The 52658-nt window shown below is 69.8% G+C and carries 54 protein-coding genes; 28 read left to right on the forward strand and 26 right to left on the reverse strand.

From position 1 onward, the window contains the following. The 4 genes from VGS97_RS00070 to VGS97_RS00085 form a co-directional block, all read right to left on the reverse strand. Positions 1-142: biotin carboxylase N-terminal domain-containing protein (locus VGS97_RS00070; RefSeq protein WP_349261911.1), on the reverse strand; the 142-nt coding region annotated here is incomplete at its 3' end. A 519-nt stretch (positions 143-661) separates the two neighbouring features. Further along, positions 662-3592: an AAA family ATPase gene (locus tag VGS97_RS00075; RefSeq protein WP_326851037.1), complete on the reverse strand. Its 2931-nt coding sequence runs from the start codon at positions 3590-3592 to the stop codon at positions 662-664. A 280-nt stretch (positions 3593-3872) separates the two neighbouring features. Further along, positions 3873-4706: an SAM-dependent methyltransferase gene (locus tag VGS97_RS00080; RefSeq protein ID WP_326851038.1), complete on the reverse strand. Its 834-nt coding sequence runs from the start codon at positions 4704-4706 to the stop codon at positions 3873-3875. A 210-nt stretch (positions 4707-4916) separates the two neighbouring features. Then, positions 4917-5420: an ATP-binding protein gene (locus VGS97_RS00085; RefSeq protein WP_326851039.1), complete on the reverse strand. Its 504-nt coding sequence runs from the start codon at positions 5418-5420 to the stop codon at positions 4917-4919. A 255-nt stretch (positions 5421-5675) separates the two neighbouring features. Here VGS97_RS00085 and VGS97_RS00090 point away from each other — a divergent pair, with 255 nt between their 5' ends. The 4 genes from VGS97_RS00090 to VGS97_RS00105 all read left to right on the forward strand — a co-directional run bounded on the left by VGS97_RS00090 (position 5676) and on the right by VGS97_RS00105 (position 8060). Beyond that, on the forward strand, positions 5676-6545 hold the full coding sequence (locus VGS97_RS00090; RefSeq protein WP_326851040.1) for a helix-turn-helix transcriptional regulator: 870 nt from the start codon (positions 5676-5678) through the stop codon (positions 6543-6545). A 2-nt stretch (positions 6546-6547) separates the two neighbouring features. Beyond that, a complete protein-coding gene (locus tag VGS97_RS00095; protein WP_326851041.1) occupies positions 6548-6775 on the forward strand; it encodes a DUF397 domain-containing protein in 228 nt (75 codons plus the stop codon). 90 nt (positions 6776-6865) lie between these two features. Then, positions 6866-7630, forward strand: coding sequence for an SDR family oxidoreductase (locus tag VGS97_RS00100; RefSeq protein ID WP_326851042.1), 765 nt, complete (start codon positions 6866-6868; stop codon positions 7628-7630). Positions 7631-7658: 28 nt separating this feature from the next. Beyond that, a complete protein-coding gene (locus tag VGS97_RS00105) occupies positions 7659-8060 on the forward strand; it encodes a YjbQ family protein (RefSeq protein ID WP_326851043.1) in 402 nt (133 codons plus the stop codon). A gap of 38 nt (positions 8061-8098) precedes the next feature. Here the strand turns inward: VGS97_RS00105 and VGS97_RS00110 are convergent, their stop codons facing one another. Both VGS97_RS00110 and VGS97_RS00115 read right to left on the reverse strand, forming a co-directional pair. Beyond that, on the reverse strand, positions 8099-8665 hold the full coding sequence (locus tag VGS97_RS00110) for an RNA 2'-phosphotransferase (RefSeq protein ID WP_326851044.1): 567 nt from the start codon (positions 8663-8665) through the stop codon (positions 8099-8101). Positions 8666-8735: 70 nt separating this feature from the next. Next, entirely contained in the window at positions 8736-9272 is a 537-nt protein-coding gene (locus tag VGS97_RS00115) for a YbhB/YbcL family Raf kinase inhibitor-like protein (RefSeq protein ID WP_326851045.1), read from the reverse strand. A 213-nt stretch (positions 9273-9485) separates the two neighbouring features. On the opposite strand from VGS97_RS00115, the gene VGS97_RS00120 reads away from it, so the two are divergent. Continuing rightward, a complete protein-coding gene (locus VGS97_RS00120; RefSeq protein WP_326851046.1) occupies positions 9486-10211 on the forward strand; it encodes a GTP cyclohydrolase II in 726 nt (241 codons plus the stop codon). Between the two features lie 99 nt (positions 10212-10310). Next, positions 10311-11069, forward strand: a complete 759-nt coding sequence (locus tag VGS97_RS00125) for a class III extradiol ring-cleavage dioxygenase (protein WP_349261912.1) — start codon at positions 10311-10313, stop codon at positions 11067-11069. 61 nt (positions 11070-11130) lie between these two features. On the opposite strand, the gene VGS97_RS00130 is transcribed toward VGS97_RS00125, so the two are convergent. Beyond that, positions 11131-11610: a YbaK/EbsC family protein gene (locus VGS97_RS00130; protein ID WP_326851048.1), complete on the reverse strand. Its 480-nt coding sequence runs from the start codon at positions 11608-11610 to the stop codon at positions 11131-11133. Positions 11611-11979: 369 nt separating this feature from the next. On the opposite strand from VGS97_RS00130, the gene VGS97_RS00135 reads away from it, so the two are divergent. From VGS97_RS00135 to VGS97_RS00180, 10 genes are all read left to right on the forward strand, one after another. Beyond that, entirely contained in the window at positions 11980-12447 is a 468-nt protein-coding gene (locus VGS97_RS00135) for a hypothetical protein (protein WP_326851049.1), read from the forward strand. A 140-nt stretch (positions 12448-12587) separates the two neighbouring features. Next, entirely contained in the window at positions 12588-12875 is a 288-nt protein-coding gene (locus VGS97_RS00140) for a hypothetical protein (RefSeq protein ID WP_326851050.1), read from the forward strand. A gap of 89 nt (positions 12876-12964) precedes the next feature. Next, complete coding sequence (locus VGS97_RS00145) at positions 12965-14155, forward strand: GDSL-type esterase/lipase family protein (protein WP_326851051.1); 1191 nt, start codon at positions 12965-12967, stop codon at positions 14153-14155. A 66-nt stretch (positions 14156-14221) separates the two neighbouring features. Continuing rightward, on the forward strand, positions 14222-14929 hold the full coding sequence (locus VGS97_RS00150) for a Clp protease N-terminal domain-containing protein (protein ID WP_326851052.1): 708 nt from the start codon (positions 14222-14224) through the stop codon (positions 14927-14929). 101 nt (positions 14930-15030) lie between these two features. Then, positions 15031-16497 carry an MFS transporter gene (locus tag VGS97_RS00155; RefSeq protein ID WP_326851053.1) on the forward strand — a complete coding sequence of 489 codons (1467 nt, stop codon included), beginning with the start codon at positions 15031-15033 and terminating at the stop codon, positions 16495-16497. Between the two features lie 323 nt (positions 16498-16820). Further along, positions 16821-19250 carry an MMPL family transporter gene (locus VGS97_RS00160; protein ID WP_326851054.1) on the forward strand — a complete coding sequence of 810 codons (2430 nt, stop codon included), beginning with the start codon at positions 16821-16823 and terminating at the stop codon, positions 19248-19250. A gap of 271 nt (positions 19251-19521) precedes the next feature. After that, positions 19522-21054 carry an NCS1 family nucleobase:cation symporter-1 gene (locus VGS97_RS00165; RefSeq protein ID WP_326851055.1) on the forward strand — a complete coding sequence of 511 codons (1533 nt, stop codon included), beginning with the start codon at positions 19522-19524 and terminating at the stop codon, positions 21052-21054. 49 nt (positions 21055-21103) lie between these two features. Next, positions 21104-21946, forward strand: a complete 843-nt coding sequence (locus VGS97_RS00170; RefSeq protein ID WP_326851056.1) for a nitrilase-related carbon-nitrogen hydrolase — start codon at positions 21104-21106, stop codon at positions 21944-21946. A gap of 14 nt (positions 21947-21960) precedes the next feature. Further along, the gene (gene hydA, locus VGS97_RS00175; RefSeq protein ID WP_326851057.1) at positions 21961-23364 is read left to right on the forward strand and encodes a dihydropyrimidinase; all 1404 of its coding nucleotides are present in this window, start codon (positions 21961-21963) and stop codon (positions 23362-23364) included. A 13-nt stretch (positions 23365-23377) separates the two neighbouring features. Beyond that, positions 23378-24373 carry a TIGR03842 family LLM class F420-dependent oxidoreductase gene (locus VGS97_RS00180; RefSeq protein ID WP_326851058.1) on the forward strand — a complete coding sequence of 332 codons (996 nt, stop codon included), beginning with the start codon at positions 23378-23380 and terminating at the stop codon, positions 24371-24373. Positions 24374-24558: 185 nt separating this feature from the next. Here the strand turns inward: VGS97_RS00180 and VGS97_RS00185 are convergent, their stop codons facing one another. The 4 genes from VGS97_RS00185 to dhaK all read right to left on the reverse strand — a co-directional run bounded on the left by VGS97_RS00185 (position 24559) and on the right by dhaK (position 27464). After that, positions 24559-25161 carry a YbaK/EbsC family protein gene (locus VGS97_RS00185; RefSeq protein ID WP_326851059.1) on the reverse strand — a complete coding sequence of 201 codons (603 nt, stop codon included), beginning with the start codon at positions 25159-25161 and terminating at the stop codon, positions 24559-24561. 74 nt (positions 25162-25235) lie between these two features. Continuing rightward, positions 25236-25664, reverse strand: coding sequence for a dihydroxyacetone kinase phosphoryl donor subunit DhaM (dhaM, locus tag VGS97_RS00190; protein ID WP_349261914.1), 429 nt, complete (start codon positions 25662-25664; stop codon positions 25236-25238). Positions 25665-25767: 103 nt separating this feature from the next. Continuing rightward, the gene (gene dhaL, locus VGS97_RS00195; protein ID WP_414641605.1) at positions 25768-26475 is read right to left on the reverse strand and encodes a dihydroxyacetone kinase subunit DhaL; all 708 of its coding nucleotides are present in this window, start codon (positions 26473-26475) and stop codon (positions 25768-25770) included. Further along, positions 26472-27464, reverse strand: coding sequence for a dihydroxyacetone kinase subunit DhaK (gene dhaK / locus VGS97_RS00200; protein ID WP_326851062.1), 993 nt, complete (start codon positions 27462-27464; stop codon positions 26472-26474). The genes dhaL and dhaK overlap by 4 nt, the downstream gene beginning before the upstream one ends. Before the next feature lie 159 nt (positions 27465-27623). Between dhaK and chrA the strand changes: the two genes are divergently transcribed. Together chrA and VGS97_RS00210 are read left to right on the forward strand one after the other, a co-directional pair. Next, on the forward strand, positions 27624-28811 hold the full coding sequence (chrA, locus tag VGS97_RS00205) for a chromate efflux transporter (RefSeq protein WP_326851063.1): 1188 nt from the start codon (positions 27624-27626) through the stop codon (positions 28809-28811). A gap of 154 nt (positions 28812-28965) precedes the next feature. Then, complete coding sequence (locus VGS97_RS00210; RefSeq protein WP_326851064.1) at positions 28966-29244, forward strand: GlsB/YeaQ/YmgE family stress response membrane protein; 279 nt, start codon at positions 28966-28968, stop codon at positions 29242-29244. 34 nt (positions 29245-29278) lie between these two features. Here VGS97_RS00210 and VGS97_RS00215 read toward each other — a convergent pair whose 3' ends face one another. The 3 genes from VGS97_RS00215 to VGS97_RS00225 all read right to left on the reverse strand — a co-directional run bounded on the left by VGS97_RS00215 (position 29279) and on the right by VGS97_RS00225 (position 31538). Beyond that, positions 29279-30076 (reverse strand): ABC transporter permease, encoded by a 798-nt coding sequence (locus VGS97_RS00215; protein WP_326851065.1) that lies wholly within the window; start codon positions 30074-30076, stop codon positions 29279-29281. Beyond that, on the reverse strand, positions 30073-30843 hold the full coding sequence (locus VGS97_RS00220) for an ABC transporter ATP-binding protein (RefSeq protein ID WP_326851066.1): 771 nt from the start codon (positions 30841-30843) through the stop codon (positions 30073-30075). The genes VGS97_RS00215 and VGS97_RS00220 overlap by 4 nt, the downstream gene beginning before the upstream one ends. Positions 30844-30911: 68 nt before the next feature. After that, on the reverse strand, positions 30912-31538 hold the full coding sequence (locus tag VGS97_RS00225; RefSeq protein ID WP_326851067.1) for a TetR family transcriptional regulator: 627 nt from the start codon (positions 31536-31538) through the stop codon (positions 30912-30914). 275 nt (positions 31539-31813) lie between these two features. On the opposite strand from VGS97_RS00225, the gene VGS97_RS00230 reads away from it, so the two are divergent. Both VGS97_RS00230 and VGS97_RS00235 read left to right on the forward strand, forming a co-directional pair. Then, positions 31814-32593 (forward strand): dienelactone hydrolase family protein, encoded by a 780-nt coding sequence (locus VGS97_RS00230; RefSeq protein ID WP_326851068.1) that lies wholly within the window; start codon positions 31814-31816, stop codon positions 32591-32593. A gap of 87 nt (positions 32594-32680) precedes the next feature. After that, positions 32681-33205, forward strand: coding sequence for a hypothetical protein (locus tag VGS97_RS00235; RefSeq protein ID WP_326851069.1), 525 nt, complete (start codon positions 32681-32683; stop codon positions 33203-33205). A gap of 103 nt (positions 33206-33308) precedes the next feature. On the opposite strand, the gene VGS97_RS00240 is transcribed toward VGS97_RS00235, so the two are convergent. Further along, the gene (locus VGS97_RS00240) at positions 33309-34301 is read right to left on the reverse strand and encodes a helix-turn-helix transcriptional regulator (protein ID WP_326851070.1); all 993 of its coding nucleotides are present in this window, start codon (positions 34299-34301) and stop codon (positions 33309-33311) included. Positions 34302-34416: 115 nt separating this feature from the next. Here VGS97_RS00240 and VGS97_RS00245 point away from each other — a divergent pair, with 115 nt between their 5' ends. The 3 genes from VGS97_RS00245 (at position 34417) to VGS97_RS00255 (ending at position 35784) form a co-directional block, all read left to right on the forward strand. Continuing rightward, positions 34417-34722 (forward strand): hypothetical protein, encoded by a 306-nt coding sequence (locus tag VGS97_RS00245; protein ID WP_326851071.1) that lies wholly within the window; start codon positions 34417-34419, stop codon positions 34720-34722. 181 nt (positions 34723-34903) lie between these two features. After that, positions 34904-35062: a hypothetical protein gene (locus VGS97_RS00250; protein ID WP_326851072.1), complete on the forward strand. Its 159-nt coding sequence runs from the start codon at positions 34904-34906 to the stop codon at positions 35060-35062. A 5-nt stretch (positions 35063-35067) separates the two neighbouring features. Further along, entirely contained in the window at positions 35068-35784 is a 717-nt protein-coding gene (locus VGS97_RS00255) for a hypothetical protein (RefSeq protein WP_326851073.1), read from the forward strand. A 287-nt stretch (positions 35785-36071) separates the two neighbouring features. On the opposite strand, the gene VGS97_RS00260 is transcribed toward VGS97_RS00255, so the two are convergent. The 3 genes from VGS97_RS00260 to VGS97_RS00270 form a co-directional block, all read right to left on the reverse strand. After that, positions 36072-36791, reverse strand: coding sequence for an AMP-binding protein (locus VGS97_RS00260; RefSeq protein WP_326851074.1), 720 nt, complete (start codon positions 36789-36791; stop codon positions 36072-36074). Positions 36792-37106: 315 nt separating this feature from the next. Further along, positions 37107-37667, reverse strand: coding sequence for a methylated-DNA--[protein]-cysteine S-methyltransferase (locus tag VGS97_RS00265; protein ID WP_326851075.1), 561 nt, complete (start codon positions 37665-37667; stop codon positions 37107-37109). Positions 37668-37794: 127 nt separating this feature from the next. Further along, entirely contained in the window at positions 37795-39282 is a 1488-nt protein-coding gene (locus VGS97_RS00270; protein ID WP_326851076.1) for a bifunctional DNA primase/polymerase, read from the reverse strand. 116 nt (positions 39283-39398) lie between these two features. On the opposite strand from VGS97_RS00270, the gene dtd reads away from it, so the two are divergent. After that, positions 39399-39824 (forward strand): D-aminoacyl-tRNA deacylase, encoded by a 426-nt coding sequence (gene dtd, locus VGS97_RS00275; protein ID WP_326851077.1) that lies wholly within the window; start codon positions 39399-39401, stop codon positions 39822-39824. Between the two features lie 79 nt (positions 39825-39903). Here the strand turns inward: dtd and VGS97_RS00280 are convergent, their stop codons facing one another. From VGS97_RS00280 to VGS97_RS00290, 3 genes are all read right to left on the reverse strand, one after another. Continuing rightward, positions 39904-40698, reverse strand: a complete 795-nt coding sequence (locus VGS97_RS00280) for a pirin family protein (RefSeq protein WP_326851078.1) — start codon at positions 40696-40698, stop codon at positions 39904-39906. Between the two features lie 98 nt (positions 40699-40796). Then, the gene (locus tag VGS97_RS00285) at positions 40797-41564 is read right to left on the reverse strand and encodes a hypothetical protein (RefSeq protein WP_326851079.1); all 768 of its coding nucleotides are present in this window, start codon (positions 41562-41564) and stop codon (positions 40797-40799) included. Positions 41565-42027: 463 nt separating this feature from the next. Continuing rightward, on the reverse strand, positions 42028-42996 hold the full coding sequence (locus VGS97_RS00290) for a pirin family protein (protein ID WP_326851080.1): 969 nt from the start codon (positions 42994-42996) through the stop codon (positions 42028-42030). 86 nt (positions 42997-43082) lie between these two features. Here VGS97_RS00290 and VGS97_RS00295 point away from each other — a divergent pair, with 86 nt between their 5' ends. Further along, on the forward strand, positions 43083-44165 hold the full coding sequence (locus VGS97_RS00295; RefSeq protein WP_326851081.1) for a lactonase family protein: 1083 nt from the start codon (positions 43083-43085) through the stop codon (positions 44163-44165). A gap of 193 nt (positions 44166-44358) precedes the next feature. Here VGS97_RS00295 and VGS97_RS00300 read toward each other — a convergent pair whose 3' ends face one another. The 5 genes from VGS97_RS00300 to VGS97_RS00320 form a co-directional block, all read right to left on the reverse strand. Continuing rightward, positions 44359-44667 (reverse strand): hypothetical protein, encoded by a 309-nt coding sequence (locus VGS97_RS00300; RefSeq protein WP_326851082.1) that lies wholly within the window; start codon positions 44665-44667, stop codon positions 44359-44361. Positions 44668-44780: 113 nt separating this feature from the next. Continuing rightward, positions 44781-46430, reverse strand: coding sequence for a beta-N-acetylhexosaminidase (locus VGS97_RS00305; protein ID WP_326851083.1), 1650 nt, complete (start codon positions 46428-46430; stop codon positions 44781-44783). 2 nt (positions 46431-46432) lie between these two features. Further along, entirely contained in the window at positions 46433-46816 is a 384-nt protein-coding gene (locus VGS97_RS00310) for a Rid family detoxifying hydrolase (RefSeq protein WP_326851084.1), read from the reverse strand. A 2-nt stretch (positions 46817-46818) separates the two neighbouring features. Beyond that, positions 46819-47589, reverse strand: coding sequence for an IclR family transcriptional regulator (locus VGS97_RS00315; RefSeq protein WP_326851085.1), 771 nt, complete (start codon positions 47587-47589; stop codon positions 46819-46821). Beyond that, positions 47586-48584: a sugar kinase gene (locus VGS97_RS00320; RefSeq protein ID WP_326851086.1), complete on the reverse strand. Its 999-nt coding sequence runs from the start codon at positions 48582-48584 to the stop codon at positions 47586-47588. Before VGS97_RS00320 ends, VGS97_RS00315 begins: the two co-directional genes overlap by 4 nt. 323 nt (positions 48585-48907) lie before the next feature. On the opposite strand from VGS97_RS00320, the gene VGS97_RS00325 reads away from it, so the two are divergent. The 3 genes from VGS97_RS00325 to VGS97_RS00335 are packed head-to-tail and all read left to right on the forward strand — an operon-like array spanning position 48908 to position 52493. Next, positions 48908-50194, forward strand: a complete 1287-nt coding sequence (locus VGS97_RS00325) for an alanine racemase (protein ID WP_326851087.1) — start codon at positions 48908-48910, stop codon at positions 50192-50194. Between the two features lie 26 nt (positions 50195-50220). Continuing rightward, positions 50221-51870: an N-acyl-D-amino-acid deacylase family protein gene (locus tag VGS97_RS00330; protein ID WP_326851088.1), complete on the forward strand. Its 1650-nt coding sequence runs from the start codon at positions 50221-50223 to the stop codon at positions 51868-51870. Beyond that, a complete protein-coding gene (locus VGS97_RS00335; RefSeq protein ID WP_326851089.1) occupies positions 51867-52493 on the forward strand; it encodes a bifunctional 4-hydroxy-2-oxoglutarate aldolase/2-dehydro-3-deoxy-phosphogluconate aldolase in 627 nt (208 codons plus the stop codon). Before VGS97_RS00330 ends, VGS97_RS00335 begins: the two co-directional genes overlap by 4 nt. Positions 52494-52658 lie beyond the last annotated feature (165 nt).

The following is a 52658-nucleotide window of genomic DNA, read 5'->3' on the forward strand; positions in this document are numbered from 1 at the left end:
ACGCCTCATCCGCCACCCGCACATGCACCGCATCCCGATCCGCCTCCCCGAACACCGCCACACTCACCAAACCCAAATCCCGACACGCCCGCGCCACCCGCACCGCGATCTCCCCACGATTCGCGATCAACACCTTGCGCATGCCGTGACTCATCCCCGTCGTCCTTCCTCGCCGTGTGCGGAACGGGCCAACCCGTGTCAGGGTCCAACGATACTGCCAAGTCCATCGACCGGTGGGGTGTTCAATCGGCGTTCACGGTGTGCGCCGCACGCCCCCCCTTGACAGACGTAGGCGGCCCCCGGACCCGGGTCCGGGGGCCGCCTCGGTATGCATGGCCGCGGCCGACGACAGCAGTCGGTGGGGTGGTCAGCGAGCGCATGCTGGGGGGAACCGCCTGTGCCGCACCCGCCCCTCCGGCGTGGCCGGTGCAGGCGTATGCGACACTCAACCTAGGAGAGACAGAGACCTGCCATAAGCGGGAAAACCCTTGTGTTTCCCCGCAGTCGCCGGAAATCGCGAAACTTGGTAGAAATCTGACTCACTACGTACCGGCGCGCACGGCGCGCAGGGGTCAGCACTTCTCAGGGCAGCACACAGATTCGCAGGGGCATCGCGCGCATCACTGATCGCGACGGCGGCTCTCGGCGGCTGTCGGCAGGCTCAGGCCGGAATGCGGCGGACGTGGCGGGCATCGACCGGCAGCCCTATGCTCGCGAGCGCCGCGCTAGCCAGTCCCGTGTCGGTCAGTATCCGCGCCAGCTGGGTGCGAGAACGCACGCCGAGCTTGCGGTAGCTGCGCGAGAGCGTCGCCTCGACCGTCTTGACACTCACGAACAACGCTGCGGCGATCTCCCGGTTGGTCGCCCCTGCCGCCGCCAGCTCGGCGCAGCGGCGCTCCGCGCCGGTCAACGCCGCGTTCTCCACGCCGACACCGTTCTGGGCCATCGGCTCGCCCAGGCGGCCGCGCTCGCGCTCGACCTTCTCCGCCCACAGCGTCGCGCCGATCGCGATCGCCTCCCGATGCGCCTCGGACAACGCGTCGCGCGCCGCGCCGGGGTGCCGGCGGCGGCGCTCGACCTGTGCCAGGGCGAGCAGGGTGCGGATGTGTTCGAGCGGCAGGTCGATCTGCTCGTCGGCGGCGTCACGCAGTTGCTCGGCCGCGTCGGTGAACTCGCCGAGCGCGGCAAGGCGCAATGCATCCGAACGGATGAGCGCGGTGGCCACGCCGCGCCGCCCGAGGCGCCGGGCCTGATCGCCGACCGCGTCGATCAGCTCGGCCGCTTCGTCCAGTTCGCCGATGGCCACCAGCGCCTCGGCCAGGTCCGCGTGCCAGTTGCCCGAGGCGGGGTCGCAGATGCCGACGCGGCGCTCGATCTCCCCGGCCTCGCGCAGCGGCTCGACGGCGCGGGCGGGCTCGTCGGCGAGCAGGTAAATCCGGCCGAGCACGGCGAGGTTGCGCACGAGGCCGTGCTGGTCGCCGTCGGCGCGCGAGGCCAGCACCCCCGCCTCGGCGTAGAGGCGCGCCCGGTCCAGCGAGCCGCCCGCGGTCTCGGCGAGCGCGGCGGCGAACAGCACCGGGTTGCAGCTGTCGTTGACGTCCTCGATCAGCCGCAGCGCACGCTGCGCGCTCTGTATCGCGGCGGCGCATGCCCCGGCGCGCACCCGGATGTCGGTCTGGGTGATCAGCACGGTGCACAGGTCCTCGACGCCGATCGCGTCGGCCGCGCGGTCCAGCAGCGCGGCGACCTTGCGCTCGGCTGCGGCGAGCCGGTCGGCGTGCATGTCGAACAGCGCCTCGCGGCGCACCGGCTCCCAGAGCCCGGCCGGTCCGCCGCCGACCACCGGGTTGCGCGAGGCCAGCTCGAAGGCGTGGTCGAGGGCGACCTGTCCGGCCGGGTCGCCGGTCAGGCAGTGGCTGTGCGCGAGGACCGTCAGCGCGGTGATCTCAGTGACCGGATCCCCCGCGCGCCGGGCCAGTTCGGCGGCCTCGTGGGCGAACGCGGCCGCGGCGACCACGTGTCCGACGACCAGTTCGATCCGGGCGGACCAGCAGCGCAGCTTGGCCTCAAGCCCGGGGTCGCCGGCCACTTCGGACAGGCCCTGGGCGATGATCGGGGCGGCTGCGCCGAGCGAGTTGCCGGCGCAGCGCAGCAGCAGGATGCGCGCCTCGGTGCGGTGCTCCGGGGAAGTGCTGTGTTCGAGGACCTGCTCGGCCAGCCGGCGGGCTTCGCCACGCAGCGCCGCGTCGCAGGCGTACTCGGCGGCGGCGAGCAGACGCTCGGTGCGTAGCGCGCCCTCGTCGGCCGGAGTGCGCTGGGCGGCGAGCGCGGCCAGTTCGGCGGCGGTGGCCGGGGCACCGCGGCGCCGGGCGGAGGCCGCGGCGTCGGCGAGCGTGGCGGCGACCTGTTCGTTCTCCGCGGGATATGCCATCGCGAGGTGCCGCGCCCGCTCGATCGGCTCGACGACCGCGGCGGCCAGGTCGGCGTGGGCGGTGCGGCGGGCCTTGGACGAGGCGTCGGCGTAGATCGCCGCGCGCACCAGCGGATGCTCGAACCTGATGAGCCCGTCGGCGCCGACCCGGATGACGCCGAGGCGCTCCGCGACGGCCAGGTGGTGGCCGAATCCCGCGTCGCCGCCCACCTTGCCGAGCAGGGTGAGCGTCGGCCGGTCCGCGGTGCTGGCCAGCAGCAGCACGGACCTGGTCGGCTCGGGCAGCTCGCGCAGCCGGCGCAGCAGCAGCGCGCGCAGCCGGGACGGTATCGGCAGCAGTTCGCCGGGGGCGAGGGCGCCGCGGTCCGGGGGCAGCGCACGGGCGAGTTCGAGCGCGTAGAAGGGGTTGCCGCCGGAGGCCTGGTGGATCTGCCGCACGGTCAGCGACGGCAGCTTCGCGTGCGCGCCGGTGTAGCGGTCCAGCACCGCGGCCAGGTCGGCGAGGGTCAGCGGAGTGACCGGGTACTCGGTGGTGTCCGGCGGGACGAGTTCGCCGTACGCCGGGGAACCGCTCTCGGAGGCGCGCTCGGCGGCCAGCACCCGGACCGGCAGCCCCGCCATCCGGCGCGCGACGAAGCCGAGCACCTGCGCCGTCGGCCGGTCCACCCACTGCAAGTCGTCGATGATCAGCCAGAGCGGACCACGGGCGGAAAGCTCGCGCAGCAGTTGCAGGACGGCGAGCTGGACCTTGAGCCGGTCCTGGTCGCTGTGCGGCACGGTGCCGCGCAGCAGCGCCGCGCGCAGCGCGGTGCCCATGCCGGCCGGCAGCCGGGCGATCATCTCGTCGGAGACCGGGCCGAGCAGGTCGATCAGGCAGACGAAGGGCAGCCGCAGCTCCGCCTCGGCCGGCGTGCAGCGCAGCACCCTTATACCCGAGGCGGCGGCCTCGGCCGCCAGCGCGGACAGCAGCCTGGACTTGCCGATGCCGGCCGGTCCATACAGCAGTACCCCAGGCCCCTGCCGTACCCGCTCGCGCGCCTGGCGCAGCAGTTCCTCGCGGCCGATCGGCTGGTCACCCTGGGATTCGGACAGCGGCGGCGCGAAGACGGAACCCCGACCGTGGACGGCCCTGGTCACAACCGGGCGGACGAGGGTGGACACGGTCGAACCTCCTCGTGGGACGGCTCGGTGCGGATCCGTCCTCAGCACACCGGTGCGTTGCGGTGGGCGACTGCGCGTCGCCCGGGGATTCTGCCGCGCATACGCAGCGAGACCGTGCAACTACTGTACAAACCACTGCCAGGGACTATATACCTGAGAAGGCAGAATGGGCAATGGTCCGGGTTGCAGGCTGCTTATATAATGCGTCCGTAGAATCAGGCCTCTCAAGTGTCTTTCCGCCCAGGTCGCCGGGGGTGCGGCGGATCCCGCCCGGCCACCCTCAGGCCTTCCTGGCGACCGCGCCGTAGATGTTCAGGTGCATCGGCGGCAGCGGCCGGTTGCCGTCCGGGCGCCAGTGCGCGACGTCCACCAGGCCGGGATCCAGCAGTTCGAATCCGGCGAGCAGTTCGGCGATCTGCGTCCGGCTGCGCGGGATGAACGGAGAGGTCGCGTCGTTCCACACCCGCGAGTTGTTCAGCACCTTGATGTTGTAGTCGTAGGTGGCGTGCGAGACGATCAGGTGGCTGCCGGGCGCCATCGCGTCATGGAACCTGGCGATGACCCCGGCCGGGTCGTCCTCGTCCCGCAGGAAGTGCAGTACCGCCACCATCAGCACCACGACCGGCCGGCTGAAGTCGATCACGGCGTGCAGCGCCGGGTCGTCCAGGATCCGCTCCGGCTCACGCAGGTCTCCGGCGAGCACGGTGGTGGACCCGGAGCCGCGGCGGGAGAGCAGTGCCCTGCTGTGCGCGAGCACCACCGGGTCGTTGTCGACGCAGACCACGCGCGCCTCGGGGTCCACCGAGTGCACGGCCTCGTCGCTGTTGCCCATGGTCGGGAAGCCGGTGCCGATGTCGAGGAACTGCCGGGCGCCGTCCTCGGCGAGCATGCGCGCCGCGCGGCCGAGGAAGGCGCGGTTCTCCCGGCAGGCCATGGTGACCTCCGGGGCGTTGACGGCGGCACGCTCGGCGACCACCCGGTCCGCGGCGAAGTGGTCCTTGCCGCCGAGCCAGTAATCGTACACACGTGCGGGATGCGCCTTCGAGGTGTCCGAGCCGTACCACGACTCGGGAACCCGGCCGGTCGTCACCGTCCGTCCCTCTCCAGGGCTCACTGTCCCCTCCGGATTCCGTAGTGCACGCCCACGCTGGACACGCGGTGGATTGTATGGAAAACGCTGCGCAGCGTAGCGGTTTCACGACGAAAAACAAGCATCGAATCTATCAGACGTCTGACGTGCCGGGCATTCGCTCACACGTTCGACGGAACGTCGTCCCACTGAAGGCGTCGAACAGTCCTGATCGACCGTATATCGCCAATACCATCATGGCTCGACGACAAATGTCACCGTCTTGCCTCCTTCAGGTCGGCGGCGCACCTGCCAGGAGGTGGTCAGCGCCTCGACGAGCGACAGGCCCCGGTGATGCTCGTCGTCCTCGGCCGCCTCGTAGACCACCGGCAGGTCGCGGGCGCCGTCGGAGACCTCGCACTCGATCCGGCCCGGCCCGACCAGGGCCCTGACGGTCACCGGCCCGGCGCCGTGCAGCACGGCGTTGGTGACCAGTTCGCTGAAGGCCACCGCGGCACGGTAGGCCGCGTCCTCGCCCGGCCCGCGTTCGGCGATCCAGGCCTCCAGCCAGTTGCGGGCCATCCGGACGTGTACCGGCAATGCAGGGAACTGCCAGACAGCGGGCGGTGCGCTGGCGGGCGGCGGGCCGGACGCCCGCCCCGCGGCCGGCCGTGGTTCGGGAAGCGCGGTTCTGGCCGGACCGACCGGGGTGGGGGTCCACGAGGGGAAATCCGCCTGCGCCGCCGTTGGCGATCTCATCGGGCTGCCACCTTGGTCCCGGGTCGTAGTGTCTTTAGTTAGCCGCTCTTGCACGGGACTGCACTCGATGCTACGCACCGGTAACGCCGAGTGGTTGCAAATTGCACTACTGCAACTCTTTCAGGTGAATACGCCTCGGTCCGCTCCCCCGCACGCCCGCCGAGCGTTCAGTATCAGCGCCGTGGACTATGAGCGCCATTTAGGACAACGGGTACGGAAAGGGCCGCCACGGCGGCGACAAGGGGCGCGGGCGCGATGCCCGGCCGCTATCTGACCGCGCGCCGCAGGCGCCTGGCGGCCGAGCTCAGGAGGCTGCGGCTGGCGGCCGGGTTCACCGGCGAGCAGGTGGCCGAGCGGCTGGCGCCGCTGGGCCGCTGGTCGGCCTCGAAGGTGTCCAGGATCGAGACTGGCCGGGTCGCCGCGCACCACGGCGACGTGTCTGACCTGCTCGACCTTTACGGCGTGGACGGCGGGCCGCTGCGCGAGGAGCTGGTCGAGCTCGCCCGGCAAGCCGGCAAGCACGGCTGGTGGCAGTCCTATCAGGACGTGCTGCCCGGCCACATAACCCCGCTGCTGGACTTCGAGACCTCCAGCTCGGCGATCCGCTACGTGCAGAACCTGCTGGTGCCCGGGCTGCTGCAAACCGCGGAGTACGCCAGGGCGCTGATCCGCAGCTGCAATCCGGAGGCCGGGCCCAACCAGGTCGACCGCCTGGTGGATCTGCGGCTGAGCCGGCAGAAGGTGCTGGAGCGGGACGATCCGCCGCGGCTGTCGGTGATCCTCGACGAGGCCGCCTTGCGCCGGCCGGTCGGCGGGGCGAAGGCGATGCGCGAGCAGTTGCTCAGGCTGGTCGAGCACGCCGACGCCGCGCGCGCGGTCGTGCAGGTGATCCCGTTCGGCCTCGGCGAGCACACTGGCATGGACATGCCTTTCACCATCCTGTCCTTCTCCGCGGACTACGAACCGGACGTCGTCTACGTCGAGCAGTACACCACCACGTGGTACATCGACGACGAATACGACGTCAGACTGTATGACTCTTATTTCAACCACTTACGTGGCACTGCGCTCGGGCCGTGGGAATCACGGGCCCTGATCATCCGAACCACCGAGGAGTTGAGTTGAACATGAGCGTGCCATCGAAGTACTCGATCGACCTGTCCGGCGCGCAGTGGCGGATCAGCAGCCACTCGTCCGGCACCGGCAGCTGCGTGGAACTGGCCGCACTGCCCGGCGGCCACGTCGCCGTCCGCGACTCGACCGACCGCGCCCGGCCCGCGCTGGTGTTCGACCCGGCCGAGTGGCGGGCGTTCGCGGCCGGGATCGCCGACGGCCAGTTCGCAGACCTCGGATAGCTTCCGGGACCACGCTGAAGTGGCATGGCGCGGCGCCGCCAGGGGGTGCGGCGCTCGCGCCGGCCGCCGGGCCGTGCCAAGCTGTCGCTTATGACGACGGCATTGATCACCGGCGGCACGGCCGGCATCGGAAAGGCCTTCGCCGCCGAGCTCGCGGGCTCCGGCTACCACCTGGTGCTGGTGGCTCGCGACGCGGCCAGGCTGGACACCGTCGCCGAGGAACTGCGCGGGCGCGGCGCGCCCGAAGTCGAGACGCTGCCCGCGGATCTGTCGACGACGCAAGGCCGGGCCGCGGTCGAGGACCGGCTCCGGGATGCGGACCGGCCGGTCGACCTGCTGATCAACAACGCGGGCTTCGGCCTCGGGAAGGCGTTCAGCGAGAGCAGCGTCGAGGACGAGGAGACGCTGATCGACGTCCACGTACGCGCCACGATGCGGCTCACGCACGCGGCGCTGCCCGGGATGATCGAACGCAAGCGCGGCGCCGTGGTCAACGTCGCATCGGTCGCAGCGTTCGTACCTCGTGGCACGTACAGTGCGGCGAAGGCGTGGATCGTCTCCTTCAGCGAATCCGTCGCCGCGGAGGTGCACGGGACGGGCGTGCGCTGCATGGCGCTGTGCCCCGGCTTCACCCACACCGAGTTCCATCAGCGGGCGAACGTCCCGACGAGCGACATTCCGAACTGGATGTGGCTGAACGCGGACGACGTGGTCAAGGCCGGGATGCGCGACCTGCGCCGCGGCGTGCCCGTGAGCATCCCGGGCGCTCAGTACAAGGCTCTCACGGCGGCGTCCCGCTACGTACCCCGCTCGATCACGACGCGCCTGAGCCGCGCCAGGTCGAAGCGGTGGTGAGGCAGAAGAGCAGCAAGGCGGTGAGGCGGTGCACAGCAGCGTTCTGAAGGTCGAGACCGGCCACCGGCTGATCACGGATGTCACGCGGCATGCCCGTGACGCCTGCCAGGGCCGCGGCGATGGCTTGGTGAATCTGTTCGTACCGCATGCGACCTGCGGGCTCGCGCTGATCGAGGTGGGCTCGGGCAGCGAGGAGGATCTGGCGGGCATCCTCAACAACGTGCTACCGCCGGACGACCGCTACAGCCATCGGCACGGAACTCCCGGGCACGGCCGCGACCACGTGCTGCCCGCGTTCGTGAGCCCGTCGCTCTCCATCCCGATGCTCGGCGGGCAGCCGCAGCTGGGCATGTGGCAGAGCATTGTCATCGTGGATACGAACATGGACAACCACACGCGCACACTGCGTATCTCGATCCTGGCTGGATAGCCGTCGGTCAGCAGAGGCGGAGGGCGAGGGTGAGCACCCTACGCGCCTTGACCGCCGGGTTCCGGCCCGCTCAGATACCCCGCGGGCACAGCGGCCGTGAGCCACACGCCGTTGCCCGTGACGCGGAACGTGTGCCCGTCGGCAGCCATCGCCGCCGCATCCACGCTGAGGACGACGGACACGCCGTGACGCGCCCCGACTGTACGTGCGGTGGCCGTGTCCGTCGACAAATGCACGTCGTGCCGGGCCATCGGCCGCAGTCCGCTACGCCAGATCTCAGGCAGGAAACGAGTCGCGGTTCCGTGGTAGAGCACGTCAGGCGGCGCGGCGTCGGCGTATCCGAGTTCGACGTCGATCGAGTGCCCTTGGCGGGCACGGATGCGCGTTCCGCCGTCGTCGTATTCGAAGCGGCGTTTGTTATTGGTCGCGACGACGCTGTCGAGCTTCGTGCGGTCGAAGCGGACGCCGTGACGCGCCGAGGCGGCGATGAGGTCGTCCACGACGGCCCATCCGGCCGTGTCGAGCGCGAGGCCGATGCCGGCCGGGTCGTGGCGCAGGCGCAGCGAGAGCCACTTGGAAAGGCGTACGAGTTCTTTCTCGGTCATACTCATCTCGCGCCTATGGATACGCCGTGTGGCGACCCGGCCGCAAACGGATTAGCGGATCAACACAGGATCAGGACTCGGGGACCTCGTACTCGGCGATCAGCTGGGCACGGCCGAGAGTGTGGAAGAACAGGTTGAAGCCGACCACCGCGGGCGTGACGTTCGCGTCGACGTCGAGCAGTTCGTCGACGGCGTGGACCGTGAAGATGTAGCGGTGCCGCTTCGGCGCGGCCAGCGGCGCGGGGCCGCCGTATCCGCGGGCGCCGTAGTCGCTGGGCACGTGGAACCCGCCGGGCAGCGCGTCATCGCCCGCGCCCGCGTCACGCGGAAGCTCGGTGACGTCGGCCGGCAGGTTGACCACGGTCCAGTGCCAGAACCCGCTGCCGGTCGGCGCGTCCGGGTCGAGTACCGTGACGACGTAACCGGCGGTGCCCTCGGGAGCGCCGCTCCACCGCAGGTGTGGCGAGGCGTTCCCGCCGGTCAGGCCGAAGCCGTTGAAGACGTGGGCCTCAGGCATGGTGCCGCCGTGGGTGATGTCGTCGCTGGTCAGCTCGAAGCTCGGCTTCTGCGGTAGGTAGTCGTACGGGTTGGGCGCGCGGTCGGCCATCGCTGGGTCCTCTCTCGGCGGAACGAACGGGCGCGCGGGGGCGCTGGCGCGTCGGCGAAGGCCCCGCGTCTTTCGAGGGAACCCTAGCGCCCACGACGAGCCGGATCCGCCGGGGAACAAAAAGCTTGAGCGTTGAAATAATCCTCCCTAGGCTCCGGTTGGGAAGAGCTGGAAAGCTGAGAACTTGCATCATCTGAGCTAAGGAGCTCCTACATGCTCCCTTTCACCACGGTCGCCGAGCGGCACTGCTCCACCGGGTCGGCGGGCGCTGCACGGATCGACGCTGCGCCGGGAGACGTCGAGTCGCTGCCCGAGGCAGTCGCGCCCGTGCCGCAGGCCGCGCTGCGCACGAAGGTGCGCGTGCCGCTGCGCTTCCCGGACGGCTGGGAAACCGTAGCGGACGTGTTCACGTTCACCGGTTTGGCCGATGGCAAGGAGCACTTGGCACTCGGCCTCGGCGACTACGGCACCGCCGCCGTGCCGCTGGTGCGTCCGCACTCCGAGTGCCTGACTGGCGACGTCTTCGGCTCCGAGCGGTGCGACTGCGGGCCACAACTGCATGAGGCAGTCGAGCGGATCGCTAACCAGGGTGGATACGTGCTTTATCTGCGCCAAGAGGGACGCGGCATCGGCCTGTACGCGAAGCTGGACGCGTACGCACTCCAGGATGAGGGGCTCGACACGTACGCCGCCAACCGCGCCCTAGGGCACGGCGACGACGAGCGCGACTACACGGCCGCCGCACAGATGCTGCACACGCTGGGCGCAGACAGCATCCGGCTGCTCAGCAACAATCCGGACAAGGCACTCCAGCTCGACGCGCTGGGCATCGACGTCGTCGAGCAACTCCCAACCGAGGCGCACGTGTCCGAATCGAATCTGCGGTACCTCCAGGCCAAGGTCTCGCACACGCACCACTCCATCGATCTGCCCGTGTGACGGACGGAAAGGACGAACGCAATGACCGACGCTCCCGCCGCCACCGAGGTGAACCCGGTGGCGAATCCCGTGACGAGCCCGACGGACCCGACAGCCCGGATGCCCGCGATCTACCTGAGCCATGGTGCGCCGCCGCTCGCTGACGACGCGCTCTGGCCGGGCCAACTCGCGGCCTGGTCGAAGAAACTGCCGAGGCCACGGGCGATCCTGATGGTCTCGGCGCACTGGGAAGATGCGCCGCTGGCGCTCGGCGCGACGGCCACCGTGCCGCTGATGTACGACTTCTGGGGTTTCGAACAGCGCTACTACGAGGTCGAGTACCCGGCGCCGGGTGCGCCGCAGTTGGCCCAGAGCGTGCGCAAACTGCTGCGCAGCGCAGGCACGCCGGTCCAGGACATTCCTGACCGCGGGCTGGACCACGGAGCGTACGTGCCGCTGGTGCAGATGTACCCCGCCGCGGACGTTCCGGTCCTCCAGATCTCGCTGCCGACGCTCGATCCACGGCAGCTGCTGGAGATCGGGCGCAGGCTCGCCCCGCTGCGCGACGAGGGCGTTTTGATCGTGGGCAGCGGCTTTTTCACGCACAACCTGCGCGCTCTCAGCCTCGGCGGCCAAGTGCCGTCAGTCATGGCGGAGTTCGACGACTGGGGCCGGCAGGCGCTGGCCGCCCAGGACCTGGACGCGCTGCTCGACTTCGAGCACAAGGCCCCGGCAGGCCGACTCGCACACCCGCGCACGGAGCACTTCGCGCCGCTGTTCGTGACACTGGGCGCGGCCGAGGCGGAACTGTCGACTCAGCGCAGCGTGATCGACGGGTTCTGGTTCGGCATGTCCAAGCGCTCGGTCCAGCTCGGCTGACCGGCCGGATCGTCAGTTCACGGTGATCAGTTCATGACGGTCGAGTCACGGTGATCAATGATCAATTCACGGCGATCGCCTCGGCGCCGGTGATCTCGACCAGTTGCTCGAACGTCGTCGGCAACACGGTGTGCGGATGACCCGCCGCCACCCAGATCTGCGCATGAACGGCCAGCGTCTCGTCGATCAGCGTGCGGATCGCAGCCGGGTGGCCGACCGGGGCGACGCCGCCGATGGGCTGGCCGGTGTGCTCGCGTACGAATTCGGCGCTCGCCCGGGTGAGCTTGACAATGCCGAGATGCGCGGCGACCTTCCCGGTGTCGACCCGGTGCACCCCGCTGGTGAGCACCAGCAGCGGGCTGCCCGCGGCGTCGAAGATCAGACTGTTCGCGATGGCGGCCACCTCGCAGCCGATCTGCTCGGCCGCCGCGACGGCCGTGGGTGCGGTCTCCGGCAGCACACGCACTTGCGGGGCGACCCCGGCGGCACGCAAGGCGGCCTCGACGGCGAGCACGTTCGGGTGGCTGGCGATCTCGTTCATGCTCGCGATCCTATTGCCGCGGCAGCTGCCCTTCGCCCCGCTCACCGCCCCATGATGACATTTGGGACAACCTCCGGCTGCGTTACGGAACGCCCACGCACGACCGGTGGTGCGGTGCGTTCCGACGCCTTGCCACATACTGCCCTGGCGCGCCTCACTTACAGGCGAAGGCCGGCTACCACGGCACTAGCAGTCAGCCCCGACCGGCGCCAGGAATTTCGTCCGCAACGGTAAGACAATGTGCTGATCTGATGGTCGAATCGACGCGAAGATCCGGATGAGCGTCCTTGTGTCACGATTCGGTCGCGAAGTGTTCGCCCTGAACGAACAGCGCACCCCAGAAGGTGCATGCGAGTGACGATGATGCGCATGGGCAGATACAGCGGCTTCGCCTGGACGATCGGCATGGGCCTGGTGGCCCTCGCCCTCTCGCCGGTGCTCCTGCTCGCCGGTGATTCGGCGCTGCGGCTGCACCGTCGCGGCTTGCGCGAGGCCGAGTGGCGGCGGACGGTAGCACTGGCGCGGGGCGATCTCGGCGGCCCGTTCGCAGCGGCCGGATATCAGCTCAATATGATGATCTTTCGTTTCAGCATCCATCCACTGGTGATCGCGATGACCGCACCGGCGCGGTGGATGCGCGACAGGCTGCGGCGGCTGATGCGCAGCCCGTCCGCTCGGCGGCGGGACCGGATGCGGCACGGCTGGGGCGGCGAGGACCTCTTCCCCGACGACCCCGGATTCCACAGCGGCGTGCGCGAGCCCCGGCGGCCCAAGCCGACTCTGCCGACCGACGCCGTGGCTCTGGACATTCCGCGCGAGCACTCGCCGCTCGACTGACGGCCCGTTACTGCGACGGTCCGTTGACTCAAGTTGCTGTGACCCGCCGAGCCCGCCTGTAGCCGTCAGCAGTCTCAGGGTCGCGGCGGCTCGCGCCGTGAACACGCGTTTCAATCGCATGTTCACGGGAACTCGGTGGCATGGCCGAATCCGCTTCCCGTACCTCGGCGGGCCGCCTCGTGGAACTGGCGGCCATCGTCATCGCGACAATCATCGTGCTGCACATCGTCTTCGTGCTCGTCGGTGCCAACGGAGGCAACACGCTCGTGCGCACCGACGCCGACTGGGCGAGCACGCTCGCCACGTGGTTCAGGGACCTGTTCACGCTCTCGAACACGAAGCTCGCGGTGCTCGTGAACTACGGGATCGCCACGCTGTTCTACCTGGCGATCGGGCGGATCTCCGCCTCGCTCGTCGGGCGGCTCTGACCGCTCTGGCTGGCAACGGCCTGATCTGCCCGCACCCGGTCCATCGCGTCCGAATTCGTCGCGGCAGCAGGCCGGTATGGTTCCGGTCCATGACGGACTCGATCCATGACTCCCCGTTCGACGGCGTCACCGACTTCGCCGCGGGTCCGGTGCAGCTGCGCGGGGCGCTCGACCTGGAGCGGACCGTGGCGGGCTGGCTGCCCCGGCGACTGCCGCTGTGGACCCGGGCGCAGTACGCCGATCAGGGCATTGAGGACATGGTCGTACAGCCCTCAGGCGTGCGGCTGGCGTTCCGCAGTGCCGCCGGCGCGATCGAACTGGAAGTCCTGACCCGGCACGTGGTGTGGCCCGGCGACCCGATCCCGCAGCATGCCGACGGCTTCGACCTCGTCGTCGACGGCGTCGTGCGCGCGGCCGGACAGACGCTGGTCGCCGGGGACCTCGTGTTCCGCGGCGCCGACGGAACAGCGCAGCGGCGTGCGGGCCAGGTCGGCACGGTGCGTTTCGCCGGGCTCGGCGACGCACCCAAGGACATCGAGATCTGGCTGCCCCATCACACCTGGGTGGAACTGGTCGCGTTGCGCGCCGACGCGCCGATCCTGCCGCCGGCGCCGGTCACCGATCAGCTGCGCTGGCTGCATCACGGCAGCTCGATCAGCCACTGCCACGCGGCCGAGCGGCCGACCGAGACCTGGCCGGCGCTCGCGGCCCGGCTGGCCTCGGTGCAGCTGGTGAACCTCGGCTTCGCCGGCGAGGCGCAGCTCGATCCGTTCACCGCGCGCGCCATCAGGGACCAGCCGGCGGACGTGATCAGCCTGAAGCTGGGCATCAACATCGTGAACGCCGACTCGTTCCGGCTGCGCGCGTTCATCCCCGCAGTGCACGGATTCCTCGACACCGTCCGGGAAGGGCACCCGGACACCGCGCTTCTGGTCGTCTCGCCGATCATCTGCCCGGCGGTGGAGGACAGGCCCGGGCCGACCAGGGACACCCAAACAGCTACCGCAGAGCGCTGGGCCGTCTCCGACACGGAGCCGTCCACGGTCGCCGAGGGCAGGCTCAGTCTCGGCGTCGTCCGCGAGACGCTGTCCCGGATCGTGGCCGAGCGCTCGTCGCAGGACCCGAATCTGCATTACCTCGACGGGCGGCTGCTGTTCAGTGCGGACGACCTCGCCGACCTGCCCGACAACCTCCACCCGAACGCGGCCGGGTACCGCAAGATGGGCGACCGCTTCGCACGGCTCGTATTCGGACCGGGTGGCGTGTTCGCGCGACAGTAGGACGCACCGCCCGACTTTCGTCAATCCCGGGTTGACGAATTACCGGCGTCACCCTACGGTTGACGCATGATGATGCCCGCACCGAACCTCCAGGAACTCATCGACACCGTCCGCGCCGACACGCCCGCCGGCGGCCCACTCGGCGAGCTCGCCCAGGCCTCGGAAACCGCCGGCGACCTCTCCCAACTCGGCGACAAGCTGATGGACCACTTCGTCGACCAGGCCCGCCGCGCCGGGCACTCCTGGTCGGAGATCAGCGGCGTGCTCGGGGTGAGCAAGCAGGCCGCGCACAAGCGCTTCACCGGTGCCATCGCCCCCGGCTTCGAGCGCTTCACCCTGCGGGCCCGCAAAGTGCTGAGCGTGGCGGCCGCGCAGGCAAACGCGCTTGAGCACGGGACGGTACGACCCGAGCACATGCTGCTCGCGCTGTTCGGCCCCGCCGAGGGCCTGGCCGCGCTGGTGCTGACCGAGACCGGCATCAGCCTCGAATCCTGCGCGCAGCAGTTGGGCATGCAGGCCGTGGCCGACCCCGCCCCGCCGACCGCCGCCGTGCCGTACTCCCCCGAGGCGATGGAGTTGCTGCGCGGCTCGGTCGAGGAGGCGCTGCGCCTCGGGCACAACTACATCGGGACCGAGCACCTGCTGCTCGCGCTGTACCGGGATCCCGAGTCGGTGGCCACACGCACGCTGGTCGAGTTGGGCGCCGACCGCGACACCATTGCCACGCGCCTGACGGAGAAACTGGCCGCGCTCACGTTGAAGCATCCCGTCTGACACTGAGCGTCGCAAGGCTGCGCGACGGTTGGATAGCCACCATCGGTGTGCATAACAAAGCCTGGATGCGTAACAGACAACAGCCGCTAGCATTCCGTACCATGTCCACCCCTGTCGCACCGCCGACCGCGGACCAGTCCGAGTGGCCAGAGCCGCCATCCGACGTCAACGAGTCCGCGACCGGCACGCTGCGGGCCGCTCGGGCGCGCAGCGTGGTGTCCCGCCTCGCGATGGACACGCGACCGCTGCGGTACCCGGCGTATCGGCGCCTGTGGTGGTCGAACGTGATCACGAGCGTGGGCAGCCAGCTCACCGCGGTGGCAGTGCCCAAGCAGATCTACGACGTGACGGGCTCGTCCTCATGGATCGGCATCGCGAGCTTCGCGGCGCTCGTCCCGCTGGCCGTCTTCGGGCTCTGGGGCGGGGCGGTCACGGACGCGGTGGACCGGCGCAAGCTGCTACTGGTCACCAACGTCGGGATCGCGGCGACCTCGGTGGCGTTCTGGGCGCAGGCCGCGGCGGGGCTGCGCTCGGTGTGGCCGCTGATCCTGCTGCTCGCGGCGCAGCAGGGACTGTTCGGCGTCAACTCCGCGGCACGCGGCTCGGCGATCCCCCGGCTGGTGCCCGAGGAGCAGCTACCCGCGGCCAACGCCCTGAGCTCGACGGTGTTGCTCGCGGGCGCGCTGTTCGGGCCGATGGTCGCGGGCGCTCTGATCCCGGTCGTCGGCCTGCCGACGTTGTATCTCGTCGACGCGGTGGGGCTGACGGCCACGATCTGGGCGGTCTACCGGCTGCCCGCGCTGCCGCCGCCGGCCGGGACCGCGTCGTTGCCCGGGACCACGCCATCGGCCAAAGTCACCGCGTCATCCAAAGTCACTATGCCGTCCAATGCCACAGCGTCGTCCAAAGTCACTGTACCGTTCAAAATCACAGCGTTGTCCAAAATCACAGGGCGCCGCACCGACTGGACCCAGGTCGCCGACGGCTTCCGGTTCGTCGGTGCGAACAGGCTGCTGCTGCTCTCCTTCGCGGTCGACCTGATCGCGATGGTGTTCGGGATGCCGCGCGCGCTCTTCCCGCAGATCGCCGCGACCACCTTCGGCGGCAATCACCTCGCGCTCGGGCTGCTGTTCGCCGCGATGCCGGCCGGGGCGCTGGTCGGTGGCCTGCTGTCCGGGACGTTCACCCGCATCCGGCGGCATGGCGCGATGACGATCGGTGCGGTGGTGGCGTGGGGGCTGGCGATGCTCGGATTCGGGCTGACCGGTTCGCTGGCGCTCGCCTGCGTGTTCCTGGCGCTCGGCGGGGCGGCCGACTTCGTCTCGATGGTCTTCCGCGGCGCGATCCTGCAAAGTGCCGCCCCGGACGAGATGCGCGGACGCATGCAAGGAGTCTTCATCGTGGTCGTCGCGGGCGGGCCGCGCCTGGCCGACCTGGTACACGGAATCGCCGGCGCCGCCGCGGGAACGCGCGCCGCGGTCGCCGGGGGCGGGCTGGCCGTGATGGTCGGCGTTGTGATTCTCGCCACCCTCACACCGTCCTATTGGCGCTACCGAGCGAGTTCGTAGCGTCATACGCACAGCACGACGAGTCACCTGCGCGACAGGGCGAACCATGACGGGATGAAGGATCCGTAAGAAATCCCCCAGATCGAGCCTGCGGGCCGATTCGGTGTGTCATCGTGGTCTGGTGCCAACCATTCGGCGCACGGAAAGTGCCGTTCGGCGCACCATGCGCTGAGTGGTATCGCCTGCCGAGCCTGTTTATGCAGCGGCCTGACACGTTGCCGCAGCGCTGCCCGATCGCATGGCGCACAGTTCGTTCCTTTTTTCGCACAACAGCTCGTTTCCGCACCGCGCGCGACACTCGCTGTTCGACCCCGGGAGACCGAGTGACCGCTCTCGCGCGCTGGTGCCACCGGCATCGGCTTGCCGTCGTGCTGGTCTGGATCGCCGTGCTGCTCGGCCTCGGCATCGCGGCGCTCACTTCCGGCAGCGCGTATTCGAGTTCGTTCTCGCCGGCGAACACGGATTCGGCGAAGGCGGACGAGTTGCTGGCCGCCGCGTTCCCGGCGCAGACCGGCGACACGGCGACGGTGGTGTGGCACGTGGGCAACGGCTCGGTGCGTGACTCGGCGGTCGAGTCGCGGATGGCCGGGACGCTGACATCGCTCGGCGACCTGCCCGGCGTGACCGGGATCTCCAGTCCGTACACCGCGTCCGGCGCACAGCAGATCAGCGCGGACGGTCATACCGCGTACGCCTCGGTCGATCTCGCCGGAGGCACCGCGTCACCGTCGCCCGCCGAACTGCGCACGCTCGTGCTGAGCGCGCAGCAGGCATCGACGAGCACGCTCGACGTCGAAGTCGGCGGCGACGCGATCCAGCAGACGGAGCAGGGCCAGGGCCCCGCGTCGACCAGCGAACTGGTCGGCATCCTCGCCGCGGCGGTCGTGCTGTTCGCGGCCTTCGGCTCGCTGTTCGCGATGGCGCTGCCGATCCTGACCGGAGTCGCGGGCGTCGGCGGCGGACTGCTCACGATCGGGATGCTGAGCCACGCGCTGAGCGTCGCGGACTTCGCGCCGACGCTCGGCGCGCTGATCGGCCTCGGCGTCGGAATCGACTACGCGCTCTTCATCGTCACCCGCTTCCGCTGCGCGCTGCGCTTCGGGCAGCCGCTGGGCGACGCGATCGGCACGGCGGTGACCACGTCGGGCCGGGCGGTGCTGTTCGCGGGCGGCACGGTGTGCATCGCGCTGCTCGGGATGATCGTGCTCGGCCTCGGTTTCCTGGACGGAGTGGCGCTCGCCGCGTCGGTCACCGTCGGGTTCACCGTGCTGGCAGCGCTGACGCTGCTGCCCGCGCTGCTCGGCCTGCTCGGGCCGCGGGTCTTCAGTCGACGCGAGCGGCGGCGACTGGCGAACGGCACCGGCGTGCTTGAGCCGACGTACGCACACGGCACGACGGCGTCAACAACTGCGCACGGCACAGCGGATCCGGCCGTGCACGGCACGGAGGACAAGCGCGGTCTGTGGCGGCGCTGGGCTGGATCGGTCGAGCGGCGGCCGCGCCTGGTGAGCCTGCTCGCGCTGCTGCTGATGGTGCTGCTCGCGATCCCGACGCTCTCGCTGCGGCTCGGCGCGGCCGACTCGGGCAGCGACGCGGCGGGCAGCACCACGCGCAAGGCCTACGACCTGATGGCCGAGGGCTTCGGCCCGGGGATCAACGGACCCCTCACCCTCGCGGCCGGCGTCCCGTCGGCCGGGGACAGGGCGGCGCTCGCCAGGCTCGTCACCACACTCGGCACGACACCAGGCGTGGCAAGCGCCTCACTCGGACCGCGGTCCACAGATGGCCGGGTCGCCGTGGTCACCGTCATCCCGGCCTCGTCCCCGCAGTCGAGCCAGACCACGAACCTCATCGCGACGCTGCGTCAGAAGGTCATCCCCGGCGCCGAGGCGGGCAGCACCCTGCGGGTCTACGTCGGCGGCGCGACGGCCTCGTACGCGGACTTCGCGGCGGTGCTCGGCGGGAAGCTGCCGCTGTTCGCCGGGCTGATCACCGCGCTCGGCTTCGTGTTGCTGGTGCTGGCCTTCCGCTGCCTGCTGGTGCCGCTGACCGCTGCGGTGATGAACCTGCTGGCCGCGGCGGCCTCGTTCGGGGTGGTGACCGCGTTCTTCGAATGGGGCTGGGGCTCGGACGCGCTCGGCATGGGCGGCGCCGGGCCGGTGGAGGCCTTCCTGCCGGTGATGATGCTGGCGATCCTGTTCGGGCTCTCGATGGACTATCAGGTCTTCCTGGTCTCGCGGATGCACGAGGAGTGGGTGCGGCACCGGGACAACGCGCGGGCGGTGAAGATCGGCCAGGTGGAGACCTCGCGGGTGATCACCGCCGCGGCCACCATCATGATCTGCGTGTTCTGCGCGTTCGCGTTCGGCGGCCAGCGGGTCATCGACGAGTTCGGCATCGGGCTGGCCGCGGCGGTCGCCCTGGACGCGTTCGTCGTGCGCACGGTGCTCGTCCCCGCGGCGATGCACCTGCTCGGCCGGGCGAACTGGTGGCTGCCGGCCTGGCTGGACCGCGTCCTGCCGCGTCTGCACGTCGAGGCCGACCATGTTGGCGGTGTACCGATTGGCAGTGGCCTGATCGACACTGACCTGCTCGGCGCTTGGCCAATCAACACTGGGCCGATCAACACCGCGTCAGCTCCTGGCGACGAGCACGCGCGTGACGCACGTCACATCCCGCTGCCGGCGCCGCGCCGACCTTCCGCCATTGGAGCAATCGCCAACGCCCGCAAGCCCGTCCCGGGATACGAGTGAAGTCGCAGTGACATCGTGGCCTGCGAGAGGCGCGCGCCGCTGGAGAAAGGCACGAATCCTCGACGGCGCGTGTCACCGCTACTACGCTCGGTTCCGGACCGCGGCGCGCGGCGTCAGGAAGATTTAGCGCGAAGCGTCGTGTGCCGATCCGCGGGATCGGGCATCATTACGCCCTCCACCAGCTATTTCGGCAGCTGCGCAGGCACGTTCGACGGGCGGCGCCGAGGTGCTGGGGTGACCGGCCCGTCCCTCTCGCGATCGGAGCACCGCCATGGCCTCGCCGGGCACCGCGGGTCCGGTCGAGCTCGCCGACCCGGGTGAGTTCGCCGACAGCCCGTACGCCAACCCCGAACTACTACCCGTCCCCATCGCCGAGCGCACCTGGACGCTGTACAACTACTCGGCGCTGTGGATCGGCATGTCGCACAACCTGGTCACCTACACCCTCGCGGCCAGCCTGATCGCCGCCGGGATGAACCCGGTGCAGGCACTGGTGACCATCGCGCTCGGCAACCTGATCGTGCTGGTGCCGATGCTGCTCAACAGCCACGCGGGCACGAAGTACGGCATTCCGTTCCCGGTGTTCGCCCGCGCCTTCTACGGAATCCGGGGCGCGAACCTGGCCGCGGTGCTGCGCGGCCTGGTGGCCTGCGGCTGGTTCGGGATCCAGACCTGGATCGGCGGCGAGGGCATCAGCGTGGTGGCGGGCAAGCTGCTCGGGTCCTGGTGGACGAACGCCTCCACGGTGCTCGGCCAGCCGTGGACGCTGTGGGTCGCCTTCGCCGTGTTCTGGGTCATCCAGATGGCGATCATCTGGCGCGGCATGGACACCCTGCGCCGCTTCGAGAACTGGGCCGCGCCGTTCGTGCTGATCGTGTTCCTCGCCGTGCTCGGCTGGGTGATCTACCGGGCGCACGGCGTCGGCGCGCTGCTCTCGCAGCCGGCCGCGCTCGGCTGGGGCGGCAGGTTCTGGCCGGTGTTCTGGCCCTCGCTGATGGCGATGATCGCGTTCTGGGCCACCCTCTCGCTGAACATGCCGGACTTCACCCGCTTCTCCCGCTCGCAGCGCGGCCAGCTCTGGGGCCAGGTGCTCGGGCTGCCGACCACCATGACGTTCTTCTCGCTGATCGCGGTGATGATCTCGTCCGGCACCGCGATCATCTACGGCAAGGCGATCTGGGATCCGACGCAGCTGGCGGCCAAGTTCTCCAACCCGTTCGTCGTGACGCTCGGATTGGTCACCCTTCTGGTGGCGACCGTCTCGGTGAACGTCGCGGCGAACGTGGTGAGCCCCTCGTACGACTTCTCCAACCTGGCGCCGCGGCTGATCTCCCGGCGGATGGGCGGCCTGATCGCCGGAGTGGTCGGCGTGCTGCTGATGCCGTGGAAGCTGCTGAGCGACCCGCACGTGTACATCTTCGACTGGCTGGACTTCTACGGCGGGGTGCTCGGCGCGGTCGCCGGAGTGCTGGTCGCAGGCTACTGGTTTCTGCGGCGCACCCGGCTGGACCCGGCCGCGCTGTACCGGCGCGGCGCGGCGTACTGGTACGCCGGCGGCTGGAACTGGCAGGGCGTCACGGCCACCGTGGTCGGTGCGCTGCTCGCGGTCGGCGGGGCGTACACGGCGCCGGGCACGGCCGGCCCGTTCCCGGCGGGCGGGCTGATCCCGCTGCTCAAGCCGCTGTACTCGTACAGCTGGGCAGTGGGCTTCGGTTCGGGTCTCGTACTGTACCTGCTGCTGGCCGCGCCGGGGCGGGCACGGGCGACGGCATTCCCGGAGCCCGCGGTGGCGGCGGCCGAGTGACGAGCTTTTCATGGAAACCGAGCATTGAGTGCGGAAAGGCGTGGTGAGCGTGTCCGAGATCGTCAGGGCGGCCCTGGTCCAGCAGAAGTGGACCGGCGAGAAGAAGACCATGATCGAGAACGCGGTGGCGCACGTACAGGCGGCCGCGGCGCAGGGCGCGCAGGTGGTGTGCCTTCAGGAGCTGTTCTACGGTCCGTACTTCTGCCAGGTGCAGGAGAGCGAGTACTTCTCCTACACCGAGGCGATCCCGGACGGCCCGACCACCCGGCTGATGCAGGAGGTCGCCAGGGAAAACGGCGTCGTGCTCATCGCGCCGATGTACGAACACGAACAGGCCGGCGTCTACTACAACACCGCCGCGGTGATCGACGCGGACGGCACGCTCCTCGGCAAGCACCGCAAGAACCACATCCCGCAGGTGAGCGGCTTCTGGGAGAAGTTCTACTTCCGGCCCGGAAACCTCGGCTACCCGGTGTTCGACACGGCCGTCGGCCGCATCGGCGTCTACATCTGCTACGAGCGGCACTTCCCCGAGGGCTGGCGGGCGCTGGGCCTGGCCGGGGCGCGCATCGTGTTCAACCCCTCGGCGACCAGCAGGGGCCTGTCACAGTACCTGTGGCGGCTGGAGCAGCCGGCCGCGGCGGTGGCAAACGAGTACTTCATCGGCGCGCTCAACCGGGTCGGCGTGGAGCCGCTGGGCGAGAACGACTTCTACGGGCAGTCCTACTTCGTCGACCCGCGCGGCCAGTTGGTCGGCGACGCCGCCTCGGACACCGAGGAGGAGATCGTCGTGCGCGACCTGGACATGGGCCGGTTGCAGGAGGTCCGCGACCTGTGGGCCTTCTACCGCGACCGGCGCCCGGAGACCTACGGCCCGCTGACCGAGGCCTGAGAAGGAGCAGACCGATGAGCACCCTGATCCATTCCGGCCTGCTGCTGTCGGCCACCGGCTCCGTGCCCGCCGACGTCCTGATCGAGGGCGAGAGCGTCACGGCCCTGGCCGACCCCGGATCCGAGCTCGCGCAGTCGTGGCGGTCGAGTGCTGACACCCGGATCGACGCGACCGGGAAGTACGTGCTGCCCGGCGGCATCGACGTGCACACGCACATGGAGCTGCCGTTCGGCGGCACCTTCGCCTCCGACACCTTCGAGACCGGCACGATCGCCGCGGCGTGGGGCGGTACGACGACGATCGTCGACTTCGCGGTGCAGAGCAAGGGGAACTCGCTGCTGGCCGGGATCGACGCCTGGCACGCCAAGGCCGACGGCAACTGCGCGATCGACTACGGCCTGCACGCGATCGTCTCGGACGTCAACGACGGCACGCTCAGGGAGATGGACGCGGCGGTCGGCGCCGGGATCACCAGCTTCAAGATGTTCATGGCGTACCCCGGGGTGTTCTACTCCACCGACGGCGACATCTTCCTGGCGATGCAGCGCGCGCGAGCCAACGGCGCAGTGATCATGATGCACGCCGAGAACGGCATCGCGATCGACCGGCTGGTCGCGCAGGCGCTGGCCGAGGGGCACGGCGAGCCGGTGTACCACGGCCTGACCCGCCCGCCGGAGCTGGAGGGCGAGGCCACCAGCCGCGCGATCCAGCTGGCGAAGGTCAGCGGCGCGGCGCTGTACATCGTGCACCTCACCGCGTCGCAGGCCCTTGACGCCGTGACCGAGGCGCGGGACGGCGGGCAGAACGTGTTCGCCGAGACCTGCCCGCAGTACCTGTATCTGGCCCTTGACGATCTCGCCAAGCCGGACTTCGAGGGCGCCAAGTACGTCGCGTCCCCGCCGCTGCGCCCGCGCGAGCACGTCGACGCGCTGTGGAAGGGCCTGCGCAGCAACGACCTCTCGGTCGTCTCGACCGACCACTGCCCGTTCTGCTTCAAGGACCAGAAGGAGCTCGGCCGCGGCGACTTCTCCAAGATCCCGAACGGGATGCCCGGCGTCGAGCATCGCATGGACCTGATCTTCCAGGGGGTCGCGGCGGGCCGGATCAGCAAGGAGCGCTGGGTCGAGCTCACCTCGACCACCCCGGCGCGCATGTTCGGGCTCTACGGCCGCAAGGGCGTGATCGCCCCCGGCGCGGACGCCGACATCGTGGTCTACGACCCGCGGGCACGCCAGAGCATCAGCGCCGAGACGCACCACATGAACGTGGACTACTCGGCGTATGAGGGCATGGAGATCACCGGCCGGGTCGACACGGTGCTCTCCCGCGGCGCCGTGGTGATCCGCGGCGGCGCGTTCCACGGCAAGCCGGGCCACGGCCGGTTCCTCGCCCGCGGCCTGTCCCAGTACCTCGTCTGAAGGGAGTCGGCAGATGGACTTCGGCGTCGTCCTACAGACCGATCCGCCGGCGACCCGCCTGATCGACACGATGCGCCAGGCCGAGCAGCTCGGCTTCGGCTACGGCTGGACCTTCGACTCGACGGTGCTGTGGCAGGAGCCGTTCGTCATCTACTCGCGGATCCTGGCCGCCACCGAGCGGATGCGGGTCGGGCCGCTGGTGACCAATCCGGGCACCCGCGACTGGTCGGTGCTCGCCTCGCTGTTCGCGACGCTCAACGACATGTACGGCAACCGGACCATCTGCGCGATCGGCCGCGGCGACTCGGCGCTGCGGGTGATCGGCCGCAAGCCGGAGACGCTGGCCTCGGTCAGTGCGTGCATGCGCGCCGTCAAGGACCTCGCCGAGGGCCGGGAGACGCAGCTGGGCAACGCCATGGTGCGCATCCCGTGGGTCAAGGGCGGTCGGCTGCCGATGTGGATGGCCGCCTACGGTCCCAAGGCGCTCAAGCTGGTCGGCGAGCAGGCGGACGGCTTCGTGCTCCAGTGCGCCGACCCCGACATCGCGCGCTGGACCATCGGCACGGTGCGCGCGGCGGCGAAGGCGGCGGGGCGCGACCCGGACACGATCACCGTGTGCGTCTCGGCTCCCGCGTACGTCGGCGAGGACTTGGAGCACGCACGCGAGCAGACCCGATGGTTCGGCGGCATGGTCGGCAATCACGTGGCCGACCTGGTGACCCGCTACGGCGCGGACGGCCCGGTGCCCAAAGCGCTGACGGACTACATCAAGGGCCGCGACGGCTACGACTACACGCACCACGGCCGGGCCGGAAACCCGTCCGCGGATTTCGTCCCCGACGAGATCGTGGACCGGTTCTGCCTGCTCGGCCCCGCGTCGGCGCACCGCGAGCGGCTGGCCGAACTCGCCGAGATCGGCGTTGACCAGTTCGCGCTCTACCTCATGCACGACCAGCCGGAGCAGACGCTCTGGGCGTACGGCCAAGACGTGATACCGGCAATGCGCTGAAGTGACGTTGACATGGCGATCCGCCGATATCCAGCGGATCGCCATGTCATGAGCACGACGCTGCGGTGGCTCGAAGGCGGCGAAGTTGTCGCTTCCGAGCTACCACAGCCAGCCCGGTTCGCGGTAGAAGGCACGTCCGCGCCGGAAGTCGGGCATCCCGAGCGTGGTCGTGTTCGCCGGTGGCTTCATGCCCCCTGCGGGTCGCTGCCCGGTGACGCATCACTGCCGGCTGCCGCATCACCGTTCGCCACCATGCCAAGGCCGGGCAGCACGACGGCGCCCGGCAGCAGGGTGAGCGCCGAGCCGGGCAGCCAGATCTTCGAGCCGCGCACGCCGGAGCCCACGACCACCCGGGGCACGGCGGCCACCGCGTCGTCGATCAGGATCGGCCAGCCCTCGGGCAGGCCGATCGGGGTGATGCCGCCGTACTCCATGCCGGTCAGCGCGACGGCGTCGTCCATCGGCGCGAAGGAGATCTTGCGCGCTCCCAGGTGGCGGCGGGTCAGGCCATTGATGTCGGCACGGGTGGTGGCGCGCACGAGGCAGGCCGCGTAGGTGGTCTGGCCGGCGCGTTTGGCGGCCACGACGACGCAGTTGGCGGTCTCGTCCAAGTCCACGCCGTATTCGGCGCAGAAGGCGGCGGTGTCCGCGAGCGCGGGGTCGATAGCGCCGACGCTGACCTGGTCGAGCGGCAGGACTGCGGCGAGGTCGGCGAGGGCCTTGGCGGTCGCGGCGGCCAGCAGGTCCAGCCGGTCGGCGGCGGGTTCGAGAACGACGTTCACTGTCACGGCCCCAGCATGCCACTGCCGGTCCCCCGCTCGTTCCCACTACGGCGATACCGGGGCCTGCCGCTGCCTGGACGTCAGAGCTTGCGGAAGCCGCGGGCCTCTTCCGCCGCGGTGCGCACTGCTTCGGCGTTCGCGCCCGAGGAGGCCGCGACCGCGGCCGAGACCGCGCCTTCGACGAACGGGGCGTCGGCCAGGACGACCGTGTCCGGGAGCGTGTCCGCGTCGTCGAGCAGGAGTCTGACGGTCAGCACGGCGCTGCCGAGATCGGCGAGGACGACCACGCCGGCGCCCCGGTCCGCGGCGCGCACGGCCTGCTCGATCAGCTCGATGCTGGTGCCGATGCCGCCGTCGGGCAGTCCCCCGGCCGATTCCACCGGCACTTCGCCGCCGCCGAGCTGACGTGCCAGTTCGGCGGCGCCCTCGGCGAGCAGCGCACTGTGCGAGACCAGGACGATACCGACGAGCGGGCGCAGCGGCGGCAGCGTGGAGGCGGATTCGGGCATCGTGATGGGTTCCGACGCGGCGGCCGGGGCGGGAAACACGGGCGTGGTCGTGGGTGAGGCCACGGTGTCGGGAACCGTTGCCCCGACGAGCGCGGCTGGCTCCCTAGTCACCGTTCACTCCCGGCTCACCGCTCGCGCCAGATTCCGAGGCCTCGCGGGCTGTGTCACGCAGCGCGGTGAGGATCAGCACCGTGGACGCGGCGCCAGGATCCTCATGGCCGACGCTGCGCGGGCCGAGATAGCTGGCGCGGCCCTTGACCGCCTGCATGGCGATCGTCGCCTGCGCGCCGGCCTCGGCCGCGGCGACGGTGGCGTCCAGGGCGGCAACCAGCGGCACCGCGTCAGCCGCGGCCTTGTTCAGCGCGGCCACTGCGGGCACGAACGCGTCGACCATCGTCTTGTCGCCGTCACGCGCGGCGCCGAGCTTGCGGATCGCGGCGAGCGCGGCCTCCAGCGCCGCGGCGAGGCCGGGCAGGTCGATCCGCTCCGCATCGCCCAGGGCGTTGCCCGCGCGCCGGAACGCGGTCCCGTACAGCGGTCCGGACGCGCCGCCGACCTTCGAAATCAGGGTCGTGCCGGTGAGCGCGAGCACCGTGGCGGGGGTGCGCGGCGAGGTGGTGTCCAGCACGCGCAGCACGCCGGCGAATCCCCGGTCGAGGTTCGTGCCGTGGTCGCCGTCGCCGATCGCCGCGTCGAGCTCACCGAGGCGGGTAAGGTGCTCCTCGATCGCCTGTGCGGCCTTCGTGATCCAGGCGACGAAGAAGGCCGTGTCGAGGGCGACAGGTTCGTCGGGGGTCGTCACCGGTTTCACCGCCCCCACCGCAGCGCGGGAGTTTCCACGGGAGCGTCCCACAGCTCGGTGAGCCGGTCGGTCAGTCGGCAAACCGTCAGAGAGAAGCCGGGCATCTCAAGGCTGGTGATGTAGTTGCCGACGAGGTTGCGCGCGATCCGCACGCCCTTGTCCGCGAGTTGGCGGTGTACCTCGCCATATGCGACGTAGAGCTCGATCAGCGGTGTACCGCCCAAGCCGTTGACCATGACCAGCACGTCGCCGCTCAACGGCATGTCGTCGTTGATCGCGTCGAGCGCCGCGTGCACGAGCTGTGCGGCGGGCGCCATGGCATCGCGGCGTCGCCCCGGCTCACCGTGGATGCCCACACCGACCTCGATCTCCGTGTCGCCGAGAGCGAATCCCGGCTTGCCCGAAGCGGGTGTGACGGCTGGGCCGAGTGCGATGCCGAAGGAGCGGGTGCGGGCGTTGACCTCCTCGGCGATGGCCGTGACCTCGGCCAGCGCCGCTCCCTGCTCGGCCAGTGCGCCCGCGATCTTCTCGACGAACACGGTCGCCCCAGTACCGCGCCGCCCCGCTGTGTAAAGCGAGTCCTCGACCGCGACGTCATCGTTGACCAGGACGGAGCCGACCTCTATGCCGTCGTCGGCGGCCAGTTCCGCGGCCATCTGGAAGTTGAGCACGTCGCCGGTGTAGTTCTTGACGATCTGTAGGACCCCGGCCCCGCCGTCGACCGCCCGCGCCGCGGCGAGCATCTGGTCGGGCACCGGGGAGGTGAACACCTCGCCGGGGCAGGCCGCGTCGAGCATCCCGTAGCCGACGAACCCCGCGTGCAACGGCTCGTGGCCGGATCCGCCCCCGCTGACCAGCCCGACTTTTCCGCGACTGGCCCGCTGTGCGCGCAGCACCACGCGGTTCTCCACGTCGACCGAGAGCGAGGGGTGCGCGACTGCCAGACCCGCGAGCGCGTCGGCGACGACGGCGTCGGGCGCGTTGATCAGCTTTTTCACGCCTCCACATTATGCCCGCAGGTGATGCCCGACGGTGGCACCAACCGGCTGTCAAACCGACACGGAGACCATGGAGGTCTTGGCATCGGGGCCCTTCGACGTACGGGTATCGTCTGGCATTGTCTGACACCACAAGTGCCGACAGCCGAGGACGTACTCGTGACCGATTCCCAGACGCTGCACGGGCCCGCCACGACCACCGGTGAACGGGTCGGGCTGGCGTTGATCGCGCGGGAGTGGACGCGGATCGGCCTGATCGGCTTCGGCGGACCGCCCGCGCACATCGCGCTGCTGCGCCGGCTGTGCGTGGAAGACCGGCACTGGCTCGCGCCCGAGCGGTTCGAGGACGGCATCGCCGCGACCAACCTGCTGCCGGGCCCGGCCTCGACTCAATTGGCCATCTTCTGCGCTTGGTCGCTGCGCGGCGCGGCCGGGGCCATGGTGGGCGGACTGTGCTTCATCGCGCCGGGGCTGGTGATCATCATCGGGCTGGCCGCGCTGTTCCTGGCCGGGCATCCGCCGCTGTGGGTGCGCGGCGCGGCAGCAGGCGCCGGGGCCGCCGTCGCAGCCGTGGCCCTGCAAGCCGCGGCGACGCTGCTTCCGGCCAGCCGCCGCCGCGCGCACCGCCCGGGGCAGCGCACGCGCTGGGCCGTGTACCTGGTGGTCGGCGCCGTGGCGGCGATCCTCATCGGCCCGTTTCTCGTGCTGGTGCTGCTCGGGTGCGGCGCTGCGGAGGTCGTATGGCGGCGGCGCCCTGCGCTTCAGGCTCGTGCGATGCTCTGGCCGCTGCTGGCGGTCGGGACGCCCATGGTCGGCGGGCTCGGCGGGCTGGCCTGGACCGCGTTCAAGGTCGGCGCGCTCTCCTACGGCGGCGGCTTCGTCATCATCCCCCTGATGCAGTCCGACGCGGTGCACCACTACCACTACCTGACCGCGGCGCAGTTCACCACGGCGGTCGCGCTCGGCCAGATCACCCCGGGACCGGTCGTGCAGACCGTCGCCGTGGTCGGATACGCGGCGGCGGGCGTGCTCGGCGCGCTGTTCGCCGCGTTCATCGCGTTCGCGCCGTCGTTCGTGTTCGTCCTGTTCGGCGCCGGACGCTTCGACCGGCTGCGCGGCAGCGCCGACGTGCAGGCCTTCCTCGACGGAGCAGGACCGGCGACCATCGGGGCGATCGGCGGGTCGGCGATCACGCTCGGTCTCGTGCTGGCCGAGCCATGGGAGTTCGTCGTACTGGCCGCGGCGGGCGTGTGGCTGCTGGTGCTGCGGCGCGACGTGGTCAGCGCGCTGATCGGCGCGGGCGTGCTCGGCGTGCTGGCCGCAGTGTCCGGCTTCGCGCTGTCCTGAACGTCACTGTCTGCTGAATGTCGCTGTCGAATGCCACTGTCTCCTGATCGGCACCGTCTCCTCATCATCACGGCATCACGGCGCGCTGCTACGCATTTCACCCGATCGGACCTCTGACGCGGCGCCAACCGGCCGCCGTGCCGAAACTGGTCGCATGTTCCAGATCCTGTGGTCACTCATCGCCGGTTTGGTCATCGGCGTCATCGCGCGGATGCTGCTTCCGGGCAAGCAGGCCATTCCGCTGTGGCTGACGGTGCTCTTCGGCATCGCGGGGGCGTTCCTCGGCAACGGCATCGCGTCCTGGATCGGCGTACGGCACACCGGCGGCGTCGACTGGATCCGCCACATCCTGCAAATCGGGATCGCGATGGTGCTGATCGCGTTCGTCGCGCCGCTGTGGGCGCGCCGTGACAGGACCAAAACACACGCCTGACGCCGCGCGCCGCGTAGCCGACCAGGGGCAACGGCTACGCGGTGCGGCGGCGCAGAGTCGCCGCACCCAGGCTGAGCGCGACCAGGGCCGCCCCGCCGATCACCACCAGATCCCTGACGATCAGGCCGCTGACCCCGGACTGGTCGGTCAGCCTGGTCATCGCGTCGACGGCGTACGACAGCGGCATGACGTCGGAGATCCAGCGCAGCACCGCCGCCATCGAATCGCGCGGCGTGAAAAGCCCGCACAGCAGGAACTGCGGCAGGATGAAAGCGGGCAGGAACTGCACGGCCTGGAACTCGGTGGCGGCGAAGGCGGAGACGAACAACCCGAGTGCGGTGCCCAGCAGCCCATCACCGACCGCGACCACGAACAGCAGCCAGGTGGGTCCGGCCACGTGCAGCCCGAGCGCGCCGAGCGTCACGCCGAACGCGACCGCTGCCTGCAACAGGGCGAGCGCACCGAACGCCAGGGCGTAGCCGAGCAAAAGGTCGAGCTTGGCCAGCGGCATGGTCAACAGCCGCTCCAGCGTGCCGCTCGACCGCTCGCGCAGCGTCGCGACCGAGGTGACCAGGAACATCACGATCAGCGGGAACATGCCGAGCAAGGGCGCGCCGATCCGGTCGAAAACCTGGGGCTGCCCGTCGTACATGTACTTGAGCAGGAGCAGCAGAACGCAGGGCACGACGATCAGCAGCGCGATCGTGCGCGGGTCGTGGCGCAGCTGGGTCAGTACCCTGCGCGCGGTGGCCAGCGTGCGCCGCGTTCCAGCGCGGGCGGCGCCGAGACGCCCGGGGGCGGGTGCGGATCCGGTCGCGGAGGTCGCGGTCATCGGAGGGTTCCCTTCACCGACTCGGATTCGTTGGACTGCGCGCTTACCTGCGCCTGTTCGCGGCCCGCGACGAGAGCGAGGAAGGCCCCTTCGATCTCGCGGGCGCCGGTGCGCTCCAGCAGGGCTTGCGGTGTGTCGTCGGCGATGATCGCGCCGTCGCGCATCATCAGCAGGTGGCCGCAGCGTGATGCCTCATCCATGACGTGGCTGGAGATCAGCAGCGCGGCACCCGCGGCGGCGAGTTCGTGGAAAAGGTCCCACAGTTCGCGGCGCAGCACCGGGTCCAGGCCGACGGTGGGTTCGTCGAGCACGAGCAGTTCGGGCGCGCCGAGCAGCGCGGCGGCCAGCGACACCCGGGCGCGCTGCCCGCCGGAGAGCCGGGCCACCAGGTCGCGCTCGCGTCCGCCGAGGCCGACGTGCTCGATCACGCGTGCGACGTCGTCGCGCGACCTGCCGAGGACCGCGGAGAAGTAGTTCAGGTTCTCGGCGATCGACAGGTCCGCGTAAACGGAGGGCGCCTGCGTCACATAGCCGACCCGGTGGCGCAGCGCCGCGTGTCCGGCGGGGTGTCCGAGTACCCGCACCTCGCCGCCCGCGATCTTCTGCACGCCGACGATCGAGCGCATCAGCGTGGTCTTGCCGCAGCCGCTGGGCCCGAGCAGACCGGTCACGGTGCCGGGTGCGAGGTCGAGATCGACTCCGTCCAGCACGGCCCGGCCGCCGCGCACCACCCGCAGGCCGCGGATCTCCACGGCGAAATTAATCATGCGGTTAGTTTCCCGAGGGCGCCGCCATTCTGTCAACGACCCTTCGAGATGTTGCGCCCGCGCCCTCGTCACCCGGCCAGGTAGCGCTGGAGGGTGGGCGCGAGCAGCGGAACGAGTTCGTCGACCGGTGCCGAGGCCAGCGGTTCGACCCCGATGACGTAGCGGCCCATGATGAGGCCCACCATCTGGGTCATCGCCAGTTCCACCCGCAGATCCGGGCGCGGGAGCGCGAGCGCGGCGGCGATCGGGACGACCACCTCGCGCTCCATGAAGCCGCGCATCAGCCGGGCCATCTGCTCGTTCGTCGCGGCGGCGCGCACCACCGCGAGCACCCGCTCGCGTGCGGCCGGATTCTCCAGCAGCGCCAAGGCGAAACGCACCAGCCGCTCGCCGACCAGGTCGCGGCCGCCGCCCACCACCTGCGCGACCAGGTCGCGCGGCTGGAGCGGAAAGTCCAGCGCGGCGAGGAAGAGCTGGTCCTTTGTGCCGAAGTAGTGGTGCAGCAGCGCCGCATTCACGTCGGCGGACCTGGCGATGGCCCGCATGCTGGTGTTCTCGTAACCGCGGGCGCCGAACTCGGCGCGCGCCGCGTCGAGGATGTTCTGCCGGGTGTCCGGACCGCCGGGCCGCCGGCCGGCCTTTCTGCGACCCGCCGCCACCGGGGTATCCGCATCGCCGTCACCCTGTGCGCTCACCGCCTCATTATCGCCACGACCGTCACGCTGTGATCGACCCCGAGATCGACCACGTGCTCAACCCTGTGATCGGACTCATGATCGCGCCGCCGCGATTCGGCCCCGATGAATCGACCACAGTGAACCGACCGCAGTGAACCGATACCAGTGAATCGACCCCTGCGATTCGATCACCACGATTCGACCACTGTCGGTGATCGGATCGAAATCCTCTCAATCTAGCTAACAATATCTATATGTGATATAGTGTCACTTTCTATGGTTAACATGACGGCATGTGCTATGAAGCCGATGCCGCTCCCCCGTTCTACTGCCCACCGATCACCGCCACGACCAGCGCGCAGCTCCTGCTGACAGCCGCCGACGGCGCGCCGTGCGCGGCATTCCGCTCACTGCCCGCCGAGCCGTCCGGCCCGGGTGTGCTCGTGCTGCCCGACAATCGTGGGCTGTCCGCGTTCTATGAACAACTCACCCGCCGTCTTGCCGAACAGGGCCTGCCGGCGCTCGCGATCGACTACTTCGGCCGCAGCGCGGGCCCCGACTGCCGTGCGCGCCCCTCCGAGTTCGCCGAGCTGCCGAACCTCATGACGCATCTGCGCGCGCTGACCCGTGACGGCCTCTACGCCGACTTCGACGCCGGTATAGCCCACCTGCGCGGGCCCGGGGGCGGCAGCTGCCGGAACGTGATCTCGCTCGGCTTCTGCATGGGCGGGCGCTTCGCCTTCCTGACGGCAGATCACCGCTTCGGCCTAGCCGGAGCGATCGGACTGTACGGTTTTCCGGACGAGCTGAACGGCGCGCCCGGCCCGATCCAGCTCGCGCCACAGCTGACGGCACCGATCCTGGGGATGTTCGGCGGAGCCGACGACGGGATCCCGGCGAGCATGGTCACGGCGTTCGACGAAGCCCTCGCGGCAGCCGGAAACCTCCGCGAGCTCGTCACCTATCCGGGCGCTACCCACGGTTTCTTCGAGGCGGATGCCGCCACGTTCGAGAAGGAGTGCGCGGACGTGTGGCGCCGGGTGCTGGAGTTCGCCCGTGCGCACGAGGACTGACCTCGGCCGCCCTATGCTGGATCGGTGCCGCCGACCGCGCCGATCCACATCTCAGTACGCGAGTTCCAACTCGTGCTGCTGCGCAGGATGGCCGACTACCAGCCGGAGTTGGTCGAGCGGGCGCGCGTGCAGCTCGACGCGAGCGTGACCGAAATGCGTGAGATCAATGCGCACTATCAGCGGATGATCCGCTCTCGCTACTATCGCGGTGGATTGCCGGTATTACACGGATTTCTCGGTGAGCCCGTATCGCAGGAGCAGCGCCGATTCGGCGACCTGGTCTGCACGGCCACGCACTGGCTGCTGCCGTTGTGGCCGGACCTGCGCTACGAAGCGCTGACCGGGCCGGGCGCGGCGATGCTCAGCGAGATGCTCGTGCGCGATCCCGCCGTGCCCGCGCCGAAGTTGACTCGTTTGAGTGATCTGACGCCGTGGTCATGCGTGATCGGCGACGTGGAGCGAGCATTCGCGCCGGTGCGCCATCGCGAGGGTTCCGCGCCGAGCCGCTGGACCACGCTGCTCACCGCCCCCGGAGCCGACGGCGTGCCAGTGGCCGCGACGGCCGAATTCGTGTGGGGCCTGCTGCAATCAGTCGGCACAGACCCGGGCTGACCGCCAGCCGACGACCGCTGAGCATCGACCCCCGACCCCGGCCGAACCCTCGATCCGGCAGACCTGTCCCGTACCGTAGCTCTGAGCCTTGGTCGACGCCGGGTCAGATCTGCTTGATCCAGCCACGTTCGACCGCGCGCGCCCCCGCCTGGAAGCGGCTGCGCGCGCCGAGGCGCTGGGTCAGCTCGGCGGTTATCCGGCGGCTGGTACGCACGGAGACCCCGAGCTTGCGGGCTATCACGTCGTCGGTCCAGCCTTCGGCCAGCAGGTTGATCACCGCCTGCTCCTGGCCGGTCAGGCCCTGGTCGTCACGCTGGCGCTCCTCGCCCACCGGCCGGGCGGTCTGCCACATCTGCTCGAACAGCGCACAGAGCGCGGCGACCATCCCGGGGCCGCGCTGCACGACCGCGCCGGTCTTGCTGTGCTCCGGATTGACCGGGATCAGCGCCTGCTTCCGGTCGAAGATGATCATGCGCAGCGGCAGTGTCGCGGTGGTGCGCACCTGCCCGCCCTGCTCGACCAGCCAGCGCAGGTAGTTGATCGTCGGCGGGTGGTTGCGCACGCTGTCCAGATACAGCGACCGCATCTTCGTGCCGCGGGCCAACGCCTCCTGGTCCAGCGGCCGGGCCGCGGCCAGGCTCTGCTCGCTCATCGCGCCGCCCGGGGAGAACGTCATCACCTCGGCTAGGCCGACGTGCGCGCGCTCCTCGATCCACGAGCGCACCGCGTCGATGCCGACCAGTTGCTCGATGTCCGAGTGCTGGCGCGAGGGATGCAGGTCGGCGTAGTCGGCCACCACCGCGGCGACCGCGGCGCGGCTGGCCGCGATCTGCCGCTGCTGTTCCAGCAGCTCGGCCTCGCGCTCGGCCAGCAGATGGGAGAGGCCGACCTCCGGGCTGACCAGGCGCAGACCGCCCGGGGACTCGTACGAGGGGCGCAGCAGTGAAAGCTTCGCGAGCTCGTCGAGGCTGTCGCGCACCCGCTCGGTCGGAAAGCCGAGCCGGTCGGCCAGCTGCACGACGCCCACGCGAGGCTCGGCGAGCATGGCCTTATATACGCGCTCCGCGTCGAGACTGACGCCCAGTGCTTCCAGCATGGCAAGCCCCCAACGATCGGTTGCTCCTCAGTGAAGCGTGCAGGTCCCTGCACCGCAAGATTCTGCCACACCGAAATCCTGGCCCATAGCCTTCGTCTGACGGAACATCGGAAATATGTATCTCATCAATTCGCGGTTGACCGTGCAGGACGCCACCATTAGCGCTGACGATCTTCGCCGGCTTTTGACGGATATCGCAGATCCCGACGATTGTCTGGAGCACCTCTACGCGGAGACCGACACCCGCGAGGCACGCCTGGCGTTCTTCGTCTGCCACCCGGATCTGGCCGCCGCCGAGTCGGCCACCGCGGATCTCTGCATGCGCGCCCTGAGCAGCTGTCCGGAGCTGGAAGGCTGGTCCATGGACTACTGCGGCGCGGGCCTGGTGCCGGGCGCCGAGGAGATCCTTCTGGGAGTGTGAAAGGCGGCCAACAGCTTGCTGCCACCGCAGGGTCATGTCAGCACGGAAGGGTGACAGGAGCGGCGCCGCTCCGGCAAAATCCTGCCTCGGATAGCGGTATTCCGAGGCACCGCGGGCTTCGAAAAAACCCCGTTCCAACACCCCCACCCGGAATTCACTCTGTGTGAAAGAGGCATTCCCCATGAAGCGTCTCCCCCGTTCCGCGGGCCTGCTGGTCGCCGCCACTCTCGTCTCGGCCGCCCCGGCCGTGCTCACCGCGGCCGCCATCGCGCCCGCCGCCGCGTCCACCGCGGCCGTCGCCTCCGCCACGACTGCGCCCGCCAACTTGATCTGGGACTGACTGCGATGACCGAGACGATCTCCCCACCCGTACGGCTTCACCGCCGCGAACCCCTGGCGGCGTTCCGCCACGGCGAGCCGATCCCCGGCCGCACCAGCGTGGTCGGCACCACGCGCGCCGCCGCGGCGCTGCTCGGCGCCGAGCTTGAGGAGTTGACCAGGGAGGAGCTGATCGCGCTCGTCCCGGAGCCCTGGCTGTTCGAGCGGATGGTGCCACCCGGCCTGTTCACCAAGCTGCTGCGCCAGGGCCTGACCGTCAGGGTCCTGCACGGTCCGGCGCGCCCGGGCGAGCCGGCCCCGTTCCCGGCGCTCACCCGGCTCGGGACCGCGGCGCCCACCACGTTCAGCCTGCCTTACCCGGTGATCGTCCGGGACCGTTCGGTGCTCTACATGCCGCACCCGGACCCGCGCCACCCGATGGCCGGCCGGCTGGCACCGCAGGCGCACGTGGTAGCCGCCCGTTCACTGGCCGTCGCCTTCGATCTGGCGTGGGCCGCGGCGTGCGGGCAGCCGCCGAACACCCCGCCGCCCGGCCAGGTCACCGCGGAGCAGCGCGAGATACTCCAGGTACTGAGCAACGGCGTCACTGACGACCACGCGGCCGCCCAGCTGCACATGAGCCGGCGCACCTTCGCCCGCCGGGTGGCGGCGCTGATGGAGAGCCTCGGCGCGACGAGCCGATTCCAGGTCGGAGTCCAGGCGGCGCGGCGCGGGCTGGTGTGAGCCGAAGGCCGCGCCGCCCGGCGCGGCCAAGCGTTGATCGTTGCTCCGGATTCCGGCCGGGCCCGCTGCGGCACCGGCCGGTATCGGGACGGGATCGGGCGCTGCTTCGGCGCCTGTCCAGTAGCTCTGATCAGCGCACGTAGTTCGTAGCGCAGCGATTCACAGCAGTTCACAGTGTGTGCAGGCATGCAGTGTGGAGTAGGGCCGCAGTTCGACGGGGACGGAACAAGGGCGCGGCTCGCCCGTTTACTCAACCGGTTCAGCAGTCACGACGAATCGGGCGCTGGTCAGCCGAAACGGCGAGTGGCGTCGAGCAGGCTCAGCACGTTGCGATGCGAGGCCATGATGGTCGGCGACTCGCCCGGCCCCGCCGGGTAGCTGAGATACGCCAGGTCGTCGGGTCCGGCGGCCCACGGGTCGTCCTCGAACAACCCGTCCGCCTCGATGTCGGCCGGCGGCACGGGCTCCGAGTCGACGATCACCTTGCGGTATGCCCCGGCGGGCAGTTCGATGCCCGCCTCGGCGACGATGACGCGCAGGCCGATGTCCTCGCGCATGAAGGTCAGGCGCTCGGCCGAGTAGCTCGGGTCCATCGGGACGTAGGCCGCGCCGGAGCGCAGGATGCCGAGCATTCCGACGACGAGTTCCGACGGCCGCTCGCAGCACAGGCCCACCAGATGGCCCCGGCGCACCCCCGCGAGACGCAGCCGGGCGGCGACCGCCCCGGCGCGCGTCCACAACTGCGCGTAGCTCATCTCCTCGCCGTCCGCGACGACTGCCACCGCGTCCGGGTTGATGCAGACCTGTTCGGCGATCAGCTGCGGGATGCTCGCGTCGATCGGGAGGTCCCAGTCGGGACTGGCGCACGCGGCCAGCAGCGCCCACTCCGCGTCGGGCAGGCTGGACAGTTCGACCACGGCCTCGTCCTGCCGGAGGTGGCGGATCCGCCGCGCCCGGATGACACCGGCCGGCGGCCCGACGGTACGGTCGGTGAATCGGATTAACATCCCCATCCCTCCGCTCGGCAGTTCCGAGAGAACCCAGGTCTCAGAACGCAGTGTTCAGGAAGCTAACAGTCCGGGATCAAGTGCTCGCGTTGCGTGGAGAAACTGGCAAGAGTGTGCCAGTGCTGCGGCCCTCTTCCCCGAACGTGCGCGCGACACGGTAAGGGCACTGACGCGTCAGAGGCCTGCTCAACCGTCTGCGCAGGTCAGCCCGCTGACCGCCGATGCGCGCACACGCGATCCGGCGGTTGGCGGCACAGGGATCAAACGGACAAAACGGCTGCCCGGCTCTGAATCGGACAGAGGTTAGTACAAGACTTAGAAGAGGGTCGGTGGCAAGGCGCCTTCGAGGGTCAGCAGCCACCGTTTGGCCTCCAGGCCGCCGCCGAAGCCGCCGATTGCGCCGCCGGCCGCGATCACCCGGTGGCAGGGGACGACGATCGCCACCGGGTTGCCGCCCATCACGGTGCCGACCAGGCGCGAGGCGCCGAGCGTCCGCCCGGCCAGCAGCGCGAGGTCCCCATAGCCGACGGTGCTGCCGTACGGGACCTCGGCGCGCAGGGTGGCCAGGATCGAGCGCTGCACACCGGAGGTGAGCGACCAGTCGATCGGGACGGTGAAGTTCTTGCGCTGCCCGGAGAAGTACTCCCGCAGCTCCTGTGCGACCTGCGCACCGAGTCCGTGGCCGAGCAGCGGCACCGGCCCGGCGTCCGACCCGTCCGGTGTCGCGAAGGCCCCGGCCAGCGAGGCGAACGAGCAGAATCCGAGGCACAGCAGGCCGACCGGCGTCACGACGACACCCAGCGGCCCGACCGGCGAGTCGATCTCGCCCCAAGCCGAGCCGACGGGCAGCCGATGGCGTGTGTCCCGTCCGGACATCCAGTCTCCTGCTCTCTCCTGCCGCGGCTCGCACTGCGACCGCCATGCAACTTTCACCGCAGCTTGCGCTGCACTGCCTTCTACCGCATTGACTTTGTTGCATCATCTCGCCTAACCAGATCTCAGCCTAAGCGCCGCTACCGACAGCAACGGCGACCGCGCCAGTACCCGCACGTGCGCCAATGCCCATATCGCCGACATGTACCGTCTGGCCGTCAGCTCGGGCGAGCGTGTCGATCGCGGCATCGGCGGCTCGCTTCACGTCACGCAGAGCGTTGCCCAGCGGCGAGCGGGCACGTTTGCGTCCAGGTAAAACCAAAGTCGCGGGAAGCGCGCCGGCGAGGCTGGAAACGGCTTCGCACAGCGACGCGGCGCGCCGTACGTCCACCGGGCTCGACCTTGGTGAGTCGCGCAAGTCACGCAGGGCGTCGACGAGTGCGCGTATTCGCCGCCACTCCCGGCTGAAGACCAATGGCGCGGCGCACAATGCCGCCGCGTCATACGCGCGGTCGACAGCTCGCAGTGCGTTCATCACATCAGAGCCGAATTGATCGCGAATCATGTGATCATCGCCAGAGCTCTGACGCACTTCATGCTCCTCATTCACGGCCACAGACGGCTCCACCTCGCCTTCACCGCCAGTCCGGAACGACGCGGCGACAGTTCGCGCGGCTGAGGCGAGCGGGCGGCTACGAGCCGGGAAGCGTGGTCGTGCGATGCCCGCGCCGAGGCCGGAGGCGAGCGTCGAGGAGGATTCGCGAGCGGGTAGTCCGACGCGGCGCGCGGCGTGGTACAGCTCGGAGGCGGCAAGATCGCGGTCGAGAATCCCCGCACCGATCAGGCGGCCGAGCGCATAGGCGGCGCGGTTGAGCGTGTCGTTGCGGGTGCCGACCCGGGCGGCGAGCACACGTTCGACCTCGTTGCGCAGCGCGGCGGCACCGTAGGCCGCAGTCACGACGCCGGGAGGCCGCGATCCGGCGACGCCGGGGCGGCCGATCGGCGGAGGCGGCAGAGCCGGTAGCTCCGCGGCGCGCGCCTTGGCGATCAACTCCCTGACGATCCAGCGCGGCACGGGTGCGACCGGCTGGTCAGCCGCGATCTCGTATCGCCTGCCTCCGATGGTGGAACCGGGGCCGACCACGTACCCGCCGACCGCGCGCGTATCGATCAGTGGGCCGAGGCGTGCGACGGTGTTACGCAGCCGCGGCGCCGATGGCGCCCGGAAGTACAGGTGAGTGCCCCCGGACGGCGTGGCGACGGTGAACGTGTCCGGGATCGGCCGCCCCGCGGCGAGTTCGCGCAGCACGACGGCTCCATCGGTCGACTCGCCTGAGCCGCCGGTCTCGTCGGCCGGGCTCGGACCCTTGGCCACGTCGAGGTCGAGGACGAACAAGCCGCTCGGGCCGCAGGCGACACCGACATTGGCGCCGCTCGGCCAGCCGACCTCACGCAACCGCGCCGGATCGGCCACGGCCAGCCCCTCCCAGTCGCCGCGCACCGCGGGGACCTTGGTGCCGGGGCGCAGCGGGAAGACGGCGAATCCGCGTTCGGCCAGGGCGAGCGCCACGCCGAGCCAGTCGGTGGCGGCGCTCGGTGTCATTGTCGGTGACGTCACGCGCGATCCTCCTTGCCGATTTGTTCGTACTTATGTTCTATACCCAGCCGGTGACAGTTTCCGCGTTCAGGCGCCACAAAGGCGGCGAGGGCCGCGAGGATGGCACGATCGTCGCCATGCGAGCAGTGGTTCAGCGAGTCACCGAGGCGTCGGTGCGCGTCGACGGCGCGATCGTCGGGCAGATCTCCGAGCCGGGGCTGTGCGTCCTCGTCGGCGTCACACACGACGACACGCCGGACCACGCCCGCAAGCTGGCCGCGAAACTGTGGACACTGCGGATCCTGGAAGGCGAGAAGTCGTGTTCCGACATCGGCGCGCCGCTCCTGCTGATCTCGCAGTTCACGCTTTACGGCGACGCGCGCAAGGGCCGTCGCCCCACCTGGCAGGCGGCAGCGCCGGGCCCGGTGGCCGAGCCCCTGGTGACGGCGACGGCCGCCGCGCTACGGGAACTCGGCGCCCGGGTCGAGCTCGGCGTCTTCGGCGCGGACATGAAAGTGGCGCTGGTCAACGACGGACCGGTAACCCTCGTCATCGAAATCTGATCATCCGGGCGGGTGTCGGCGCCCGCCCCAACCCGCCGAGATCGAGTCCGGATGTGCGCCGACCTCAGCCGACCGGACCTCAGCCGACACCGAGGCGTGCGTGCATCTCCCACGCGAGGATCTCGGACGGTTCGAGCGCCGTCACCCGCTGGCCGCCGCCGGCCGTGATCCGTGCCGCCGCGCCGGTGCCGAGCGTTCCGGCGCCTTCGAGCTCGACTGCGCCACGTGCGACGAACAGATGCAGGTAAGGCGCCGCGGGAAGCGTGACGGACTGACCGGTCTCCAGCCGCGCGGCGTGCAACGCGGCGTCCTTCTGCTTGATCCGGATGGCAGCCGCACCGTCGTGCTTAGGCATGCCGGAGGCGACCGGCACCAAGCCGCCGCGCAGCAGTTCGTCGCCGATCTCCAACTGCTCGTATCCGGGCTCGATGCGGGTCTGATCGGGCACCACCCACATCTGGACGAAGTGCACCGGCTCGGTGTGCGGCGCGTCGCCGGTCAGCCGCCATGAGTCGTTCTTCTCGGAGTGCAGGATCCCACGCCCCGCGCTCATCCGCTGGGCAAGGCCGGGATAGATCACGCCGGAATGCCCTTCGGAGTCCTGGTGCACCAGGGCACCGCGCAGCACCCAGGTGACGATCTCCATGTCCTCGTGCGGATGGGTTTCGAACCCGGTGCCGGGCCGCACCACGTCGTCATTGTTGACCAGCAGCAGCCCGAAGTGGGTGTTGCGCGCGTCGTAGTGCCGGCCGAAGGAGAACGAGTGCTTCGAGTCCAGCCAGGACATCCGGGTCGCCAGGCGGCTATCCGGATCGCGCACGTCAAGCGATGGTTGCAGGTCTTGCACAGCGCGGGTGATCGGGTAAGCGGGCATCGCGGTGGCCTCCAGCCGGTACGCTACCGAACCAAGATAGTTGAACCATAAACCAACTTGTGGCCACGCTGATTCCGAGCTCTCCATGAGAGGAGTTGTCACGACGAAGGTGACGGTGTCCCCGGAATGTTCGAGGCGGCCACGGCGGCCACGGCGGCGCCGGTTCCGGCCGTGGCGGCAGGCGGCGGTTCGGTCTCGGTGTTGTTCAGGTCCACGTAGTTCAGGGCCACCACGGCAAGCCGATCCACGGCCGGGTCGGTGATCCTTCCGGAAGCGAGTGCCTGCGCGAGCTCTTCCTCTGCCTCGGAGCGGGCTGCCACCCCGGCGTAGATCAGCGTGATGAGTGGCAGCACCACGACGAGGCACAGCGGGTTCCATCGAATGGCCGCGACAAGGCACAGCGCCGCCAGCGGGCCGAACATCGCGATGCGGAAGTCGGCCTCGGACACCAGCCGGTCGTACTCAAGCGCGGCGATGTCGCCCGCGCCACGCAGCCGTGCGGCGATGTCCCAGAGTTCCGTTCCCAGTTCGCCCGCCATCTCGTCGACGGCCAGGTTGTTCCTGATGTGCGCGTCACGCGCCCAGTAATTCCTGAGCAGCTGCGATTCGTAGACGCCGCGAGACGCATCGTCGTCGCGAGACACGTGGTCCACCATGCTGGCGCGGAACGCATCGTCATCGACTATCCGTTCCGCGAGCCGCGTCACCACCGTGAGGGTCAGGGCGTTGGCCAGACGGTTCACGCGGCGGGCACCGGGAGTAGCCGGGCCGACCGGGGTCCGGCGCAGCAGATCGCCGAGTGTGTAGGTGATGTCCAGGCCGAGCCGGGTGGCGATCACGCCGAGCAGGTAGGCTCCGACGCTCACCGCGACACCCACCGCGACCGGCCCGGCGGCATGCGCGAGGCGGTATACGTCGGCGAGGAATCCGTGAGCCGCATCAGAGCGAGGGGCTCGGTACCCAACGGCAAGCCAGAGCGTAATCAGCCATGCGTATCCGACGGCAAGCGGCGTCCGGAACTCGCGTAAGCCAGGCAAAAGGGCGGCCAGCATGCCACGAGTGTGCCGTGTCGGCACGACGTGATGGAAGCGTTCTGAGACACCGGACAGTCCGAACCGAGTGCTGAGACACCAACCAGGCTATTACTGACCTATCGCCCATCGCCGGGCCAAACCTGTCGCCGGGCCGACCGTGGCATCGTTCGTATCCCGAGTCGCGACGGCGGTATGCCCCAGTTGCGCCGCTCCAGTCACTCCCGTCACCCCCATCACTTTGGCCGCTCTGGTCACTTTCGATGGGCCTGTTAATAATGGATCCAGTGCACGCGAACTACCGAACGCGGCCGCGCGGCTTCAGCGGCGTAGGCGGCAACTGCGGCGCGCTCAACCGGTCGCCGTCGTATCCGCGCACCTCCCCGAAGCGGTCGCCGGTCATCCACGCTTCCCTCGCCGCACTGATCTCATCCCCTGTTCGGCCCACGAAGTTCCACCACATGATGATCTGCTCTTCGAAGGGCTCCCCGCCGAGCAGCATCAGGCCACTGGACGTGTCGGCGGCACGCAGCGGAAGTTCGCGGCGACCGCAGCCGAGGTAAAGCATCGAACCGGCGCTCACGGGCACTCCGTCCACGTCCGCCTCGCCCGACATGGCCAGCACCGCATACTCGAAGTCGGGCTCCAGCGGCAGCCGTACGTCCGCTCCCGCGTCGAGCGCGAGATCCGCCCCGACCAGCGGCGAGAACGTCGTGCCGGGTGACGCGGCGCCGTCCACCTCGCCGAGGATCACCGTCGCTCGCAGGCCAGGGGCGTCCACGACCGGCAGCGTCGCGTGATGCTCGAAGTTCGGCGCGGTGTTGCGGTGCCCGTCGGGCAGGGCGACCCACAGCTGCGCGCCGTGCAGGAGCCGGGGATGCTCGCGCGGAGAGACCTCGGCGTGCGCGATCGCGCGACCGGCGGTCATCAGGCCGAGCTGATACGGCCTCAGCGTCTGGACGCTGCCGAGGCTGTCGCGGTGCAGGATCTCCCCGTCGTGCAGCCAGCTGACCGTCTGCAACCCCGTGTGCGGATGCGGCGGCACGTGCATGCCCGTCGAGTCGCCGATGTCGTCCGGGCCGTAGTGATCGACGAAGCACCACGCGCCCACCATCCGCCGTCCGAGGGTCGGCAGCAGGCGGCGCACCTGCGTACTTTCCCCCAATTGGACCAGTTTTCCGGTCAGCAGCTCATGCACCGGCCGAGCGGAGACATCTTCACGGCCGCCTACCACCGTGGCTGCGGGATGCACGTCGAGGTTGCTCATGCCGATCACGCTACGCCGACGCCGGTAGCCGTACACGCGATACTGGTCCGGACGATCACCGCTCCTCGACGCCACGGAGAAACCGCATGAGCGACCACCTGAGGATCTTCATCGGCAGGTACACCGCGGGCGACTCGTCACCGCAACCCGCGCCGGGTATCACCGTCGCCGACTTCGATCCGGACAGCCTTACGGTCACGCCGATCACGGGTGTTCAGCTGCCGGAGGCGTCGTTCCTTGGGTTGTCACCGGCGGGCGATGTGCTCTATGCGGTCCGCGAGGAGGATTCGGGCGGTGTCGCGGCGTTCCGCATCGACGGCGCGAGTGGGGAACTCACTCCATTGGGCGAACGATCGACGGACGGCAGTTATCCGTGCCATCTGACCGTGGACGCGAGCGGGCGGCACCTGCTCACAGCGAACTACATGTCCGGCAACGTGGCCGTGCACCCGATCGAGACAAGCGGTCGGCTGGGTGAGTTGTCTGATCTGGTGCAGCACGAAGGCTCCGGCCCGCAGAAGGACCGTCAGGAGGGGCCGCATGCACACATGGCCGCGCCGGCTCCCTTCGGTGACGCGTACCTCGTCGCGGACCTCGGTACAGACACCGTGTACGCATATTCTCTCGACGACGCGACCGGGCGGCTCTCCCTGCTCGCGGAGAACCGGATGCGACCGGGCAGCGGACCGCGCCACCTGGTGTTCCATCCGTTCGGCGAGTACTTCTACCTCGCGAATGAACTGTCGAACACAGTTTCGGTATGTTCGTACGATGCGGCGAACGGCTCCGCGTACGAGCTGATCGAGCTGGGCTGCGTGCCCGGCTCCAAGGCTGGCGAGAGCTTCCCGTCAGGCATCCAGCTGTCCCCGAACGCACGCTTCGTCTACGTCGCCAACCGCGGCGACGAGTCGATCAGCGCATTCGAGGTCGGCGACAACGGCGCGCGGCTGATCCCGATCGGCCAATGGCCCTGCGGAGGCAGCTGGCCGCGGCACATCACGCTGAGCCCCGACGGCCGGTTCCTGTTCAGCGCGAATCAGCGTTCGCACAACGTCGCCGTCTTTCGGGTGGATACCTCGAACGGCGAGCTCACGCCGACGGACACGTCCTTCCCGGTCAGGCAGGCGGCGCACGTCCTGTTCGCAAAGACCGGGCAGCCCACGGGCTAGTCCCATCCTCCGCACGGCACTTGGATGAGTGCAGGATCACCCAGGGGTATCGGGTATTTCTCAGTGCCGAGTAAGGCCATTGCTCGATGTTGAGCCCGGATTGTCCCAGTCTACATATCGCTCGCCCAGGCGATGTGCGGGAGATGAGGCTAGAGCCTGGGCCAGGGATGGCGCCGTGACCGGGGTTTGCGCCTTAGCTGGTCGTCAGGCTGAGGCAGTCGACGTAGACCCACCCAGCCATGCCCACGGTCTGGACATACCAGCTGCGTGAGTCCAGCGGGTAGTTGCGTGCCACGTAGGAGGAGCTACCGAGGGCGCTGGAGATCCAGTAGCCGCCCCCGGTCGCGACCTGACCATTGTCACAGGTGGCGGTGCCACTGGACGTTTGTGGCGAGATCTGCGCCCACTTGATGGTGGTGCTGGGCGTTACCGCGGCGTGCGCGGCGATCGGAGCGCCGAGGACGACGGCGGTGGCGGCGAGTGCGGCAGTTGGAATCAACACACTGCGAAGCATGGGGTCTCCAGATGGCGTGTTCGAGTTGATGCGTCCATTATTCATGGTTTGTTAGCTATCGCCGGATATGACACGCCGTCAGGTCGGGAGAGGATGGAGAGCTAGCGCGGCCAGCCGGGAGCGTCGGGGCGGGACTGCCAGGGCAGCGGTCCTGACCTGCGCCGGTACTCGACACCGAGTGCGTTCAGCCGTTCTTCGTGCACAGCGATGCGGCGTTCGAACGCTGTGAAGTCGGCGGCCGACCGGCGCCAGACGGTGTCGGCGAACGCGGCGAGCCTCGGGAACGCCATGTAGTCGATCGCACGGGGCGAGTCGATGTGCTCCGTCCAGATGTTGCACTGCGCGCCGAGTACGCGCCGCGATTCGGCCTCGGTCAGTTCGGGCGGCACGGGCTCGAACGCGTAGACATGCGCGAGTGACGAGACAGTGCCGATCGGAATGGGCTCCCCGGGATCGTCCGACTGGCGGTAGTCGAGGTAGACCTGATCGTTGGGGCAGAGCACGACGTCGTGGCCGCGCTGCGCGGCGGTGATGGCGCCCGCTGTGCCGCGCCAGGAGGCCACGACGGCACCCGGCGGGAGATCACCGTCGCAGATCTCGTCCCAGCCGTACAGGGTCCTGCCACGCGCGGCCAAGTGCTCGGCGAGTCGTGCGACGTACCAGTGGCGGATCGCGTCCGCGTCCGCAAGTCCGAGCTCTGCCATGCGGGCTCGGGCACGCGGGCTCGCCTCCCACGGACCGGTCGGGCACTCGTCGCCGCCGACGCAGATGTACCGAGACGGGAACAGGTCCATGACCTCATCGAAGACGTCACGGAGGAATTCGAGGGTGGACTCCTCGGCATTGAGTACGTTGTCGAGGATGCCCCAGCGCGTGTCGACTTCGGGCTGATCGGGGTAGCCGGGTGTGTCGGTGTTGCCGAGGTACGGGTACGCGGCGATCATGGCCCCGGCGTGTCCGGGTACGTCGATCTCCGGGACCACGGTGACATGCCGGGCAGCGGCGTAGGCGACGATTTCGCGTATGTCGTCCTGCGTGTAGTAGCCGCCGTGCGGCCTGCCGTCGAAGCGGCCGTTGCGCCGGTCGCCGATCGGGCTCTCCCGGCGCCAGGCGCCGGCTTCGGTCAGGCGCGGGTAACGACGGATCTCGATGCGCCAGCCCTGATCGTCGGTGAGATGCAGGTGCAGGATGTTGAGTTTGTGCATCGCGATCAGGTCGATGAAGCGCAGCAGGTCCTGTTTGGGCAGGAAGTGCCGTGCGACGTCGAGCAGCGCGCCGCGCCAGCCGAAGCGGGGGCGGTCCTCGATCGTGACGAGGGGAATGTGCCAGAGACCTGAGTCGATCGGCGCGCGGCGGTACGCCGAGGCCGGCAGCAGCGCGCGAAGGGTCTGCGCCGCATAGAAGAGACCTGCGGCCGAGGGCGCCTCGATCGAGACGCCGTCACCGGTCACCGACAGCCGGTAGCCCTCTGCACCCAGGCTGGCCGAAGCTGTAGCCGAGCCCGTCTCTACCTCGACGACGCGCAGTGTCACCGCGTTCAGTGGACCCCGGCCGTCTCGCAGCGAGAGTCCGGTGGCCGGGCCGAGTACGTCCCGCAGCCATGCGGCGACGCCACGACCGGCTTCGTCGGCGTCGAGAACGGTGGACTCGGTCAGCGTGAACCGGCCGTCGGCGACATGCACGGAAATCGGCTCCGGGATGAGTCCGAGCCCTTCGACACGCTCGCCGATATCGAACCCTGTCGCGCTCACGATCAGTCGCCCAGGACGGCGAGCGCGTCGATCTCGACGAGCATTCCGGCGGGAAGGCCGACGTAGACCGTGGTGCGGGCGGGGAACGGCGCGCTGACGAACGTGCTGTAGACCTCGTTCATCGCGGGGAAGTCACCGACGTCGGTCAGGTAGACGCGCATCATCATGACGTCGTCGAAGTCGGCGCCGGCGGCGCGCAGGATGGCCTGCACGTTCAGCAGGGTCTGCCTGGTCTGCTCCGCGACGGTCGCGCCCGCGAACGCTCCGGTCGCCGGGTCGGTCGGCCCCTGTCCGGCCACTTGCAGGATGTTGCCCTTGCGGACGGCCTGCGAGTAGGAAGCGACCGGCGCGGGAGCGTCGCCGGTGGTGATCGCGGTCTTGGGCATGGTCAGTTCTCCTGGTCGTGGTGCGGGGGCGGGGCGGTCCAGCCGAGTTCGGCCGAGGCGGACTCGACGGCGGCGAGCAGGTCGGGCAGCAGGGCGAGGACGCCGTCGAATCCGAGGACCGGCATGGGTACCGAGACCGACGCCGCGGCGAGGACGTTGCCGGCCGCGTCACGTATCGGTGCGGCGACGCAGTTGATGTAGTCCTCGTATTCGGCGCGGTCCTGTGCATGGCCCTGCGTGGCGACGCGGTCGAGTTCGGCGGTGAAAAGGTCCGCGTCGGTGATGGTGTTGGGCGTGTAGCGATCGAACCGGAGCCGGTCCACTGCCGCCGCACGGCGTGCCGCGGGAAGGCCGGCGAGCAGCACCTTGCCGACCGCGGTGCAGTGCGCGGGCGCGACCGCGCCTATGCGCGAGCTCATCCGCACGGGATGTCTGCTGTCGTATTTGTCGATGTAGACCACGGCGCCGTCGACATAGGCGGCGAGATGCACCGTGTGTCCGTGCGCCTGGTTGAGCGCGGCGAGATGCGGCGCGGCGAGGTGGCGTACGTCGATGTCTTCGAGCGCTTGGTGCGCGAGAGCGAACAGGCGCGGGCCGAGACGGTAGCGATGATGTTCGTCGTGCCGGGCGAAACCCTGCGACTCAAGCGTTTGCACCAACCGCAGCGCGGTGGATTTGTGCACGCCGAGCAGCGCAGCGAGCTGATCGAGCGTCTTCGGGCCGCTGCCGAGGTCTATCAAGATGCTCAGGGCGCGGTCCACGGTCTGGCTCATCCGGCACCAGCTTCGCGACCGAATGCGGATCCCGCTTCGGATACCTCGGACAACTCGGACAACTCGGATGCGTCGCCGTCGGCGAGGAATCGGGCGATGACATCGGGCGGCGGCATCGCGGCGAAGTCGCCGCGCACACGCAGCACGCCGGCCGCGGCGAGCGTGCCGAGCCGCAGACGGTCACGCAGCGGCAGGCCGCGCAGCGTCGCGGCGATGAAGCCTGCGGCAAAGGCGTCGCCCGCGCCGGTGGCATCGGCGATCTCGACCGGCAGCGCGGGTACGTCGACGCGCTGTCCGCCCTCGTAGCCGACAGCACCGTCAGCACCCTGCTTCACGACGAGGACGCGCGGTCCGGGCAGCAGGCGCCGCAGTTCGTCGGGCGCACCGACAGCGCAGATCGCCTCGGCCTCGTCGGCACCGAGGAACACCAGGTCGGCGCGCCGCGCCAGGTCGAGCAGGATGGCGGGATCGCGCCCTGACCAGAGCGCCGGACGCAGGTTCACGTCGAAGGAGATGAGCCGATCGGACCGGGGCGCGGCGAGAACCGCTTCGATGAGTGCGGCGCAGGATTCGGACAGCGCCGGCGTGATGCCGCTGAGGTGCAACAGCGCGGTGTCGCGCAACGCCGCAGCGCCGGCCAGACCCGGCCCCATGGCGGAAGCCGCCGAACCGGCGCGGTAGTAGCGCATCCTCGTGGCGGGCTCAGCGGAATCGGCGATATCAGATATGGAAGTTGTCAGCTCCTTGACGTAGAGCCCGGTCTGGCGATCCGCGTCGACTTCGGCGTCTGACACGTCGACGCCACGCTGCGCGAGAGTACGCAGCACGACGCGGCCGAAGTGGTCGTCGCCAACACGACCGACCCAGCGCGCCGGGACACCCAAAGCAGCAAGCGTGCACGCGACGTTGGCCTCGGCTCCGCCGACGGAAAGCGTGTAGCTGAGGCCGGTCTGGTCGGGGATCAGGACTGCCAGGGCCTCGCCGAGGCATGTCACGGCACCGGAATGTGTCCCAACACGTGTGCCAGCGTCATGATCCACGGCTGCCTGCTCCACAGCCGTTTGATTCACCGTCTGATTCACAGCCCGATTGGCCGTCTGGTCGGCGGTCTGATTCGCCGCCGTCGGATTCACCACTCGGCCTCCCCTCACGCTGGCGCTCCGATCCGACACCCCAGCGCGCCACGCTCCGCGTAGTTGGGCCTGTTATCTCGGCGCTCGTCGTTGACTCGTCCGGCGCTCGGATGCTACAACCGTTTGAGCAACATGCGCAATCACATTGCACATGTTGCAATTGCCTCAACAGTTTGAGGAGTAATATGGACGAATCGGCGCTCCGGGCTCTGGCCGACGAGCGGATCGACTGGCGCTACAAGGGGTTTCCGGCCAGGTTCGACGGACTCACCGTCGGTCGGCTGATCGAGGCCAGGCCCCCGCTCGCCGAGTTCGGTACCCCGCTGCTGGTCCTCGAAGCCGGCGCGCTCGACCACAATCTCTCGCTGATGGCGCAGTACTGCGCGGCGCACGGCGTGGATCTCGCGCCGCACGGCAAGACGACGATGGCTCCACAGCTGTTCGCGCGGCAACTCGATTCCGGCGCGTGGGCAATCACGGCCGCGACGATCGCGCACGTGCGCGCCTACCGCGCTTTCGGCGTCGACACGATCGTGCTCGCCAACCAGCTCGTCGACGCCGACTCGCTCGGCTGGGTCGCCGGCGAGCTGCGGCGCAGCGCACGGTTCCGCCTGCTGTGCTTCGCCGATTCGGTGGCAGGGGTCGAACGTATGCAGGCGGCGCTCGCGGCTGCGGACGCGCCGCGGCCGATCGACGTGGTGATCGACATCGGCGCATCCGGCGGCCGCACCGGATGCCGCGACGCCGAAACGGCCGAAACGGTCGCGCGCGCGATCCGGCCGTCGGACCGGCTCAGATTGGCCGGGGTGGGCGGCTTCGAGGGCGCCCTGGCAGCCGACCGCTCGGCGCAGGGTCTGGCGCGGGTGCGCGGCTATCTTCGGACTCTGCGTGACATCGCTACCCGGTTGGACACGGCCGGTCTGTTCGACCAGGTCGACGAAATCATCGTCACGGCGGGTGGCAGCGCCTATTTCGACGACGTCGTGGAAATCCTCACCGGCGACTGGCGAACCTCGTTACCAGTACGCACCCTGCTACGCAGCGGCGCCTACATCACGCACGACGACGGGCATTATCGACGGCTGACGCCGCTGCCGCAGTCCGAGCCCTCTTCGCACGCGGCAGGAGGGTTCCGGGCCGCGCTGAGCATCAGAGGCCGTGTTCTGTCGATGCCGGAGCCGGGCCTTGCCCTGCTCGATTTCGGCAAGCGCGACGCGCCGATCGACCTCGGCATGCCGGAGCCGCACACGGTGCACCGTCCAGACGGCACGACCGATCAGCTGACGGACTGTTCCGTCAAAGCCCTCGCCGACCAGCACGCGTTCCTCGCGTACGGCGACGGGACGCGGCTGTCGATCGGCGACGTGGTCGCCTGTGGCATCTCGCATCCGTGCACGGCGTTCGACAAGTGGCAGCTCATCGCGATCGTCGAGGGCGGACACGTCGTCGACGTGATCCGCACCTTCTTCTAGGAACCAGGAAATCCGGGAGGTCGGCGTTGTCCGAGAGCGCAGACGAGATCGAGACCGGGACGGTGTCCCGCCGGTCCGTGTCGTTCCGTGGATGCGATGTCCTCGACGGGACGGGGGCGCCGCGGGTGCGTGCCGACGTGACCGTGTCGAACGGACGCATCGCCGCGGTGGGGGACGCCGCTGCCGCCTGCGCTGCCGACCGTGTGGTCGACGGCTCGGGGCTCGTGCTCGCGCCGGGCTTCATCGACATGCACTCGCACTCCGACCTCGCGCTGCTGACGGACGAGCAGCACCTGGCCAAGACCACGCAGGGCGTCACGCTCGAAGTCCTCGGCCAGGACGGTCTCGGCTACGCCCCGATCGACGACAGCGCCCTGAGTCAGCTGCGACGCCAACTCGCCGGCTGGAACGGCGATCCGGACACGCTGGACTGGGATTGGCGCACGGTCGGCGGCTATCTCGACCGCGTCGACCGGGGCTGCGCGGTCAACGCGGCGTATCTCGTGCCGCAGGGCACGCTGCGGATCCTGAGCGTCGGCAACGACGACCGGCCGGCGACCGTGTCGGAGCTGGCTGACATGCGCCGACTGCTGGCCGAAGGCCTGGAGCAGGGCGCGCTCGGCATGTCCAGTGGTCTGACGTACCCGCCCGGTATGTACGCCGAGACCTCGGAACTGGTCGAGCTGTGTCGCGTCGTGACCGAGTACGGGGGCTACTACAGTCCGCACCACCGCAGTTACGGTGCCGGGGCGCTCGCGGCTTACCGAGAGATGATCGAGGTCAGCGAGCAGTCCGGCTGCCCGGTGCATCTCACGCACGCGACACTGAACTTCCCGGTCAACGCCGGGCGCGCGCCCGAGTTGCTCAACCTCGTCGACGCGGCCACGGCACGCGGCGTGGACGTGACGATGGACACCTATCCGTATCTGCCCGCCGCGACGACGCTCACCGCGCTGCTGCCGAGTTGGGCGGCGATCGGCGGACCCGACGCGCTCCTGGCGCGGCTGCGCGACCCGGCGGCCCGGCGGCGGATGACGTCAGACCTCGAAAAGACCGGATCAGACGGCTACCACCGGGTGCCGATCGACTGGTCGGCGGTCCAGATCAGCGGGACCCGCAGCGCGGCGAACAGCGGGTGGGCCGGGCTGTCCGTCGCCGAGGCCGCGCGGCGCGCGGGCAAGCCGTCGGCAGCGTTCTGCTTCGACCTGCTGCTCGCCGACGACCTCGGCACCTCCTGCCTGCTGCACGTGGGCAACGAGGAGAACGTACGCAGGATCATGCGCCACCCCGCTCATCTGGTCGGCAGCGACGGCCTGCTGGCAGGCGAGCGGCCGCATCCGCGCGCTTTCGGCACGTTCGCCCGCTACCTCGGCCATTACACGCGCGAGGAGGGGCTGATCACGCTGGAGGAATGCGTCGCGAAGATGACCGGCCGCGCCGCGCGCCGTCTCGGCCTGACCGACCGGGGGCGGGTGGCGCCGGGAATGGCGGCCGATCTGGTGTTGTTCGACCCTGACACGGTGACCGACCGTGCGACGTTCGACGAGCCCCGCCGGACTGCGGACGGCGTCCCGTACGTTCTGGTGAACGGCGAATTCGTCATCGACGACGGACGGCGCACCGCGGCCCTGCCGGGCCGGGCCATCCGGCGGGCTCCTGGCAGGAGGCGTGTGTGAGCTCGGTGATACTGGACGTCCTGGCGGCGGACCGGGTCGTGTGCATCGTCCGGGCGAACCAGGTCGCCGATCCGGTGGCGCTGTCCGCGGCGCTCGCCGACGCGGGCATCCGGCTGGTCGAGTTCACCTTCACCATTCCGGGCGTGCTCGACCTGATCGAGGCCGCGGCGGACGCGCCGGGCACCATCGTCGGGGCCGGGACGGTCCTGACCGCCGCTCACGCGCGCGACGCCGTGGCGGCCGGCGCGCGCTTCCTGGTGACCCCCGACGTGCGCCCGGTGGTCGCCGCGGCGGCCGCGACCACCGGAGTCCCGCTGATCATGGGCGCCCTGACGCCGACCGAGTTGAGCCGTGCGGCCGACCTAGGCGCCGCGGCGGTGAAGGTGTTCCCCGCGCGGATCGGCGGCCCGAGCCATGTACGCGACCTGCTCGGGCCGTTCCCCGAGGCACGGCTGATCCCGACCGGCGGCGTCATCGCCGCGAACGCGCGCGCGTTCCTCGACGCGGGCGCGCTCGCCGTGGGCGCCGGAACGGACGTGGTCCCGCCCGATCTGGTCGCGCAGGGCGATTACGCGACCGTAGGCGAGAGGGCGAAGGCGTTCGTACAGGCACTGAGTGCATGAACCAGTACCGTCGCTGCTGTGTCGCGGCCGAGAGTGCAGTGCCGGCTTGAGGTCGTCGCGCATGACGATCTCAAGTGCTCGGAGCCGGCTGCGAAACGCCGTGTTGAGTTCTCCGTACTCGCTGGAGTCACGTGTCAGCGTCGCGCTATACGCGAGTAAGTCACG

The sequence above is a fragment of the Actinocrinis sp. genome (assembly GCF_035946395.1).
In the GTDB taxonomy this organism is placed as follows: domain Bacteria; phylum Actinomycetota; class Actinomycetes; order Streptomycetales; family Catenulisporaceae; genus Actinocrinis.

What these genes read in the sequence shown, in the direction of transcription:
- VGS97_RS00180 (WP_326851058.1), top strand. Translation starts at nt 23,378, where the DNA reads ATGGACTTCGGCGTCGTCCTACAGACCGATCCGCCGGCGACCCGCCTG.
- VGS97_RS00125 (WP_349261912.1), top strand. Translation starts at nt 10,311, where the DNA reads ATGCCCGCGATCTACCTGAGCCATGGTGCGCCGCCGCTCGCTGACGAC.
- VGS97_RS00085 (WP_326851039.1), bottom strand. Translation starts at nt 5,420, where the DNA reads ATGAGATCGCCAACGGCGGCGCAGGCGGATTTCCCCTCGTGGACCCCC.
- VGS97_RS00100 (WP_326851042.1), top strand. Translation starts at nt 6,866, where the DNA reads ATGACGACGGCATTGATCACCGGCGGCACGGCCGGCATCGGAAAGGCC.
- dhaM (WP_349261914.1), bottom strand. Translation starts at nt 25,664, where the DNA reads ATGCCCGAATCCGCCTCCACGCTGCCGCCGCTGCGCCCGCTCGTCGGT.
- VGS97_RS00120 (WP_326851046.1), top strand. Translation starts at nt 9,486, where the DNA reads ATGCTCCCTTTCACCACGGTCGCCGAGCGGCACTGCTCCACCGGGTCG.
- VGS97_RS00265 (WP_326851075.1), bottom strand. Translation starts at nt 37,667, where the DNA reads ATGTCCGGACGGGACACACGCCATCGGCTGCCCGTCGGCTCGGCTTGG.
- VGS97_RS00280 (WP_326851078.1), bottom strand. Translation starts at nt 40,698, where the DNA reads ATGCCCGCTTACCCGATCACCCGCGCTGTGCAAGACCTGCAACCATCG.
- VGS97_RS00290 (WP_326851080.1), bottom strand. Translation starts at nt 42,996, where the DNA reads ATGAGCAACCTCGACGTGCATCCCGCAGCCACGGTGGTAGGCGGCCGT.
- VGS97_RS00315 (WP_326851085.1), bottom strand. Translation starts at nt 47,589, where the DNA reads ATGAGCCAGACCGTGGACCGCGCCCTGAGCATCTTGATAGACCTCGGC.
- VGS97_RS00145 (WP_326851051.1), top strand. Translation starts at nt 12,965, where the DNA reads ATGACGGACTCGATCCATGACTCCCCGTTCGACGGCGTCACCGACTTC.
- VGS97_RS00155 (WP_326851053.1), top strand. Translation starts at nt 15,031, where the DNA reads ATGTCCACCCCTGTCGCACCGCCGACCGCGGACCAGTCCGAGTGGCCA.
- VGS97_RS00130 (WP_326851048.1), bottom strand. Translation starts at nt 11,610, where the DNA reads ATGAACGAGATCGCCAGCCACCCGAACGTGCTCGCCGTCGAGGCCGCC.
- VGS97_RS00215 (WP_326851065.1), bottom strand. Translation starts at nt 30,076, where the DNA reads ATGACCGCGACCTCCGCGACCGGATCCGCACCCGCCCCCGGGCGTCTC.
- VGS97_RS00095 (WP_326851041.1), top strand. Translation starts at nt 6,548, where the DNA reads ATGAGCGTGCCATCGAAGTACTCGATCGACCTGTCCGGCGCGCAGTGG.
- VGS97_RS00110 (WP_326851044.1), bottom strand. Translation starts at nt 8,665, where the DNA reads ATGACCGAGAAAGAACTCGTACGCCTTTCCAAGTGGCTCTCGCTGCGC.
- VGS97_RS00235 (WP_326851069.1), top strand. Translation starts at nt 32,681, where the DNA reads ATGGCCGACTACCAGCCGGAGTTGGTCGAGCGGGCGCGCGTGCAGCTC.
- VGS97_RS00230 (WP_326851068.1), top strand. Translation starts at nt 31,814, where the DNA reads ATGTGCTATGAAGCCGATGCCGCTCCCCCGTTCTACTGCCCACCGATC.
- VGS97_RS00245 (WP_326851071.1), top strand. Translation starts at nt 34,417, where the DNA reads ATGTATCTCATCAATTCGCGGTTGACCGTGCAGGACGCCACCATTAGC.
- dtd (WP_326851077.1), top strand. Translation starts at nt 39,399, where the DNA reads ATGCGAGCAGTGGTTCAGCGAGTCACCGAGGCGTCGGTGCGCGTCGAC.
- VGS97_RS00250 (WP_326851072.1), top strand. Translation starts at nt 34,904, where the DNA reads ATGAAGCGTCTCCCCCGTTCCGCGGGCCTGCTGGTCGCCGCCACTCTC.
- VGS97_RS00115 (WP_326851045.1), bottom strand. Translation starts at nt 9,272, where the DNA reads ATGGCCGACCGCGCGCCCAACCCGTACGACTACCTACCGCAGAAGCCG.
- VGS97_RS00220 (WP_326851066.1), bottom strand. Translation starts at nt 30,843, where the DNA reads ATGATTAATTTCGCCGTGGAGATCCGCGGCCTGCGGGTGGTGCGCGGC.
- VGS97_RS00240 (WP_326851070.1), bottom strand. Translation starts at nt 34,301, where the DNA reads ATGCTGGAAGCACTGGGCGTCAGTCTCGACGCGGAGCGCGTATATAAG.
- VGS97_RS00140 (WP_326851050.1), top strand. Translation starts at nt 12,588, where the DNA reads ATGGCCGAATCCGCTTCCCGTACCTCGGCGGGCCGCCTCGTGGAACTG.
- VGS97_RS00295 (WP_326851081.1), top strand. Translation starts at nt 43,083, where the DNA reads ATGAGCGACCACCTGAGGATCTTCATCGGCAGGTACACCGCGGGCGAC.
- VGS97_RS00255 (WP_326851073.1), top strand. Translation starts at nt 35,068, where the DNA reads ATGACCGAGACGATCTCCCCACCCGTACGGCTTCACCGCCGCGAACCC.
- VGS97_RS00310 (WP_326851084.1), bottom strand. Translation starts at nt 46,816, where the DNA reads ATGCCCAAGACCGCGATCACCACCGGCGACGCTCCCGCGCCGGTCGCT.
- VGS97_RS00260 (WP_326851074.1), bottom strand. Translation starts at nt 36,791, where the DNA reads ATGTTAATCCGATTCACCGACCGTACCGTCGGGCCGCCGGCCGGTGTC.
- VGS97_RS00325 (WP_326851087.1), top strand. Translation starts at nt 48,908, where the DNA reads ATGGACGAATCGGCGCTCCGGGCTCTGGCCGACGAGCGGATCGACTGG.
- VGS97_RS00150 (WP_326851052.1), top strand. Translation starts at nt 14,222, where the DNA reads ATGATGATGCCCGCACCGAACCTCCAGGAACTCATCGACACCGTCCGC.
- VGS97_RS00135 (WP_326851049.1), top strand. Translation starts at nt 11,980, where the DNA reads ATGGGCAGATACAGCGGCTTCGCCTGGACGATCGGCATGGGCCTGGTG.
- VGS97_RS00210 (WP_326851064.1), top strand. Translation starts at nt 28,966, where the DNA reads ATGTTCCAGATCCTGTGGTCACTCATCGCCGGTTTGGTCATCGGCGTC.
- hydA (WP_326851057.1), top strand. Translation starts at nt 21,961, where the DNA reads ATGAGCACCCTGATCCATTCCGGCCTGCTGCTGTCGGCCACCGGCTCC.
- VGS97_RS00090 (WP_326851040.1), top strand. Translation starts at nt 5,676, where the DNA reads ATGCCCGGCCGCTATCTGACCGCGCGCCGCAGGCGCCTGGCGGCCGAG.
- VGS97_RS00165 (WP_326851055.1), top strand. Translation starts at nt 19,522, where the DNA reads ATGGCCTCGCCGGGCACCGCGGGTCCGGTCGAGCTCGCCGACCCGGGT.